This window comes from Campylobacter felis (assembly GCF_030250085.1).
GTDB classification, from domain to species: Bacteria; Campylobacterota; Campylobacteria; order Campylobacterales; family Campylobacteraceae; genus Campylobacter_D; species Campylobacter_D upsaliensis.
Window position 1 is genome coordinate 1 of sequence record NZ_JANURX010000009.1, and the last position, 57671, is coordinate 57671.

At 34.9% G+C, this 57671-nt stretch carries 59 protein-coding genes and 3 pseudogenes (1 of these 62 running past the window's edge); 51 read left to right on the forward strand and 11 right to left on the reverse strand.

The genetic code is table 11. The annotated features are described in order from the left end of the window. Window positions 1-381: 381 nt before the first annotated feature. Window positions 382-1443: a radical SAM family heme chaperone HemW gene (hemW, locus tag NYG92_RS05870; protein WP_289233804.1), complete on the reverse strand. Its 1062-nt coding sequence runs from the start codon at window positions 1441-1443 to the stop codon at window positions 382-384. Between the two features lie 77 nt (window positions 1444-1520). Here hemW and NYG92_RS05875 point away from each other — a divergent pair, with 77 nt between their 5' ends. Genes NYG92_RS05875 through cmoA form a run of 9 tightly spaced genes read left to right on the forward strand, consistent with a single transcriptional unit; the run spans window position 1521 to window position 9622 of the window. Beyond that, window positions 1521-1991: an RNA pyrophosphohydrolase gene (locus NYG92_RS05875; RefSeq protein WP_289233805.1), complete on the forward strand. Its 471-nt coding sequence runs from the start codon at window positions 1521-1523 to the stop codon at window positions 1989-1991. Next, the gene (locus tag NYG92_RS05880; RefSeq protein WP_289233806.1) at window positions 1991-3193 is read left to right on the forward strand and encodes an aspartate kinase; all 1203 of its coding nucleotides are present in this window, start codon (window positions 1991-1993) and stop codon (window positions 3191-3193) included. Before NYG92_RS05875 ends, NYG92_RS05880 begins: the two co-directional genes overlap by 1 nt. Further along, window positions 3190-3726 carry a HobA family DNA replication regulator gene (locus tag NYG92_RS05885; RefSeq protein WP_289233807.1) on the forward strand — a complete coding sequence of 179 codons (537 nt, stop codon included), beginning with the start codon at window positions 3190-3192 and terminating at the stop codon, window positions 3724-3726. Before NYG92_RS05880 ends, NYG92_RS05885 begins: the two co-directional genes overlap by 4 nt. Then, window positions 3726-4337, forward strand: coding sequence for a DNA polymerase III subunit delta' (locus NYG92_RS05890; protein WP_289233808.1), 612 nt, complete (start codon window positions 3726-3728; stop codon window positions 4335-4337). The genes NYG92_RS05885 and NYG92_RS05890 overlap by 1 nt, the downstream gene beginning before the upstream one ends. Beyond that, window positions 4334-5473 carry a dihydropteroate synthase gene (folP, locus tag NYG92_RS05895; protein WP_289233809.1) on the forward strand — a complete coding sequence of 380 codons (1140 nt, stop codon included), beginning with the start codon at window positions 4334-4336 and terminating at the stop codon, window positions 5471-5473. The genes NYG92_RS05890 and folP overlap by 4 nt, the downstream gene beginning before the upstream one ends. Beyond that, entirely contained in the window at window positions 5470-7407 is a 1938-nt protein-coding gene (ligA, locus tag NYG92_RS05900) for an NAD-dependent DNA ligase LigA (RefSeq protein WP_289233810.1), read from the forward strand. Before folP ends, ligA begins: the two co-directional genes overlap by 4 nt. Further along, entirely contained in the window at window positions 7404-8114 is a 711-nt protein-coding gene (gene tlyA, locus NYG92_RS05905) for a 23S rRNA (cytidine-2'-O)-methyltransferase TlyA (protein ID WP_289233811.1), read from the forward strand. Before ligA ends, tlyA begins: the two co-directional genes overlap by 4 nt. Next, window positions 8083-8928 (forward strand): bifunctional riboflavin kinase/FAD synthetase, encoded by an 846-nt coding sequence (locus tag NYG92_RS05910; protein WP_289233844.1) that lies wholly within the window; start codon window positions 8083-8085, stop codon window positions 8926-8928. Before tlyA ends, NYG92_RS05910 begins: the two co-directional genes overlap by 32 nt. Further along, window positions 8918-9622, forward strand: a complete 705-nt coding sequence (gene cmoA / locus NYG92_RS05915) for a carboxy-S-adenosyl-L-methionine synthase CmoA (RefSeq protein ID WP_289233812.1) — start codon at window positions 8918-8920, stop codon at window positions 9620-9622. Before NYG92_RS05910 ends, cmoA begins: the two co-directional genes overlap by 11 nt. Here the strand turns inward: cmoA and NYG92_RS05920 are convergent. Beyond that, on the reverse strand, window positions 9608-10939 hold the full coding sequence (locus NYG92_RS05920; RefSeq protein WP_289233813.1) for an apolipoprotein N-acyltransferase: 1332 nt from the start codon (window positions 10937-10939) through the stop codon (window positions 9608-9610). The genes cmoA and NYG92_RS05920 overlap by 15 nt on opposite strands. On the opposite strand from NYG92_RS05920, the gene yajC reads away from it, so the two are divergent. The 11 genes from yajC to NYG92_RS05975 are packed head-to-tail and all read left to right on the forward strand — an operon-like array spanning window position 10912 to window position 24017. Further along, complete coding sequence (gene yajC, locus NYG92_RS05925) at window positions 10912-11184, forward strand: preprotein translocase subunit YajC (RefSeq protein WP_289233814.1); 273 nt, start codon at window positions 10912-10914, stop codon at window positions 11182-11184. The genes NYG92_RS05920 and yajC overlap by 28 nt on opposite strands. Then, window positions 11177-12760, forward strand: a complete 1584-nt coding sequence (secD, locus tag NYG92_RS05930; protein WP_289233815.1) for a protein translocase subunit SecD — start codon at window positions 11177-11179, stop codon at window positions 12758-12760. Before yajC ends, secD begins: the two co-directional genes overlap by 8 nt. Further along, window positions 12760-13731 (forward strand): protein translocase subunit SecF, encoded by a 972-nt coding sequence (secF, locus tag NYG92_RS05935; protein ID WP_289233816.1) that lies wholly within the window; start codon window positions 12760-12762, stop codon window positions 13729-13731. Before secD ends, secF begins: the two co-directional genes overlap by 1 nt. A 9-nt stretch (window positions 13732-13740) precedes the next feature. Continuing rightward, a complete protein-coding gene (gene leuS, locus NYG92_RS05940; RefSeq protein ID WP_289233817.1) occupies window positions 13741-16167 on the forward strand; it encodes a leucine--tRNA ligase in 2427 nt (808 codons plus the stop codon). After that, a complete protein-coding gene (gene lptE / locus NYG92_RS05945; RefSeq protein ID WP_289233818.1) occupies window positions 16164-16676 on the forward strand; it encodes an LPS assembly lipoprotein LptE in 513 nt (170 codons plus the stop codon). Before leuS ends, lptE begins: the two co-directional genes overlap by 4 nt. Beyond that, on the forward strand, window positions 16657-18039 hold the full coding sequence (locus NYG92_RS05950; RefSeq protein ID WP_289233845.1) for a hypothetical protein: 1383 nt from the start codon (window positions 16657-16659) through the stop codon (window positions 18037-18039). The genes lptE and NYG92_RS05950 overlap by 20 nt, the downstream gene beginning before the upstream one ends. After that, complete coding sequence (locus NYG92_RS05955) at window positions 18026-19183, forward strand: Mur ligase family protein (RefSeq protein ID WP_270982775.1); 1158 nt, start codon at window positions 18026-18028, stop codon at window positions 19181-19183. Before NYG92_RS05950 ends, NYG92_RS05955 begins: the two co-directional genes overlap by 14 nt. Further along, window positions 19176-20075, forward strand: coding sequence for a peptidoglycan metallopeptidase Pgp4 (gene pgp4, locus NYG92_RS05960; protein ID WP_289233819.1), 900 nt, complete (start codon window positions 19176-19178; stop codon window positions 20073-20075). Before NYG92_RS05955 ends, pgp4 begins: the two co-directional genes overlap by 8 nt. Beyond that, window positions 20015-20407: a bactofilin family protein gene (locus NYG92_RS05965; protein ID WP_082200229.1), complete on the forward strand. Its 393-nt coding sequence runs from the start codon at window positions 20015-20017 to the stop codon at window positions 20405-20407. Before pgp4 ends, NYG92_RS05965 begins: the two co-directional genes overlap by 61 nt. Beyond that, window positions 20407-23331: a transcription-repair coupling factor gene (mfd, locus tag NYG92_RS05970; RefSeq protein ID WP_289233820.1), complete on the forward strand. Its 2925-nt coding sequence runs from the start codon at window positions 20407-20409 to the stop codon at window positions 23329-23331. Before NYG92_RS05965 ends, mfd begins: the two co-directional genes overlap by 1 nt. A gap of 2 nt (window positions 23332-23333) precedes the next feature. Further along, complete coding sequence (locus NYG92_RS05975; RefSeq protein WP_289233846.1) at window positions 23334-24017, forward strand: 3-methyladenine DNA glycosylase; 684 nt, start codon at window positions 23334-23336, stop codon at window positions 24015-24017. Here the strand turns inward: NYG92_RS05975 and NYG92_RS05980 are convergent. Further along, complete coding sequence (locus tag NYG92_RS05980) at window positions 24014-24424, reverse strand: PepSY-like domain-containing protein (RefSeq protein WP_257422048.1); 411 nt, start codon at window positions 24422-24424, stop codon at window positions 24014-24016. The genes NYG92_RS05975 and NYG92_RS05980 overlap by 4 nt on opposite strands. A 93-nt stretch (window positions 24425-24517) precedes the next feature. Here NYG92_RS05980 and NYG92_RS05985 point away from each other — a divergent pair, with 93 nt between their 5' ends. From NYG92_RS05985 to NYG92_RS05995, 3 genes are all read left to right on the forward strand, one after another. After that, window positions 24518-25054, forward strand: coding sequence for a rhomboid family intramembrane serine protease (locus NYG92_RS05985; RefSeq protein ID WP_289233821.1), 537 nt, complete (start codon window positions 24518-24520; stop codon window positions 25052-25054). Further along, window positions 25051-25542, forward strand: coding sequence for a phosphohistidine phosphatase SixA (gene sixA, locus NYG92_RS05990; protein WP_270977333.1), 492 nt, complete (start codon window positions 25051-25053; stop codon window positions 25540-25542). The genes NYG92_RS05985 and sixA overlap by 4 nt, the downstream gene beginning before the upstream one ends. Window positions 25543-25614: 72 nt before the next feature. Next, window positions 25615-25854 (forward strand): ComEA family DNA-binding protein, encoded by a 240-nt coding sequence (locus NYG92_RS05995; protein WP_004277072.1) that lies wholly within the window; start codon window positions 25615-25617, stop codon window positions 25852-25854. Between the two features lie 45 nt (window positions 25855-25899). Here NYG92_RS05995 and NYG92_RS06000 read toward each other — a convergent pair whose 3' ends face one another. The 3 genes from NYG92_RS06000 to NYG92_RS06010 are packed head-to-tail and all read right to left on the reverse strand — an operon-like array spanning window position 25900 to window position 30914. Further along, window positions 25900-28908 (reverse strand): efflux RND transporter permease subunit, encoded by a 3009-nt coding sequence (locus NYG92_RS06000; RefSeq protein ID WP_289233822.1) that lies wholly within the window; start codon window positions 28906-28908, stop codon window positions 25900-25902. Next, window positions 28909-29652 (reverse strand): efflux RND transporter periplasmic adaptor subunit, encoded by a 744-nt coding sequence (locus NYG92_RS06005; RefSeq protein WP_270977330.1) that lies wholly within the window; start codon window positions 29650-29652, stop codon window positions 28909-28911. After that, entirely contained in the window at window positions 29649-30914 is a 1266-nt protein-coding gene (locus NYG92_RS06010; RefSeq protein ID WP_270966062.1) for a TolC family protein, read from the reverse strand. The genes NYG92_RS06005 and NYG92_RS06010 overlap by 4 nt, the downstream gene beginning before the upstream one ends. Before the next feature lie 51 nt (window positions 30915-30965). Between NYG92_RS06010 and NYG92_RS06015 the strand changes: the two genes are divergently transcribed. The 18 genes and pseudogenes from NYG92_RS06015 (at window position 30966) to NYG92_RS09170 (ending at window position 45261) form a co-directional block, all read left to right on the forward strand. Beyond that, window positions 30966-31658 carry an SIR2 family NAD-dependent protein deacylase gene (locus NYG92_RS06015; RefSeq protein WP_289233823.1) on the forward strand — a complete coding sequence of 231 codons (693 nt, stop codon included), beginning with the start codon at window positions 30966-30968 and terminating at the stop codon, window positions 31656-31658. Continuing rightward, window positions 31651-32250, forward strand: a complete 600-nt coding sequence (locus tag NYG92_RS06020) for a LysE family transporter (RefSeq protein WP_270977327.1) — start codon at window positions 31651-31653, stop codon at window positions 32248-32250. The genes NYG92_RS06015 and NYG92_RS06020 overlap by 8 nt, the downstream gene beginning before the upstream one ends. A 3-nt stretch (window positions 32251-32253) precedes the next feature. Further along, a complete protein-coding gene (gene dapE, locus NYG92_RS06025; protein WP_289233824.1) occupies window positions 32254-33351 on the forward strand; it encodes a succinyl-diaminopimelate desuccinylase in 1098 nt (365 codons plus the stop codon). A gap of 8 nt (window positions 33352-33359) precedes the next feature. Continuing rightward, on the forward strand, window positions 33360-36527 hold the full coding sequence (locus tag NYG92_RS06030) for a type ISP restriction/modification enzyme (RefSeq protein WP_289233825.1): 3168 nt from the start codon (window positions 33360-33362) through the stop codon (window positions 36525-36527). After that, complete coding sequence (locus tag NYG92_RS06035; protein ID WP_289233826.1) at window positions 36517-37611, forward strand: hypothetical protein; 1095 nt, start codon at window positions 36517-36519, stop codon at window positions 37609-37611. Before NYG92_RS06030 ends, NYG92_RS06035 begins: the two co-directional genes overlap by 11 nt. A 3-nt stretch (window positions 37612-37614) precedes the next feature. Next, complete coding sequence (thiS, locus tag NYG92_RS06040; protein ID WP_214140728.1) at window positions 37615-37806, forward strand: sulfur carrier protein ThiS; 192 nt, start codon at window positions 37615-37617, stop codon at window positions 37804-37806. Next, the gene (thiF, locus tag NYG92_RS06045; protein WP_289233827.1) at window positions 37803-38603 is read left to right on the forward strand and encodes a thiamine biosynthesis protein ThiF; all 801 of its coding nucleotides are present in this window, start codon (window positions 37803-37805) and stop codon (window positions 38601-38603) included. Before thiS ends, thiF begins: the two co-directional genes overlap by 4 nt. Before the next feature lie 42 nt (window positions 38604-38645). Then, entirely contained in the window at window positions 38646-39035 is a 390-nt protein-coding gene (locus NYG92_RS06050) for a hypothetical protein (protein WP_270977321.1), read from the forward strand. A gap of 69 nt (window positions 39036-39104) precedes the next feature. Further along, window positions 39105-39299, forward strand: coding sequence for a putative motility protein (locus NYG92_RS06055; RefSeq protein WP_004277083.1), 195 nt, complete (start codon window positions 39105-39107; stop codon window positions 39297-39299). A 105-nt stretch (window positions 39300-39404) separates the two neighbouring features. Continuing rightward, window positions 39405-40553, forward strand: a complete 1149-nt coding sequence (gene nhaA / locus NYG92_RS06060) for a Na+/H+ antiporter NhaA (RefSeq protein ID WP_289233828.1) — start codon at window positions 39405-39407, stop codon at window positions 40551-40553. Beyond that, the gene (gene nhaA / locus NYG92_RS06065) at window positions 40550-41713 is read left to right on the forward strand and encodes a Na+/H+ antiporter NhaA (protein ID WP_289233829.1); all 1164 of its coding nucleotides are present in this window, start codon (window positions 40550-40552) and stop codon (window positions 41711-41713) included. The genes nhaA (NYG92_RS06060) and nhaA (NYG92_RS06065) overlap by 4 nt, the downstream gene beginning before the upstream one ends. Continuing rightward, window positions 41713-42186, forward strand: a complete 474-nt coding sequence (locus tag NYG92_RS06070) for an NlpC/P60 family protein (RefSeq protein ID WP_289233830.1) — start codon at window positions 41713-41715, stop codon at window positions 42184-42186. Before nhaA (NYG92_RS06065) ends, NYG92_RS06070 begins: the two co-directional genes overlap by 1 nt. Window positions 42187-42199: 13 nt before the next feature. Continuing rightward, window positions 42200-42946 (forward strand): glutamate racemase, encoded by a 747-nt coding sequence (gene murI / locus NYG92_RS06075; protein ID WP_270966072.1) that lies wholly within the window; start codon window positions 42200-42202, stop codon window positions 42944-42946. A 15-nt stretch (window positions 42947-42961) separates the two neighbouring features. Then, on the forward strand, window positions 42962-43720 hold the full coding sequence (map, locus tag NYG92_RS06080) for a type I methionyl aminopeptidase (RefSeq protein ID WP_270966073.1): 759 nt from the start codon (window positions 42962-42964) through the stop codon (window positions 43718-43720). Window positions 43721-43725: 5 nt separating this feature from the next. Then, window positions 43726-43851 carry a hypothetical protein gene (locus tag NYG92_RS06085; RefSeq protein ID WP_270977312.1) on the forward strand — a complete coding sequence of 42 codons (126 nt, stop codon included), beginning with the start codon at window positions 43726-43728 and terminating at the stop codon, window positions 43849-43851. A 342-nt stretch (window positions 43852-44193) separates the two neighbouring features. Next, a pseudogene (locus tag NYG92_RS06090) lies at window positions 44194-44484 on the forward strand (anion permease); the annotation flags it as partial. 169 nt (window positions 44485-44653) lie between these two features. Next, window positions 44654-44986 (forward strand): annotated as a pseudogene (locus NYG92_RS09165) (anion permease); the annotation flags it as partial. Window positions 44987-45016: 30 nt separating this feature from the next. Next, window positions 45017-45261 (forward strand): annotated as a pseudogene (locus NYG92_RS09170) (anion permease). A 21-nt stretch (window positions 45262-45282) separates the two neighbouring features. Here NYG92_RS09170 and mnmA read toward each other — a convergent pair. Together mnmA and NYG92_RS06110 are read right to left on the reverse strand one after the other, a co-directional pair. After that, a complete protein-coding gene (gene mnmA, locus NYG92_RS06105) occupies window positions 45283-46299 on the reverse strand; it encodes a tRNA 2-thiouridine(34) synthase MnmA (protein ID WP_289233831.1) in 1017 nt (338 codons plus the stop codon). Further along, a complete protein-coding gene (locus tag NYG92_RS06110; protein ID WP_270977310.1) occupies window positions 46265-46897 on the reverse strand; it encodes an LOG family protein in 633 nt (210 codons plus the stop codon). Before NYG92_RS06110 ends, mnmA begins: the two co-directional genes overlap by 35 nt. A 178-nt stretch (window positions 46898-47075) precedes the next feature. On the opposite strand from NYG92_RS06110, the gene NYG92_RS06115 reads away from it, so the two are divergent. The 9 genes from NYG92_RS06115 (at window position 47076) to NYG92_RS06155 (ending at window position 54119) form a co-directional block, all read left to right on the forward strand. Then, window positions 47076-48728, forward strand: a complete 1653-nt coding sequence (locus NYG92_RS06115; protein ID WP_289233847.1) for a lactate permease LctP family transporter — start codon at window positions 47076-47078, stop codon at window positions 48726-48728. 6 nt (window positions 48729-48734) lie between these two features. After that, window positions 48735-49475 carry a (Fe-S)-binding protein gene (locus NYG92_RS06120; protein WP_115630104.1) on the forward strand — a complete coding sequence of 247 codons (741 nt, stop codon included), beginning with the start codon at window positions 48735-48737 and terminating at the stop codon, window positions 49473-49475. Then, window positions 49472-50899 (forward strand): LutB/LldF family L-lactate oxidation iron-sulfur protein, encoded by a 1428-nt coding sequence (locus tag NYG92_RS06125; RefSeq protein WP_289233832.1) that lies wholly within the window; start codon window positions 49472-49474, stop codon window positions 50897-50899. The genes NYG92_RS06120 and NYG92_RS06125 overlap by 4 nt, the downstream gene beginning before the upstream one ends. Further along, window positions 50892-51548 carry a LutC/YkgG family protein gene (locus NYG92_RS06130; RefSeq protein WP_139018051.1) on the forward strand — a complete coding sequence of 219 codons (657 nt, stop codon included), beginning with the start codon at window positions 50892-50894 and terminating at the stop codon, window positions 51546-51548. Before NYG92_RS06125 ends, NYG92_RS06130 begins: the two co-directional genes overlap by 8 nt. Before the next feature lie 146 nt (window positions 51549-51694). Continuing rightward, window positions 51695-52351, forward strand: a complete 657-nt coding sequence (locus tag NYG92_RS06135) for a bacteriohemerythrin (RefSeq protein ID WP_082200202.1) — start codon at window positions 51695-51697, stop codon at window positions 52349-52351. Next, complete coding sequence (locus NYG92_RS06140) at window positions 52332-52865, forward strand: hemerythrin domain-containing protein (protein ID WP_289233833.1); 534 nt, start codon at window positions 52332-52334, stop codon at window positions 52863-52865. Before NYG92_RS06135 ends, NYG92_RS06140 begins: the two co-directional genes overlap by 20 nt. Before the next feature lie 42 nt (window positions 52866-52907). Continuing rightward, complete coding sequence (locus NYG92_RS06145; protein ID WP_289233834.1) at window positions 52908-53300, forward strand: hypothetical protein; 393 nt, start codon at window positions 52908-52910, stop codon at window positions 53298-53300. Window positions 53301-53388: 88 nt separating this feature from the next. Then, the gene (locus NYG92_RS06150; protein ID WP_289233835.1) at window positions 53389-53511 is read left to right on the forward strand and encodes a hypothetical protein; all 123 of its coding nucleotides are present in this window, start codon (window positions 53389-53391) and stop codon (window positions 53509-53511) included. Window positions 53512-53528: 17 nt separating this feature from the next. Continuing rightward, window positions 53529-54119: a DUF2972 domain-containing protein gene (locus NYG92_RS06155; protein ID WP_289233848.1), complete on the forward strand. Its 591-nt coding sequence runs from the start codon at window positions 53529-53531 to the stop codon at window positions 54117-54119. Between the two features lie 23 nt (window positions 54120-54142). On the opposite strand, the gene NYG92_RS06160 is transcribed toward NYG92_RS06155, so the two are convergent. From NYG92_RS06160 to mqnF, 3 genes are all read right to left on the reverse strand, one after another. After that, entirely contained in the window at window positions 54143-55213 is a 1071-nt protein-coding gene (locus NYG92_RS06160) for a Cj0069 family protein (RefSeq protein ID WP_289233836.1), read from the reverse strand. A 63-nt stretch (window positions 55214-55276) separates the two neighbouring features. After that, a complete protein-coding gene (gene sppA / locus NYG92_RS06165; protein WP_289233837.1) occupies window positions 55277-56158 on the reverse strand; it encodes a signal peptide peptidase SppA in 882 nt (293 codons plus the stop codon). Continuing rightward, the gene (gene mqnF, locus NYG92_RS06170) at window positions 56146-57366 is read right to left on the reverse strand and encodes an aminofutalosine deaminase family hydrolase (protein ID WP_289233838.1); all 1221 of its coding nucleotides are present in this window, start codon (window positions 57364-57366) and stop codon (window positions 56146-56148) included. The genes sppA and mqnF overlap by 13 nt, the downstream gene beginning before the upstream one ends. A gap of 92 nt (window positions 57367-57458) precedes the next feature. Between mqnF and aroQ the strand changes: the two genes are divergently transcribed. Continuing rightward, window positions 57459-57671, forward strand: the start of a protein-coding gene (gene aroQ / locus NYG92_RS06175) for a type II 3-dehydroquinate dehydratase (protein ID WP_270966802.1). Its footprint extends 258 nt past the window's final position; only the first 213 of its 471 coding nucleotides appear in the window; the start codon lies at window positions 57459-57461; the stop codon falls past the right edge of the window.

A 57671-nucleotide genomic window follows, 5' to 3' on the forward strand; every position in this document is an offset into this window, starting at 1 on the left:
CCCCCCCGCAAGAATAAAATGTTTTTTCATAACTAAATCCTTTCTAAATAAGATGAAAATAATCGTAATTATAAAGAAAAAATAATGAAAAGTAAAGAGAAATTTGAAAAATCGTTTTTTTTTTTTTGTAAAATATGGAAAAATGGGAGTTTTAAAGGGGTAAATGGAGTAAAAGTTCTTATCATTTTAGGCTTAAGCTATCGTTTTTAATGTGCTATTTGGGTTTGTGGGAGACTAAAAATGACAGGAAAACACAAGAAGGCCGGCTTGATGCGAGTATATACGCAATGGAAACAGGAGCTAAATGGCAAACATAGGTAATGGTGGAGCTTGGTTTGATAATCAAGCAAAAGCTAAAGGCTGGAAAGCAAGTTACAAACATTAAGAGCTGATAAAAAGGGCTAATTCATCGCTTAAGAGAAAATTTGTATTAAAATACCTCCCCTTTTCAAATTGAAGTTTTTTCGCTTTTAAAAGTAAATTTGCTCTTGCTTTTTGAGCGGGGCTTAAATCTTTTTCTTTCACACCTACAACGCTTCTAAGCCCTAAAAATAGCCGTTCTAAATTTAAATCATTGAAACTAAGCTTTTCTATTTTTCTAAAGCAAGGCTCTTTGATGTAAGCTTGCAAATTTTGATGCGTGTAAAATCTTTGATTTTCATAAAATCCCACTCCGCTAAGTCCGGCGGCAAGATAGTTTTTACCTTGCCAGTAAGAAAGATTGTGGCGGCAGGGTTTATTTTTAGAAAAATTGCTAATTTCATATTGTTTAAAGCCTAAATTTTCAATGCCTTTTATGAAAAAACGCATTAAATTTGGTGCATTTTTTTTATAGTGAAAAAGCTTAGAAAACGCCGTATTTTCTTCTATACTGAGATGATAAGCGCTAAGATGATTGATAAAAATTTTGATTTTTTCCAAATAAAAAAGTTCAAATTCAAGCATTTTTTTGGTGTCTAGTTTGGTATCATAAATCAAATCTAAATTTACATTATTAAACCCTGCTTTTTGTGCGCTTTCGAGGCTTTTTAGAATAGCTTTTTGAGAGTGGGAGCGTCCTAAAAATTTGAGTTTTGTTTCATTAAAACTTTGCGCACCAAAAGAAAGGCGGTTAATGCCTAGCTCTTTCATAGCTTTAAGCCAGTTAAAATTGCTTGAATTTGGGTTTGCCTCACAGCTGATTTCGGCTTTTTCTTTCAAAAAAGGCGTTAGGATTTGAAAAAGCTTTTCATAATATTTTGCCTCCACAACGCTTGGCGTTCCTCCCCCTATAAAAAGCGTTTTGATAGAATTTTTAGCTAATTTAAAATAAGAAATTTGATAGTTCAAATCCTTTAGCAAAGCGTTAAAATACGCTTCTTCATAATCTTTTTTCTTTAAAGAGGTAAAAGAACAATAATGACATTTACTTTCGCAAAAAGGAATATGAATATAAAAATGCATTAAAACCTTTAAATTTAATTTTCATTTTCTAATTGTAATTTATTTTTTGTTAAAATTTGGTTTTTTAAGGAAAGTGTGTGCAAAAAACTAAAAAATATCGTCCTAATGTCGCTGCAATTGTCCTTTCTAGTGCTTATCCTTTTGAGTGTAGGCTTTTTGTGGGAAAAAGAAGTGATATGGAGGATATTTGGCAATTTCCGCAAGGTGGCATTGATGAGGGTGAGAACGCAAAAGAGGCTTTATTTAGGGAGCTTAAAGAGGAGATAGGCACGAGGGAGCTTGAGCTTATAGCAGAGTATCCTAAGTGGCTAAGTTACGACTTTCCTAGTAAGGTTGTTTCTAAAATGTATCCTTATGATGGGCAAATTCAAAAATATTTTTTAGTGCGTTTAAAGCCCAATGCTAAGATTGATTTAAATACCAAGCACCCTGAATTTGATGATTATCGTTTTGTGAGTAAAAAGGAGCTTTTTGAGCTGGTTAATCATTTTAAAAAAGGGATTTATGTGAAGGTGATTAAATATTTTGAGGAGAAAGGTTATATCTAATGCTAATAGTTCAAAAATATGGCGGAACGAGCGTTGGGGATTTAGAGCGCATTAGGGCTGTGGCTAGACGCGTAATAGAGAGCGTAAAGGCTGGAAATGAGCTTGTGGTGGTTGTTTCTGCGATGAGTGGGGTTACAAATAGCCTCATTGAACAAGCCGAGCATTTTAGCAAAAATCCCAATGGTGCGGATATGGATATGCTTTTAAGTAGTGGAGAAAGGGTAACTTCAGCACTTTTATCCATAGCTTTAAATGAATTAGGCTATAAGGCTGTGTCTTTTTCTGGTAGAAAGGCGGGTATTATCACAAATAGCGTTTTTACTAAGGCTAGAATTAAGCACATTGATACAAGTGCTATAAAGGTAGCTTTGAAAGAGGGTAAAATCGTCATCATCGCAGGCTTTCAAGGCGTAGATGAAGAGGGAAATGTAACGACTTTGGGGCGTGGAGGAAGCGACTTAAGTGCTGTGGCTGTGGCTGGGGCTTTGGATGCGGATTTATGTGAAATTTATACCGATGTTGATGGGGTTTATACAACGGACCCGCGTATCGAACCTAAGGCTAAGAAGCTTGATAAAATTTCGTATGAAGAGATGTTAGAGCTTGCAAGTTTGGGTGCGAAGGTCTTGCAAAATCGCTCTGTTGAGCTTGCTAAAAAATTAAATGTCAATTTAGTTACAAGAAGTAGTTTTAATAATAATGAGGGAACAATGATAACAAAAGAAGATGGAATGGAACAAGCTTTAGTTAGTGGCATAGCACTAGATAAAAATCAAGCAAGAATCACTTTAAGAAATATCGAGGATAAACCGGGCATTGCGGCTGAGATTTTTTCAAGTCTTGCTAGAGCAAACATTAATGTTGATATGATTATCCAAAATGTCGGCACAAATGGTGCGACAAATTTGGGCTTTACCGTGCCTGAAAATGAGCTTGAGTTAGCTAAAAATACGATGAAAGAGATATTGGGCGATAAGGTTTTACTAGAAAGCGATAATGCTGTGGTTAAAGTTTCTGTCGTGGGTGTGGGTATGAAGTCGCACTCTGGCGTGGCTTCTACGGCGTTTAAGGCTTTAGCAAATGAGGGGATTAATATAGGTATGATTTCTACAAGTGAGATTAAAATTTCAATGATAGTGCATGAAAAATATGGAGAATTAGCCGTTCGTGCTTTGCATGAGGTTTATGGGCTTGATAAATGAGTGATTTTTTAAGCTGGAGTTTAGAAAATATACGAAACGGCGGTGCTTCTATGGCGTGGATGGAGAGTCGCCGTTTGGAGTGGTCGCCTTTGGTCGCTTCAAGACTTAAATATTTGTTGGAGGGTAGGGCTTTTATTTTAATTTGCGATGAGGCAAGAAGCTGGTATGAGAATTATTTTCTTCAGCATATCAATGCAAATTCGGCTCGTCCGTTGCTTCCTTTTTTTTCGCTTAAGTCTTTTTTATTTGAGCGTAAAATTCAAAATAACGAAGATATTATCTTACTCAACGATATGTTAGAAATCGCCTTTCCAAATGGCTTTGTTTATTTTTACATCGGCACGGCAAGGGATAAAAGGTCTCTTATCGCAAGGTCTAAAAATGATAGCCTTTTGTGGCTTTTTGATGAGCAATTACAAAATAGCTTTTATTTAGATTCTAACGATAAAGATTTGGATTTTAAGCTTATCAGTCTTTATAAGCTTTTTGACAAGAGCTTAGATGCGATTTTGTTTTCTAAAGTTAGCCTTTAATGTTTATTAGCAAAATTTTAATTAGCGATGATTTTGAGGGCGTGAGGGAGGAATTGATCGCCGAATTTGGCATTAATACTTTAAGATTTATCCCTAAAAATGTGCCAAATGAATTTTTATTAGAAGATGCAAGAGCGGTGGAAAAAGAAAGCTATATTGCAGAAAGTAGTGAAAAAATCATTGTTTTAATGGCACATTCTTTCCGTCACGAAGCACAAAATTTCTTACTTAAACTTCTTGAAGAACCGCCTAAAAATATTAAATTTTTAATCGTCGTCCCCTCCAAAAATTTGCTTTTGCCCACCATTAAATCACGCCTAATTTGCGAAAAAAGAAAAAAACAAAAGGTGGAGATGAAATTAGATTTAGAGCTTGAGAAGCTTGATTTAAAAATGATTTATGAATTTTTGAAAGAAAACGAAAATTTGGACAAAAATACTTTGGGTGAGTTGATTATAAAACTGAGCCGAGAAAGTCTTAAAGTAAAGGATTTTAGTGAGGAGGAGCTTGAGTTTTTTTATGAGACTTATGAGCTTTCAAAATTAAATTCAAAAGCACAAATTTTACTTGCCACGCTTTTATTAAATTTATACGAAAAGAAGCCAAAATGAACTTTATAAAACTTAACGCAAATAGTGATTTTAATTTACTTTGTGATTTAATTAAGCCACATAAAATGGGGCGTAAGATTATGCAGGAAAAGGCACATTTGCATTTTATTTTTATAGAAAATATTTCATCCCCTGCAGCAAATATTTTAAAGCAAGATGCTCTTAGCATTGGAGCTGAGTTAGTGAGTGATGAGGAGGTCATCACAAAACATAAAAGCTCTAACGCTCTTTTAATTGCCTCAAAGAAGCAAATTTTAAGTTTGATAGACAAGGAAAAGAAGCAAGATTTTAAGCTAAAAAGCTTGGCAAGTTTTTTGCAAAAAGAATTTATAAAGCCCAAAAGTGTGAAATTAATGGCGATTTTAAATATTAACGAAGATAGTTTTAATCCTAAGAGTCGCGTTAGGGAAGAGGATTTTGAGGCAAGATTAAACGAGCTTTTGGATTTAGAGCCTGAATTTATCGATATAGGTGCGGTAAGCTCAAGACCTGGGAGTTTTTATTGCGGTAGAGAAGAGGAATTTTCGCGTCTTAAAAATTGCCTTGATTTAATTTATGCGAAAAATTATCACACAAAGAGTATTTTTAGTTTAGATAGCTTTGATGAATACTGCCTTGAATATGCCTTAAATAAGGGCTTTAGAATGATTAATGACATTATGGGACTTAAAAATGAAAATTTGGCAAAATTAGCGAAAAATTACAATGCGTATTATTGTCTTATGCATATGCAAAACGAACCGCACAATATGCAAGAAAATCCAAATTATGATAATGTGATTTTAGAAATTGAGCGATTTTTTGCAACTAAGCTTGAAATTTTAGAGCATTATGGAGTGAAAAAAAGCATTTTGGATATAGGTTTTGGTTTTGGAAAAAGTGCAAAGCATAATATGATTTTACTCAAAAATTTGGAGCATTTTTTACAATTTAACAAACCTTTGCTTGTGGGTGCAAGTCGTAAAGGCACGATTAATTTTTACTTTAAGAGCGAGGTGCAGCAGCGTTTGGCTGGAAGTTTATTTTTGCATTTAAGGGCTTATGAAAATGGTGCTAGCATTATTAGAACGCACGATTTATACGAGCATAAGCAGCTTTTTGCACTTCAAAAGGCTTACGAGGAGGTGGTGCTGTGAGTGAGTATTTAAAAAAAGTTGCGTTGGCAAATTTATGGATGAGGGCTTATTATGAAGAAGATGAGCCTTTAGCTAGTGATGAGGAATATGACCTTTTAATAAGAGAAATAAGAGCCTTTGAGGAGCAAAATCCAAAATTAATTTCAAAAGACTCCCCCACACAAAAAATCGCCCCCACCATACAAAGTAAATTTAAAAAAAGTAGGCATTTAAGCAAAATGTGGTCTATGGAGGATGTGTTTGATGAAGAGGAGCTTAGGGCGTGGGCGAAAAGGGCTAAGTGCGAAGATGGCTTTTTCATCGAGCCTAAATTTGATGGGGCGAGTTTAAATTTGCTTTATGAAAATGGGACTTTAGTCAGTGCTGCGACTAGAGGGGATGGCGAGGTAGGCGAGGATGTCAGCCTTAATGTGAAAGAGATAGAAAGTATCCCTCAAAATATCCCTTATAAAGGCAAAATCGAAATTCGCGGGGAAGTGGTGATTTTAAAGGAAGATTTTGAAAAGCTAAATGAAAAAAGGGCTAAAGAGGGCTTAAATCTTTTCGCAAATCCTAGAAATGCTGCAAGTGGGAGTTTGAGACAGCTTGATACAGGCATTACTAAGGAAAGAAATTTGAAATTTTATCCTTGGGGTGTGGGGGAAAATTCGCTTCATTTTGAAACACATAGTGAGCTAATGCACTTTGTAAGAGAACTTGGCTTTTTAAAAGATGAATTTGTAAGAGTTTGTAAAAACTTAGATGAGGTTTTGACGCATTATAAGGAGCTTTTATCTTTAAGAGATTTAAAGCCTATGATGATGGATGGTATGGTTGTAAGAGTCGATGATATAGCACTTTGCAAGGAGCTTGGCTACACGATAAAATATCCTAAATTTATGGCAGCTTTTAAATTTCCAGCTCTTGAAAAAAGCACGCGTTTAGTGGGAGTGAGCTTACAAGTGGGGCGTAGCGGGGTGGTAACTCCTGTGGCAGTTTTAGAGCCTGTGAATTTAGACGGGGTCATGGTGAAATCAGCCTCCTTGCATAATTTTGACGAGATAGAAAGGCTTAATTTGCGTCTTAATGACTTTGTAAGCGTTATAAGAAGTGGCGATGTGATCCCTAAAATCACTAAGGTTTTTAAAGATAGAAGGGGGGAAAACGCCCTTAAAATAGAACGCCCTAAGCTTTGTCCAGTGTGCGAAAGTGAGCTTTTAGATGAGGGGGCTTTGATTAAGTGTCAAAATTTAGATTGTAAAGCGAGGCTTGTCAATTCCATTATTTATTTTGTCTCTAAAAAATGTCTTAATATAGACGGACTTGGAGAGAGCATCGTAGAGCTTTTATATGAAAAGCAAAAAATCACTTCCATTGAGAGTATCTTTCGCCTTAAATTTCAAGATTTTGAGGGACTTGAGGGCTTTAAAGAAAAGAAAATCACTAAACTTTTAAATGCCATAGAAAGTGCGAAAATCTGTCCTCTTTATCGCTTCATTACCGCACTTGGCATTGAGCATATAGGCGAGGTAGCGGCGAAAAAATTAGCTTTAAGTTTTGATAAAGAGTGGCACAAAAAAAGTTTTGAAGAGTATAAAAATTTGGAGGGTTTTGGCGAACAAATGGCTTTAAGCTTGGTAGAATTTACAAGGGTTAATCAAGCTAGAATCGAAGCTTTTTATAAGCTTTTAAATTTAGAAAATGAAAAGCAAGAAATATCTACACAAAGCCCATTTTATGAAAAAACCTTTGTTATCACAGGCACACTTTCACGCCCTAGAGACGAATTTAAAGCACTTATAGAAAGGCTTGGAGGCAAGGTAAGCTCCTCTGTGTCAAAAAAAACGGATTTTGTGCTTTTTGGCGAGGAGGCAGGCTCAAAGCTTAAAAAGGCTAAAGAGCTTGGCGTAAAATGTGTTGATGAGTTTGAATTCAATGCTTTGGCTAAGATATGAGATATGATATTTTTGTCGCAAAACGCCTTAAAATCAGTAGAAATAAGGCACTTGAATTAATAGAAAATAAAAAAATCACTTTAAATGGAAATTTTTTAAAACCTTCTTTTGAGCTTGATGAGACAAATGGGGAGCTAAATTTAGAGCTTTTGAGCGAAATTTATGTCAGTCGTGCAGCACTAAAGCTTAAGGGCTTTTTGGCACAATTATCTTTAGGACTTGAGGGCTTAAATTGCCTTGATATAGGCTCTAGCACGGGAGGCTTTGTGCAAGTTTTATTAGAAAAGGGAGTTAAAAATATCGTAGCACTTGATGTAGGTAATAATCAGCTTCATCAAAGCTTAAGGCACGATGCGAGAGTTAAAAGCCTTGAGGGTGTGGATTTAAGGGAATTTAAGAGCGAGGAAAAATTTGATTTAATCACTTGTGATGTGAGCTTTATCTCGCTTTTAAATTTACTCTCTTATATCGATAGCTTGGCTAAGAGGGATATTATCTTGCTTTTTAAACCACAATTTGAAGTAGGAAAGGAAGCAAAACGCGACAAAAAAGGTGTTTTAAAAGATGAAAAAAGTGTGAAAAGAGCAAGGATAAATTTTGAAAAAGCTTGTTTTTCTTATGCTTGGCTTTTGGAAAAATGCGAAATTTCAAGCCTTAAGGGAAAGGAGGGTAATGATGAGTTTTTTTACTATTTTAGAAAAAAATGAGGTCAAAACCCTTGCCATAGGCTGTTTTGATGGGATTCATTTGGGGCATTTAGAACTTATTAAAAGATTAGATTTAAATGGAGCTTTGCTTGTCATTAATAAATTTAAAGGCGAAATTTTAAGCGATTTTAAACAAAAGCAAGAATTAAGCAAAAGGGCTATTTTTACACTTGAATTTGAGAAGATACGCCATTTAAAAGCGCAAGATTTTTTACATTTATTAAGGCAAGAATTTAAATTTTTAGAACATATTGTGGTGGGTTATGACTTTGTTTTTGGGCATAATAAAGAAGCTAAAGCTTTTGATATAGAAAGATTAAGTGGGATTAAAACAAGTATTGTGCCAGAATTTAAACTTGATGGTTTGAGTGTGCATGCGAGTTTGATTAAGGATTTTTTAGCGAGAGGTGAGGTGAAAAAAGCTGAGCGTTTTTTAGGACGCAAATATAACATTAAAGCAAGGGTTATTAGGGGTCAAGGACTTGGTAAAAAAGAGCTTTTTGCTACGCTTAATTTAGAAAATTTAGATTATTTTTTACCCAAAAATGGCGTGTATGCAAGTATGATAAAGATAGGGCAAAAATGCTTCAAAAGCGTGAGTTTTTTGGGTGTGAGAAGCACAGATTTAGCCTTTAGTATAGAAACGCATATTATAGAGGAATTTCAAAAAGAAGTGCGAGTAGGCGAGGAAGTGGAGCTTTTTTTTGTAGAATTTTTAAGAGAAAATGAGAAATTTAGCGATTTAAAAGCTTTAAAAGAAAAAATTAAACAAGATATAGAGCAAGCAAAGGAAATTTTAGGCAATGAAAGATGAACTTTTTAAGCAAAATCCTAAAAAGCAATTTGAATTTGATGCAAGTGTGGCGAGCGTTTTTGACGATATGATAGAGCGTTCTGTGCCTTTTTATAAGGAAAATTTGGAGCTTGGTGTAAAAATTTTAAGCAAATTTTTAAAAAAAGAGGCGAGGCTTTGTGATTTGGGCTGTTCGAGTGCGAATTTTTTACTGAAATTTTTTGAGTTAAGAAAAGATGTAGAGCTAAGTGGCGTAGATAATTCTAAGGCTATGATAGAGCTTGCTAGGCATAAGGCTAAGGCTTTTGGGGCGGCGATAAGATTTTACGAGCAAAGTTTGGATTTGTGGGAATTTGAGGAAAATGATGCCTTTGTGGCAAATTACACATTACAATTTATTAGACCGCCTAAAAGAGAGGATTTGTTGCGTCAAATTTATGCGAATTTAAAAGAAAATGGCGTGTTTTTAATGAGTGAGAAAATCCTTTACGAAGAGCCATTTTTAGCTAAAAATATGATAGAAATTTATGCAGAGTATAAGCAAACGCAGGGTTATTCTCTTTTTGAAATCGCGGCAAAAAGGGAGGCTTTGGAAAATGTGCTTGTGCCTTACACAGAAAAAGAAAATATAGCTCTACTTGAAAAGGTGGGCTTTAAAAGGGCGCAAAGTATCTTTAAATGGGCGAATTTTGAGACTTTTTTAGCTTTCAAATAAGCTTTTATTCCAGCCTTTAATTTCCTCAAGCCACCTTAAATCCAGCCTTTTCTTAGGTAAAATCACCGCATTTTCCTTGTCATTTGTCGCGTGATAAACGCTTACGCCGTATTTGTTGGCGTAAAATTGCATTAAAAGTTTTTGAAGTTTATATTCGCTTGAGTGCTTAAACCAAGCATTGTTTGAAAGAGCGATGATGATTTTTGAGTTTTTATAATTTTGCTCTTTGGTCGCTTCGTAACAAATGGCATTTGTGATTAAGACATCGTTAAGCTTATATTGACTTTGCACGGGACCTCTTGAAAATTCTTCTATGTTAGGTAAAAAGTATTTTTTTACGAAATTTTTAAAAAATGGGATTTCTTCGCCAAAAGGCACGAGAAAATGCTTGTTGAAAACATAGCTTTTGCCTTGCCTAAAGACATAAGTGCTGTTGTAAGTTTTTTCATCTTTAGTGTAAAAAGCCCCTGTTATGATGATGATTTTATGAGAGAGTTCTTTTAAAAATTCTTCGTATTTTGTGCCTTGAAGATTAAATGCAAAGGCTGTTTCTGGTAGGATAACTAATTCTTTTTTTTCCAAAATGGCACGAGAAATTTCACTTAAGAGAGTGTTGGAATTTAAAATAAGCTTTTCTTGTAGAAATTTTTGATCTTGAGAAATGTTTGTGTTAATAAGTTTGTAAGAAAAAGGTAAAGTTGTAGCCGTTTTTTCCTCGTAGTGAAAACCTGTAAAAAATAAAATTAACACAATGGCTATTTTATAATACCTTGAAATATAACCCTCATAAATAAAATAAGCAATTAAAAATAAACAAATAATCCCACGCAAAGAGCTATCAAAAAAGCCATAAGTTGTATAAATTCCCCACTCAAGCCAGTCAAAACCAAGCGGATGGATAAAACAAAGGGAAAAAATCGCACAAAGTCTTAAAAAATCAAATTTAAAAAGAAAACAAATTCTAAAAAGCACCCCATAAACAAGCCCCATTATAAGAGCAATCACAGGCACCAAATAATTTAAATTAAAATAAATCGCCGAAAGTCCTACCCACCAAAACCAAAAAAGCCCCATCAAAAAACCTGTCCAAAAATAGCCCTTTGCACTTTTTGTTCGTAAAAGTAAAATAAGCCCCCAAATAGCTAAAAATGGACTTAAAGTTTCTAAAAAGATATTTTCAAAAAAGGAAAAATAGATAGGATTTGAGAGTAAAAAAGCACAAAAAAAAGTTTTTATTATTTTAAAAATGGTAGAATTAGGGTCAAATTTTTTAGAAAAAGGAAAAAAATATGGCAGAAAATTCAATCTTAACTCCATTATTACCTCTAATCGTTCTTTTTGCGATTTTTTATTTTTTGGTAATAAGACCACAGCAAAAACAAGCAAAAGCACATAAGCAAATGCTTGAGTCTCTACAAAAAGGCGATAAAATCATCACTAATGGAGGACTAATTTGCGAGGTGATAAAACCCGAGGAGGATTTTATCAAAGTTAAGCTTAATGAAGAAAACATTACAGCAAAAATTTCACGAGAATTTGTAGCAAAGAAAATTGATGCGTAATGTGAAAATCACCTATCGTTTAATTGTTTTTATCGCGGTTTTTATTTTTGGTATAGCGTTTTCGCTGCCGTCTTTTTTGCAGTCTGAGCGTGGAGCAAAGATCAATTTAGGTCTTGATTTGCAAGGCGGACTTTATATGCTTTTAGGTGTGGATAATAAAGAGGCGGTAAAATCTAAAATGAAATCAGTCGCCTCTTCGCTTCATTATTCTATTAATAAAGAAAACATACTCATAGACCAGCTCATCGTCAAAGATGAAGGCTTGGAATTTAGCCTCTTAGATGAGGGCGATATGACAAAAATGCAAGCCTTACTTGATGAAATCAAGGGTTTAAATGTCCAAAAAGACAATTTGCATTTTGCGGTGTCTTTTACGCAAGAAGAGCTTAAAAATATCGAAAATTTCGCTCTTTTGCAAGCTGTTGAGACGATTAGAAACCGCCTTGATGAATTTGGCTTGGCTGAGCCTACCGTAGCAAAGCAAGGGGAGGATAAAATTCTCGTTGAGTTAGCTGGGATTAAGACTAAAGAAGATGAGCTTAGGGCTAAGGAGAGGATTACAAAAGCTGCACATTTGCAATTAATGGAGGTTGATGAGTCTAAAATGTCTAAAGCTTCCGCGATGAGTGAAGCAGAAGCCGCTAGTTACGGGCTTGTTGTGATGAGCGATTCGCGTAATGAAAATCTTAAATACACCCTTAAAAATATCCCTATTTTAGACGGCTCTATGCTAACAGACGCTAGGGTGGGTTTTAGTGATACTAGCACCTATCCTGTGATAAATTTCACTTTAAATAGCGAGGGTGCTAAGAAATTTGCAGACTATACGGGGGCAAATGTCGGCAAACGCCTTGCCATAGTGCTTGATAATAAGGTCTATTCCGCTCCGTCCATTAATGAACGCATAGGTGGGGGTAGTGGGCAAATAAGTGGTGCTTTTACTCAAGAAGAAGCTCGCGATGTGGCTGTGGCTTTAAGAAGTGGGGCTTTGCTAGCTCCTGTGAAACTTTTGGAGCAAAGAAGTATAGGTCCATCTTTAGGGGCTGATAGTATTAAAATGAGTATGATAGCTCTCATCGGTGCTTCCGTGTTTATCATCGTTTTTATGATGCTTTATTATGGTGTGGCAGGGGTGTTTGCAAACATTGCTATGCTTGTAAATGTTCTTGTTGTCGTGGCTGTAATGGCGATGTTTGGAGCGACTTTAACCCTGCCCGGTATGGCTGGACTTGTGCTAACTGTGGGTATGGCTGTGGATGCTAATGTGATTATTAATGAACGCATTAGAGAGCTTTTACGCGATGGGGTAAAAATCCGTGCTAGTGTAGAGCAAGGTTATAAAAATGCTATGAGTGCGATTATTGATGCGAATATCACTTCTTTAGTAACTTCTATTGCACTTTATGCTTATGGCACAGGTGCGGTGAAGGGCTTTGCTGTAACGCTTGGTATAGGTATTGTTGTGAGTATGATAACGGCGATTTGGGGAACGCACGGAATGTTTGATTATTTTATGCATAAAATTGAAAAAAGCAATAATACAAGATTTTGGTTTGGCTACAAAAGGAAAATTTAATGCAATTTTTTAGTGAAAAAAAGATTTATGATTTTATGAAAATGCGTTTTGCGGCGATTTCTCTTTCTTTTATTTTATTTTTTGGTTCAATTTATTTGCTTTTTGAAAGGGGTTTGCAATTTGGCATTGATTTTAGTGGAGGGACTTTGGTGCAGCTTCGTTATGAAAATGCCGCTCCTATCCCTCAAATTAGAGAAATTTTAAGTCAAAGCAATCAGTTTCAAAATCTAAGCGTTACGGAATTTGGTAGTGCGGAAGAAATTACTATAAGATTTTTAGGAAGTAATGAAAACTTAGGCGATGATATGGGTGCTTATATCTCTTCTTTATTAAAAAATACGGGAAAATTTGAATTAAGACGCGTTGATGTGGTGGGTCCTAAGGTGGGCGATGAGCTTAGAAATAAGGGCTTAATGGCGATTGCCATTTCTCTTATTGCGATACTTATTTATATCGCTTTTCGTTTTGAGTGGCGTTTTGCCATTGCGGCGATTATTAGCGAGATACACGATGTTGTAATTACGCTTGGGGCGATTTGTTTATTTAAAATCGATGTGAATTTAGACACGCTTGCTGCGATTTTAACTGTGCTTGGTTACTCGCTTAATGATACTATTATCATTTTTGACCGCATTAGAGATGGCATTAAAACAAGTAAGAAAAATGAGCTTGCGCCTATTATTAATGAAAGTGTTTCGGCTACGCTTTCACGCACCATTTTAACTTCTGGACTTACCATAGCTACGGTTGTGATTTTATATTTCTTTGGTGGGTCGATGATAGAGGGCTTTTCTTTAGCCTTGCTTGTGGGCTTAGTGGCTGGGACTTTTAGCTCTGTTTTTGTGGCAAGTCCTACTTTGATGTGGTTTAAATTTAGCGTAGAGCATTTTAAAATGAAAGAATTAGAAAAACTTAAAAGAAAGCAGGAAAAAGAAAAAAACCGTGCTATGTATGAAAAAGGGACGATTTAAGGAGAAAAAATGGCTTATGAAGCAAGTGTGATAGAGCAAAAATGGCAAAAAATTTGGCAAGAAAGTGAAGCTTTTGAGCCAAAGGATGATTTTACTCTGCCTAAAAAATATATACTTTCTATGTTTCCTTATCCAAGTGGGCGTATTCATATGGGGCATGTGAGAAATTATGCCATAGGAGATGCTTTAGCTAGGTATTATAGGAAAATGGGCTTTAATGTCTTGCATCCTATAGGCTTTGATAGCTTTGGTATGCCTGCTGAAAATGCTGCGATTAAGCACAAAATTCACCCTAAAACTTGGACTTATGAAAATATAGCCTATATGAAAAAAGAGCTTTTTTCTTTGGGATTTTCTTTTTCTAAAAAGAGAATTTTGGCTACTTCTGATCCTATTTATACGAAATTTGAGCAAGAATTTTTCATTAAGATGTATGAAAAAGGCTTGATTTATACTAAAGAAGCTAGGGTTAATTGGTGTGAAAATGACCAAACCGTTTTAGCAAATGAGCAGGTTGAAGATGGTAAATGCTGGCGTTGTGGGCATGAAGTTGTGCAAAAGGTAATGCCCGGCTATTATGTTAAAATCACTGCTTATGCGGAGGAGCTTTTAAAAGAGCTTGAAAACTTAAAAGGAAAATGGCCTACGCAAGTTTTAACAATGCAAGAAAATTGGATAGGGCGAAGTGAGGGCTTGGAATTTGCTTTTTGGCTCGATGAAGAAAGTTTTAAAAAGGTTGATGAAGCTAGTTTTGAGGTCTTTACCACAAGGGCTGATACTATTTATGGTGTTTCTTATGTGGCTTTAGCGCCAGAGCATAAAATCGTGCAAAATTTACTTCGCAAAAGGCTTTTAGATGAAAAAACGATTAGTCAAATTCAAAAAATGCAAAATCAAAGCCCAAAAGAAAGGCAAAGTGCTGAAAAAGAGGGGTGCTTTTTAGGAATTTATGCTTTGCATCCTTTAACGAAAGAAAAAATTCCTGTATGGGTGGCAAATTTTGTTTTAGCGGATTATGGAAGTGGAGCTGTAATGGCTGTGCCAGCACATGATGAAAGAGATTTTGACTTTGCTAAAAAGTATGATTTAGCTATCAAACAGGTCATTGAGGCAATGACTTTACCTCATGCTCAAAAAGAGGGAAAACTTTTAGAAAGTGCGGAATTTAGTGGCTTAGATTGTAATGAAGCTAGAGATAAAATCATAGAATTTTTTGAAAAAGAAAAGTTAGGGAAAAGAGTTATTAACTATAAAATTCGCGATTGGGGCGTTTCAAGACAGAGATATTGGGGTGCGCCTGTGCCTATGATAAGGTGTGAAAAGTGTGGCATAGTGCCGCAAAAATTAGAAAATTTACCTATTTTATTACCTGATGATGTAGAAATTACAGGTGAGGGTAATCCTTTAGATAAGCATCCTACTTGGAAAGATTGTGTGTGTCCTAAGTGTGGAGGAAAGGCACAAAAAGAAAGTGATACTTTGGATACTTTTTTTGAAAGCTCTTGGTATTATGCGCGTTTTGCGAGTGATGAGAGGACTTGGCAGGAAGTTGGCATTGATAAAGAAAGTGCAAAATATTGGCTAGGTGTTGATGAATACATTGGTGGGATTGAGCACGCTATTTTGCATTTACTTTACGCGAGATTTTTTCAAAAGGCTTTAAGAGATCTTGGCTATTTGGAGGGCGATGAGCCTTTTACTAGGCTTTTGACTCAGGGCATGGTTTTAAAAAACGGAATGAAGATGAGTAAGTCAAGAGGTAATGTCGTTAATCCCGATGATATTATTAAAAAATATGGTGCAGATACGGCTAGACTTTTCATACTTTTTGCCGCACCGCCTGTAAAAGAGCTTGAGTGGAATGATGATGCTTTAGAGGGTGCGTATCGTTTTATAGTGCGTCTTTATGATAGGGCTTTAAAGCTTGAAAGTGGAGCATTAGAAGAAATTTCACAAGTGGCTTTAAATAAGGAAGAAAAATATGCAAGATTAAAAGTTTATGAAGCTTTGAAAAAATCGCAAGAAGTTTATACTAAAAGTTTTGCTTTTAATACCTTAATCGCTGCTTGTATGGAGGCTTTAAATGCTATTGGAGCTTGTAAAAATCAAGCTTTAGAAAGGGAGGCTTTTTTTATTATCTTAAACATTTTAGAGCCTATTATCCCTCATATTTGCTTTGAATTAAGCGAAAAATTATTTCATTTTGAAAATTTCAAAAAGTTAGAATTAAAATCTGAAGTTTTTGTGAAAGATAGCTTGAATTTAGGTGTAAGCGTTAATGGTAAAAAACGCGCTGAAATCGAAGTTAGTGCTTCTTTAAAACAAGATGAGATTATTCAACTAGCTAAAGAAAAGGTCGCAAAATGGCTTGAGGGAAAAAGTGTGATTAAAGAAATTTATGTGCCAAATTCTCTTGTCAATTTGGTGGTCAAATGAAAATTTTAATTGCATTTATCACCCTTTTTATAGCTGCTTGTGGATATGTGCCGACTTCAAAACTTGCGAATAATATATTTGATGAAAAAGTTTATGTTAATGTTGAGCTTAGTCCTTATGATCCTAAAAATAGCATTTTTGTCGCTGATACCCTAAAGGAAATGGTTATCTCTAAACTTGGTAGAAAATTAGCCCTTAAGCACGAGGCTGATGACATTATTAATGTGGAAATGAATAATTTAGAATTTATCCCACTCATTTATGATAAAAATGGTTATGTGATTAAATATAAAGCTAGACTTAATTTAAATTTTTATGTGCTTTTTAAAGATGGCGGTGAAGAAAATTTTAATACAAGCGGAAGTTATAATTTTGATATTTCGCCCAATAGCATCATAAGTGATACTGCAAGGCAAATGGCTATAAGGGAAGCTTCAAAAGAGGCTTTCGATGAATTTATTTCTGTAATCGCAATTAGGGGTGCTAAAAATAATGATAAATATCAATGAATTAGCCAAAGAGACGCTTATAGCTCTCAAAGAAAGGGGTCTTAAGCCAACCCCTGAAAATTATAGCGAAATTTTCGAAGAGCTTTCTCAAAAAAGAGGCTTTAAAAGTGCAAGTAAGGCAAAGATAGAAAAATATCAAGCCTTGCTTTTGCCGCATTTTCAAAGTGAGTTTATGAAAAAGCCCATTCGCACTTTGGAGGAGTTTATTAGCTTTTTGATTTCTGTATTAAATCGTCAAAGTGGTAAGCAATTTAGCGAATTTTTTGAGCTTTTAAGCACTATCTGTAAAGCTTTGCAGGTGAGTAGAGATAGGAAAATTAAGGATTTAGCAAAAATCACTTCCATAAGAATTTCTAAAACAATGGATAGCGAAAGTATTTATTTGCTTGATAAAAAATGGAAAGAATTGGAGCGCATTTATGAAAATGAAAGCGTGGATAAAGAGCTTCGCTCTTTAAATATTAGTCGTTATGATGATTATGAGCTAATCATTAAAAAGCTTGTTGAAAAGCTAAATCAAAGAACCTTCGAGCGTTTTGCCGAACTTATTGCAATGTGTCTTAGTCCTAGTTTGGTTGAGGATTTAAAAATTCAAGGTTTTAGTGCAAATTTAGGCTCAAATCCTAGCATTTTAAACGAGACAAATTTTAAAAATGAACTCGCAGAATTTGTGAATAGACGCATTGTTGTTGATAATATGTATGTACAAAAAAATCTTAATTTTTTCGATGAAAATCTTAAAAAAATTAATGAGCTTTATCTTCTTTTAAGCAAGCAAAATAAGCAAAATTTAGATTTTGTCGATGGACTTCACCCTGATGAAAAAGGCGAGGTAAAACTTAGCTTTGAAGATTTAAAAGCTAAATTTAGTGAGTTAAATGAAAAAATTTCAAGCCTTAATTCACAAATTCAATTCGCACAAAATTTAGAAGAGAGAGAAAGCTGGAGTGTAGTAAAAGAACTTGAAAAGCTTGATGAAAATTTTATAAAATACAAGGTCAATTACTCTTTAGCACTTTTTAGAATTAGCAATTACCGCTTCATAATGGAAAAGTATGGAATGGGGAATTTAAATGAGATTTTTGTCAGGTTTAAGAAAATTTTAAAAGAAAGTTGTGGGGACTTTGATGAATTATGGATGATGGATGAAAAAAGTTATCTCATCATAGCTCCCGGAAGAGATAAAGCGGAAATTGCAAATTTGGTGGAGCAAAATTTAAAAACTATTGAAAATTTTAGATTTATTTATAAGCAAGATGTAATACGCCCTAAAATTAGCGTTTCTTTTATGGATAAAGCAAGTAAGCCTGAAGCGTGTATTTTGGAAGAATTGTCAAAGCAAATGAACGATGAGCTTGAGTGAATTTCTAGCAAAAAAGGGTGAATTTTATAGTAAAATAGACCCCTTTGTCGCTTTTAGAATTTTGGAAAAATATCAAAAATATTTTAAAATGCCACCCATTATTCACATTGTCGGCACTAATGGCAAGGGTAGCACGGGGCGTTTTTTAGCCCAACTTTTAGAGGCTTTGGGCTATAATGTGGGGCATTATAGTAGTCCGCATATTTTCGAATTTAAAGAAAGATTTTATCTTAATGGCGGTTTGGTTGATGAGGATTTACTCGAAAAAACGCATCAAAAATTAAGTCTTATTTTGCAAGAGGATTTGGAAAAATTAAGTTATTTCGAATACGCCACTTTTTTAGCCGCTTTGCTTTTTGAAAAATGCGATTTTATCATTTTTGAAGCGGGACTTGGTGGAGAGTATGATGCAACTTCTGTTTTTAAGAAGCGTTTAAGTATTTTTACGCAAATTGATTATGACCACGAGCAGTTTTTAGGAAATCGTTTGGAGCAAATTGCAAGAACAAAATTGAAAGTTATGGCAAAAAAAGCCTTAATTAGCACAAATCAAAATGAAAGTGTTCTCAAAATGGCTCAAAAAATCGCCCTTTTAAAAGGAGCTAAATTGTGTGTTTTGAGAGATTTAAGTCCTGATTTGCTGGAAAATTTAGAGCTTTATAAAAATAAGTTTAAATTGCCTCTTTTTTTAGAGAATAATCTTAAACTTGCCTTAAGAGCTTGTGAAATTTTACTTTCAAAATCGCAAACAATCAAAGCTTTAAAAAATTTGGGCAAATTAAATTTAAGAGGGCGTTGCGAAAAAATCAGCGAAAAGCTCTATATCGATGTGGGGCATAATGTCTTAGCAGCTAGAGCTTTGTGTGAATATTTTAAAGGCGAAAAATTGGAAATTGTTTATAATAGCTTTTTAGATAAAAAAATTTTTGAAATTTTAAAAATATTAAAGCCTATCAGTGCTAAAATTATGGTTTTTAAATGTGAAAATGAAGCTAGAGCTTTGGCAAATGAGCAAATTTTTGACCTTTGCGAAAAGCTTAATATAAAATGTGAAGAATTTAAAGAGCTTGATAAAGATAAAAAAACTCTTGTTTTTGGCTCTTTTATCTTAGTGGAAAAATTTTTAAAGGAATATGGTGCTTAAAAATAAATTTACCATTACCATTTCGGATATTAATGGTTCAAGACATTTTTATCTTAATCAAATTATTAAAAAAATTGTCTTATATATCATCGCTTTTGTGTTTTTATTTTTAATCTCTAGCGGTTTTTATATTAAATATTTAGATAGTAAAGTCGATGCGTTAGATGCCAAAAGAGAAGAATTGCTTAAGAAAAGCAAGGAACTTGAAACGCTTAATAAGACAATGCAACAAAGCCTCGATGAAAAAGCTGCACAATATGCCGTTATAGAGGATAAAATCGCTTCTTTTGAAGAGGCTTTAGGGCTTGAAAATGAAAATAATCTTACTATTAGTGCAAGACTTGAAAATCTTAATCTTACAAATGACCAGCAACAAGGTATTTTAAATCAAATTCCAAATGGCTGGCCTATTACTAATAAGGGCGTTACTGGTAAATTTGGCTGGAGAGAGCATCCTATTTTAAAACGCAAGGAATTTCATCCAGGCATTGATCTAGCTGCAAGCATTGGCACGCCTATTTATGCTCCCGCTAGTGGGGTGGTTGAGTTTTCAGGATATAGTAATAATGGCTATGGTTATAATGTCATTTTACTTCATAATTTTGGCTTTAAGAGCGTATATGCCCATATGATGCGTAAAGATGTGGTTAAGGCAGGAGATTTTGTAAATAAGGGGGATTTGATAGGTTATACTGGTAATACGGGGCTTTCGACTGGTCCGCATTTACACTATGAAGTGCGTTTTATCAATAAAACTTTAGAACCTTTATATTTTCTTAATCTCAAAAGAAAAAATATGAACGAATTTTTTAATCAAGAAAGGAGAGTTCCATGGCAATCTTTAATAAAGGCAGTGTCAGCCCAGCAAATCCAAGCTCGGAAACAACAGTAATTTCATCTGGTGCTAAGATTGAGGGTAAGTTTTATTTCGCTTCTATGCTTCATGTTGATGGGGAGTTAAATGGCATTATCCATTCAGAAAGCATAGTTGTCATCGGTAAAAATGGAAATTTAAAAGGCGAATTAAAATCTGATAAAATAGTCGTTAATGGCGTTTTTGAGGGTGAGCTTGAGGCAAATAGCCTTGAAATCTTAGCGGGCGGTTATGTGAGTGGAAATATAGTCATTAAAGAAATTTCCATAGAAAGCGGAGGGCGTTTTAATGGTAGCTCTAAGATTAAGGAAGATGAGCCTGTAAGAATGATAGAAAATACCATTGATTAATGCAAGCGTCTTTTTTTGAATATCTCAAAAAAGGCAATTTTTGCGAGTTGTTGCTCTGTGAAAATGAGAAAGAGGCGGATGCTCTTTCTCAGGTGAGTGCATTTTTTGAGATAAAAACTTTCGTTTTGCCAGATTTTAGGGCGGAATTTGGCGATGACTTACGCGCTTTTTCTAAAGAGCTTTTTGAGCTTTGTAAGGTTTTAAACGCCTATCATAAAGAAAACGCTCAAAAAATTCTCATCTCCCCTCTAGCAAGTGTTCTTAAAAAACTTCCATCAAAAAGGCATTTGCAAGGCTTTATATTGGATAAAACCAAGCCTTTTAATGTGGAGCTTTTAAAAGATGAATTTTTGCGTTTGGGTTATGAATTTGTCGATATGGTGCAAGATAAGGGAGAGCTTTCTTTAAGGGGAGAGGTGCTTGATATTTTTTGTATTAATGAAGAAAATCCTGTGCGAATTTTGTTTTTTGGTGAAGAGATTGAAAGCATTAGATATTTTGATTTAGCCACGCAAAAATCTATCCCAAGTGAGCTTGACAAGCTTGAAATTTGCCCATTTTTGAGCCATTTTTCTAAAAGTGCTTATGAGGAATTTGAAGAAAAGCTAGAAAGCTTTGATAGTGAGGCTTTGATTAAGGATATTAATTCTTTAGGCTTTTGGTGTGTGAATGATTTTGAGGATTATTTAAAGCTTGATTTTAAAAGTATTAAAAAATTTGACGCAAGCTTTGAAAATGTTGATTTTATTAATGCAAGAATTTTACCAGAAGCTAGTGTTTATAGGGACTTGCAAAGTATTTATAATCAAGATTTTTTCGCCTTACATCAAAATAAAAAAATTACCATTTTAGCACAAAATGAAGCCCTTTTTAAGCAGCTTGAGCTTGATATGTCAAATATTATTTTTAAACAAAGCACTTTAAGGCTTAATGTTATTAGTAGTGATGAGATTATACTTTCTTTAAATAAAAAAGATAAAAAAAGGCAAAAACGTAAGGCAAATTTGATTTTAGATGAGCTTAAGGTTGGTGATTTTATCGTGCATGAGGATTATGGGGTGGGGAAATTTTTAGGGCTTGAATTGCTAAATATTTCGGGTGCTAAAAAGGAATTTGTCGCACTTTCATATCAAAATAATGATAAATTACTCTTACCTGTGGAAAATCTTTATATGATTGATAAATATTTGGGCGTTGGGGGTGCCATACCCTTGCTTGATAAACTTGGAAAAAGCACCTTTATTAAGCTAAAAGAAAGGCTTAAAACCAAGCTTTTAGCCCTTGCTTCGCAAATCATTGCTATGGCGGCAAAAAGGGCGCTCATTAAGCCCAAAAAAATAATGATTAACCTAGAAGCACAAGCAAATTTCGTCCAAAGGGCGGGGTTTTCTTACACGGAAGATCAAGTTAAGGCTTGTGAGGATATTTTGGAGGATTTTAAAAGCTCTAGGGTTATGGATAGGCTTTTAAGCGGAGATGTGGGTTTTGGTAAAACAGAAGTGGCGATGAATGCCATTTTTTCTGTGTTAAAAAGTGGCTTTAGTGTCTTTTTTTTCGTGCCAACCACGCTTTTATCGCACCAGCATTATCAAAGTCTTAAAAAGCGTTTTGAGGAATTTGACCTTAAAGTTTTTAAGCTTGATCGCTTTACTAGTGCTAAGGAAAAAAAATATTTGCTTGAAGAGCTTAAAAAAAATACGCCTTGCGTAGTTGTCGGCACACACACGCTTTTAAGCGTTGAGTGTGAAAATGTCGCTTTAGTGATTATCGATGAGGAGCATAAATTCGGCGTTAAGCAAAAAGAAAAACTTAAGGAATTTTCGCAAAATTCCCATCTTCTTTCAATGTCTGCTACGCCTATACCAAGAAGCTTAAATCAAGCTTTAAGCTCCATTAAATCTTATAGCATTTTACAAACCCCTCCAGAAGATAGACTTGATGTAAGAAGTTTTGTAAGAGAAAGCGAGGACGCACTTCTTAAAGAGGCTATTTTAAGAGAGCTTAGAAGGGGTGGGCAAATTTTTTATATTCATAATCATATTGCAAGCATTAAGCAGTGTGAAAAACACCTAAAAAGCCTTTTTAAAGACTTAAGAATTCTCATTTTACATTCTAAAATAGACGCTAAAACCACAGAAGAAGAGATGCTTAAATTTGAAAATAAGGCTTATGATTTACTTTTATGCACTTCGATTGTGGAAAGCGGAATAGACCTGCCCAATGTCAATACTATCATCATTGAAAAAAGTGAGCGTTTTGGAATGGCTGATTTACATCAGCTTAGAGGAAGAGTCGGCAGAAGTAATAAGCAGGGTTATTGTTATTTTTTAGTGGAGGATAAGGCAAATTTGAGCGAGGCGGCGTTAAAAAGGCTTGTTTCTTTGGAGAGTAATTCTTTTCTTGGGGCGGGTTCTTTACTGGCTTATCACGACCTTGAGATAAGAGGGGGTGGGAATTTGCTAGGGCTTGACCAAAGCGGACATATAGAGCAAATTGGTTATAGCCTTTATCTTAAAATGCTTGAAGATGAGTTAAATGCCTTAAGTAAAAATGAAAGCGTGAGTGAAAATAAGCTTGAATTAAAGCTTAATATCAACGCCTTTTTAAATCCTGAGCTTATTAACGAAGATAGCTTAAGGCTAGAACTTTATCGCCGCCTTAGCAAGTGCGAGGATAGCTCTAGGCTTTATGAGATTGAAGCGGAGATTGAGGATAGATTTGGCAAACTTGATGTTTATACGAAGCAATTTTTAGCACTCATTCGCATTAAAATTCTAGCCAGTGGGAAATTTAAGGCAATTAGCAATTATATGCAAAATATCCAGCTTATTAAAATAAATGATGAAAAAGAAATCATCAAGGCTAAAAGCAAAGATGAAGATGATATTTTAGAGGCTATTTTGGTATATTTAAGAAAGTCTTAATGATGAATTCGGCGGAAATTTTTAAAAAACTTTTAAGTTTTGATTTAAAATGGCAGGATTTTGACTGGCTTGAGGGCAGGGGCTTGAGTGAATTTGAGCTTTTGATTTCAGTAATTTTGACGCAAAATACAAATTGGAATAATGTTCTAAAAGCCCTAGAAAACTGCAAAAAAGCCCAAATTTCAACTTTAAATCAAGTGGTAAATTTAGATAGCAAAGCCTTAGCAGAACTTATAAAGCCAAGTGGTTTTTACAATACTAAGGCTAAGAGATTAAAGGGCTTGGCGGAGGCTATTTTGCAGGAATTTGATAGTATGAAAAGCTTTAAAGAAAATGTGAGTAGAGAATGGCTTTTAGGCATTAAGGGGCTTGGGTATGAGAGTGTGGATGGGATTTTAAATTATCTTTGCAAACGAGAAATTTTAGTGGTGGATAATTATACTTACCGCTTGGCTTTGCATTTGGGCTACGAGTTAGAAGATTACGAGGATTTAAGAGAATTTTTTCAAAATGGTATCGAGCAAGAGAGACGGAATTTATGTCAAATTTTAGGAAGAAAATATGAGCTTTACGAGCTTTATCAAATTTATCACGCTTTAATCATAGCCTTTGGTAAAATAGCTTTTAGAGGCAAAAAGTTAAGTGAGAAGGGTGAGGACTGGATAAGATCTTTAAAAATGCTTTAATCATCATATTCACGCCTTAAAATCGTGCCGTTAAAGTCTATGATGATTTCGAAATTATTGTAAAATTTGATTTTATAATAATTAATTTTGCGTTCAATTTCTTTAATTGCATTTTCTTTAAATTCATTTTTTAAAATGCTAGCGATGTGAGGCGGTAACACTTCATAACTTATCGCCGTGCCTCTTGCTTCAATTTCTTTCCACTCGCCACTTACATCAAATTCAAGCTCCGTGCCGTCATTTAATGCTATCTCATAAGCATTATCATCTCTTTGTGCTAAGCTAACTTGGGCTTTGAAATTTTTTTGTAAAAAGTCTTTTATGGTATTTGGTAAATTTTGAGGGGAGAGTATGATATCAGCTTTTAAATTTAAAAAAAGTGTTAAAATAAGAATTATAATTTTCATTAATTTTCCTTAGAATTTAAGGAAAATTATAGTGCTTTTGAGTGAATTTTATGTGAAATTTGAGAAAATAATATATTTTAAAGGAGTTATAGGGTGATAACTTGGGCTTTAATCATCTTAAACGGGCTTATTTTTATCTTGCAAACTTGGTTTTTTGATACGGATCTTGTTGATCTGTATTTTTCTCTTAATCTTTTATTTTTTGAGGAAAATTTTTTATGGCAGCTTTTAAGCTCTATGTTTTTACACGGAAATTTCACTCATCTTGTGCTTAATATGATAGTGCTTTTTAGCTTTGGTAGGATTTTAGAAAGCTATATGGGAAGTGTGAAATTTGCTTTGCTTTATTTTGTCGGGGGGCTTATAACCTCGCTTTTGAGTGCTTTTTATCTACTTTTTGCTTTTGAATTTTGGGGGCAAAAAATTTTTTTAGTGGGTGCTAGTGGAGCGATTTGCGTTTTGATGGGCTTTTATGCTTTTTTGGATAAAACTAGCACAAAAGGGCTTGTGGTGGCTATTTTATTGATGAGCTTTTTACCTTTGTTTATGGGGATTAATGTGGCTTGGTATGGGCATATTTTTGGTTTTATGAGTGGTTATATTTTGGCATTTTTAAGGAGAAAAAGATGAAAAAAATTTATATTTTAAGACACGCAAAAGCAGAAAAAGAAATCAAAATAGATGATTTTAGCAGAAAGCTTACAAAAAAGGGAAAAGATGAGTTAAAAATCCTCTTGCAAAGACTGCAAAAATATGAGATTAAGTGGGATAGAATTTATGCTTCTCCTGCTTTTAGGACTAAAAAAACTGCAAAAATAATAGCAAAAAATTATGCTTATGATAAAAAAGAAATTGACCTAATCGCTGCATTTTATGAAGCAGATGAAAGGCAGCTTTTTGCTTTTTTAAAGAATTTAGACGAAAGTATAGACAATGTGCTTTTAGTAGGGCATAATCCTGCCCTTTTAAAGCTTTGTGAGCTTTTAAGCCCTCTTTGTTTGCACTCTTTTCCTACCTCTTCTATGCTTTGCCTTGAGTGTGAGAGCTTTAAGGACTTAAAAGAACATAGTGCAAAGCTTGTATTTTTCGAGCATATCAAGCCACTTAAGGAGAATTAGGCTTAAGGAATAATTAACTCTTAATTAAAATTTTTTAAGTAAGATTAAGAAATTTTATTAAAAGGAGAAAAGATGAAAAAAATATTTTTCTTAATGTTTGCTTTAGCGAGTTTTTTGTTTGCGGCTGTGAATTTAAATACTGCTACGCTTGAAGAATTAAAAAGCTTAAAAGGCATAGGAGAGACCAAGGCGAGAGCGATTTTAGATTATAGAAAAGAACAAAATTTCACAAGTATAGAAGAGCTTAAAAAGGTTAAGGGTATAGGCGAAAAAACTTTTGAAGAATTAAAAGATTCTATCGTTGTGGAGTAGTTTTATTAGGCTGTGATTTTGGTAAGCTTTTACCAAAATCTATATTTATATTTTCTTTCTTTCATAAATTTTTCTTAATTTAGTATCAAGTTTATAACAAAATTCAAACAAGGCTGGCACGACAAGTAGGGTTAAAAGTGTGGAGCTAACAAGCCCGAAAATAATGGTTATTGCCATAGGTGCGTTTGCTTCGTAACCACTGCCCCTTGAAAGTGCGAGTGGTAACATCGCAAAAATCATTGCAAAACTTGTCATTAAAATGGCACGAAGTCTCATTTTGCCAGCTTTTATCAAGGCTTCATCGACATTTAATCCTTGATGAGTTTGTTTATTTGCCACATCAACAAGCAAAATGGCATTTTTCCCCACCATACCAAAAAGCAAAATAATGGCAATAAGCACAAATAAAGAAAAATTATGCCCCGTGATAAACAGCCCCACACAAGCCCCACCAAAGGCTAGAGGCATCGTTATCATAATGATAAGCGGTAAAATAAGACTTTCATAAAGTGCGGCTAAAACAAGATAAATCAGTATCATTCCCAAAAATATCGCAAAAGCAAAACCCTGAATTGTTTCATTTAGTAGATTAATAAAGCCTGAAAAAGCGTAACTTAGACTTTTATCCTGTCCTAAAATTGCGTCCATATGCTCCAAAAGTAGGCTCTTAACCGCACCTAAAGAAATATCATTAGTCCCAGCAGTGATTTTGACACTGCGATTTTTATTATAATGATAAATGTTTTTTAAGTCTTCATTATAGACAAAATCCACCACACTTAAAAGCTCTAAATTTTCGCCTTGATTATTTTTAATACTAATTTTTTCTAGGGCTTTAATGTCCTTTTTAAAAGCCTCATTAAAGCTTAAAATAATGTCATCTTTGAAATTTCCCCTATCCATACTTCCTACCACAAGTTCCCCAAAAGAATAGCTCAAAACCCCCGCTATATATTTAGGATCGACATCCAAAAGTTTGGCTTTTTCTTTATTGATTCTAAGGCTCACTTCGGCTTTTTTAAGGTTGGCATTGTCATTAATATCCACAATTCTCTTTTCTTTTTGCAATACTTCTTTTGCCCTTAAGGTCGCCATTTCAAGGCTTTTTAAATCTTCTCCTAAAATCAAAAACTGCACAGGATCATCAATGCCAGCGCCGTCAATTTTAGGTAGTTCCAAAATTTTGATATTTAAACTTTCATCTTTAAATTTATCGCGGTAAAGGCTCACAAGCTCACTTTGCCTAAGCTTTCTTTCTCCAAGTGGCTTTAATTTGACATAAATTTTAGCCTTAGTGGCGTCCTTTGCGTCCTCATAGCCTACAAGCAAAAAGGCGTAAGCGACATTTTCATCTTTTTGAATTTCACTAAGAAGCTGAAGGCTTTTTTCCTTCATCGCCTCTAGGCTTAAGTCTTTTTTGCTTTGAGCTAAAATTTGAATTTCACTATCATCTTCCATAGGTAAAAAGTCAAGTCCTATTTTTAAAGCCAAAGCAAAGCTAATGATGATAAAAGCGAAGCTTATGAGTATGAATTTGCCTTTATTTTTTAAAATTTTATAGAGTAAATTTTCATAAAAAAGCTCCATTTTTGTGAAAAACACTTCGCTTTTTTGGTAAAAAGCACTTTGTTTAGGGTTTAAAAATCTAGCACTGAGTGAGGGTATTAGCAAAATGGACACAAAAAAGCTAATCACTATCCCAGAAGCTACGCTAATGCCAAGCGTATTAAAAAACAAGCCCGGAATCGTATCCATATAAGAAATAGGCACAAAAACGCATAGCAAAACAACGCTAATGCTAAGCACCGAAAAGCCTATTTCGCTAATGCCAAGATAAGCCGCCTCTAAGGCGGGATATTCTTTTAATTTTTTAGCGATATTTTCTATCACAACTATGGCATCATCGATGAAAATTCCTATACTTAAAGTAAGAGCGATAAAGGTGAGGCGGTTTAAGTCATAGCCTAGCAAGTCTATAATGAAAAAGGTTGAAATAATCGAACTTGGGATAGCGATACAAGCGATTAAAGTCGCGCTTAAATTGCGTAAAAATAAAAAAACGATGATTATGGTCAAAAATACACCTAAAATCATATCAAAAACAACGCTAGAAAGGTGTTTGTGGATATTTAAACTCTTATCATAAACAATGCTAAATTCGATATTTTCAAAGTTATTTTGTAAGATAGGAAGGGCTTTTTTAATATTAGCAATCATTTCTAAGGTATTAAAATTTGCTATCTTTCCTAGCTCTAAAAGCACCCCATTTCCCCCATAAAAAGCCACTTGTTTAGCATCTTCGTAAAGATAAGAAAGCGTCGCTATGTCCTTTAAGAAAACGCCGGGCATTATCCTTAGCTCCTTAAGCTCTTCTAAAGAACTTGCTTCAAAATAACCCTTTAAAATGTAATTTTGCTTGTCGTTTTCAAGCTGTCCTAGTGCTTGTTTAAAATTTTGATTTTGTATGAGAGTGGCTACTTCTAAGGCATTTAAGTGGTATTTTCTTAGCTCATTTGGGTTTAATTCTATGCGAATTTGAGGCTCTTTGTAGCCTATGGTTTCTATTTTACCGACCCCGTCTATTCTTTGCAAAAAGGGCTTGATTTTATCCTTAATGCTTTGCATTAAATAAAGCTCATCTTTACTTTTTAAAAAAAGTGAAATAGAAGTGCCAGAGTCAGAAGACACCTTTTCTATTTCAGGCTTTACGCTAAGAGAAAGGGTGCCGATTTTATCCCTTACATCATTAGCGGCGACTTCTAAATCCTTGCTTAATTTAAACTCGACCATAGTAACGCTAAAATTATCATAAGCTACCGAGTTAATCGTCTTTACCCCATCTATCTCACTAATGGCGTTTTCGATTTCTTTTGTGATTTTAGACTCTACGAAATTTAAATCCCCGCTTATTTTTGTGGTGATTTTCACAAGAGGGATACTCACATTTGGAAATAAATTGACATTCATATTAAAGGCGGAAAGCAAGCCAAAAATCACTAAGGCTAAAAAGAGCATTAAAATGCTTATAGGTCGGTTAATGGCTAGTTTATACATTTAATCCTCTATGATGATTTGACCCTCGCCAAAGAGTCCGGGCTTTAAATCCTTAGCATAAACTTCGGCGTAAATTTTTCTTGTCTTAGGCTCTATGCTAGGGTAGATAAGGGCTATTTTGCCTTCTCTTTGCTTTTGTTCTGTGTCAATTTTATAGAGGAATTTTTGTCCAAGCTTGACCCTATCTTTAAATTTCTCATCAAAGCTTAAAATAAGCTTTACATCAGGATAAGAAAAAATTTCAATCAAAACACGCCCCACGCCCCCCACGCCCTCGCCAACTTGTATGAATTTATTTGCAATTATCCCATCATAAGGGGCGACTAGCCTTTTTTTCTCAAGGACATTTTCATAATAAGCAATGTTTAATTTTGCTTTTTCAAGTCTTAATCTAGCACCATTAAAAGCACTTTGTATATCCTCAAAGCTCTGTTTGTCAATCACCTCACGCACGGCTTTAAATTTTTGCATTTTGCTTTGCGCATTTTGAAATTCTACTAGGGCTAGAGCGTGGTCGTTTTTAGCATTTTGAAGGGCTATTTTTTCGCTTTTGCTATCAAGACTTAGGATTAAATCGCCTTTTTTGACATTTTGCGAAACCTCGACAAAAATTTGCTCTACTACACCCACACTTTCAAGGACTAATCGACTTTGCATTTTAGCCTCGACATTAAAACTCGCATAAAGCTCCTCCGCCCTCACAAAAGAAAGGCTAAATAAAAAAAGAAGCCAAATTTGTTTCATTGTATTTCCTTACTTAAGTCAAATCCTGCGGTAAAATAATAATTTGCCTTAGTGATTTCAAACTCATTTTTAGCAAGCTCTAAATCACTCATTGCTTTAAATTTAAGCTCTAAGGCTTGTAAATATTCTACATAAGAGCAAAGTCCAGCACTATATTTTTTATTGACACTTTCAAAAGCCAAATTCGCTGCGTTTAGACTATATTTTAATGCCTCAATTTGCTCTTTTAAGACGGCTAAATTTTTCTTTAAATAGCTTAATTCTTCTTCATTTTGTCTTTTAAGCAACTCATAATTTGCTCTTTGAATTTGCAAAGCCAAACGCTTATTTTCAAGCTCTTTATTTCTCGTGCCAAAATCAAAAATTTTCCACTCCAAGCCTAGCATAATTTGATTTGCCGTTCCGCTTTCGCTAAACATTGCTGAGGCTAAGTTTTGATAGGGGGCGGGGAGTTTTGGATTGTGATGATTATCATAAAAACTCAAATGATTTTGCACGAAAAATTTAGGAAAAAACTCCGCTCTAGCAGCCTTTACTCTCTCGTTTGCTAAGTCAATTTGTTCTCTAGCCTTTAAAACTTTAGCATTTTGACTTTGCGTTTTTTGTGGCTCTTTTAGCCTTGCTTTTCCTTGTGGAGTGAAAGTTCTTGCCGTAAGGATGAAAAGCTCTTTTTTGATATTTTCTAGCTTTAAAATTCTTTGAGAAAGCTCTAAAGAAGCCAAGTGAAACTTCGCCCTAATGCTTTCTAATTCATCTTTAGCACTAAGTCCAGCATTATAAAAGCTTTCAAGTCTTGTTAAGCTTTGCTTTAAAAAGGTCTTTTTTTGCTCTCCAGCTTTGATTAATTCTTTAAGGCTAAGGTAGTTAAAATAAAGCGTAGCCGCATTTAAAGCAAGGAGGTTTTTTTGCTCTTTTTTATCAAGCTTTGCTAGAATTTCTTGTAATTTTAAGCTTTTGATATGTGCTTCTCTCTTGCCTCCGTCATACAGTAAGAAATTTAAGCTAAGTCTTGAAAAAAGGCTTTCATTAGGCTCTGTAAGTGCGCGGTCTTTGTTATTTGCTATGTAACCAGAACTAAGGCTTAAATTTGGCAGATACGCCCTAAAAGCCGCATCTTTTTGTGCTACACTTTGCAACGTTTGAAGCTCTTTAATAAGATAGCTTTCATTATGCAAACTAAGCTCTATAAGCTCATTTAAATTTGAGGCTTTTAAAAAAAGTGGCGTTAGGATTAAAACTAGGCATTTATTAATTTTTTTCATAATTTATTATAATACGCTTTAAATAAATTTTTCTTTTAATGGAATTTTGCGATGAAAAATGTAATGATATTAAGCGGTGCGGGACTTAGCGCACCAAGTGGCTTAAAGACTTTTAGAGACAATGACGGACTTTGGGAGGAGTATGATGTAATGGAGGTTTGCTCCGCTTCCGCCTTTAGAAAAAATCCTAAAAAAGTTTTAGATTTTTATGACCTTCGCCGCGCAAGTCTTGCTAGAGTTAAGCCAAATTATGCACATTTTGCTCTAGCAAAGCTTAAGGCTAAATTCCCTCATAATATCTTTATGCTAACGCAAAATGTCGATGATTTACTTGAACGCGCAAATTGCGAGGGTGTGATACACCTACACGGCTTTTTACCAGAGCTTCGTTGCTTAAAATGTAAAAAAGTTTTTAACATAGGCTATGAAAGCATACAAAATAAAACTTGCCCTTCTTGTCAAAGCGAAAAAATAAGACATAATATCGTGATGTTTGAAGAGCAAGCGCCCGAGTATCAAGGGCTTTACGAGCTTTTAAAGCAAACGCATTTATTTATAGCCATAGGCACGAGTGGGGCGGTTTTACCTGTGGGGCATTATGCAAAGATGTGTGAAAAAAGCATTTTAAATTTGCTTGAGAGTGATGAGGGCTTGGAGGCTTGTTTTACTAAGGTGTATAAAGAGGATATTTTAAGTGCTGTGGATAAGATAATTTTAGATGTAGAGGAGTTTTTAAGTGTTTAAGAGTTTAATGGACGGCATTTTGCTAGGCATTGGTGTGGCTGTGCCTTTTGGACCTGTGAATTTGCTTACGCTTTCTTATGCACTCGTTTCCTTTAGAAGTGCCTTTTTTGTAGGATTTGGGGCTTTAATGGGAGATGTATTTTATTTAACTTTGTTAAATTTTGGACTTTTACATTTTTTAAATCAAACTTGGTTTTTAAAGATTTTAGCGATTTTTGGTTTTTGCTTTTTTACTTATATTGCCTTTTTGACATTTAGAAAAAAGCCTAAAAATTTGGAAATTCAAAAAAGTAAAATTGATAAATCTTACGCAAAAAGCTTTTTAAAAGGCTTGTTTTTAAATCTTTTAAATCCCTATGTCATAGGCTTTTGGCTTTCTTTTGCCTCTCTTAGTGTGAGTAATCAATATCCCATAGCCTTAACGCTAGGGCTTGTGAGTTTCATTTTTATTTGGATTTTGGCTTTGCCGTTTTTTGTGGGGAAATTCAGCCATTTATTTAAGGCTAAAGTGATATACTATATCAATGTATTTTCAGCTTTGATTATAGAATATTTTGCTCTAAATTTACTTTATAAAACTTTTTGGGGATAGAAAATGAACGCTAAGGAATTTTTAATCGAGCTTTTGAAATTCAAATCCATCACTCCAGATGATGACGGAGCGTTAAATTTCATCGCTTTAGAGCTTGAGGACTTTGAGGCTTTTTTCATCGAAAAAGAGGGGGTTAAAAACCTACTTTTAACTAAGAAATTTAACGATAATGGCGAGCATTTAGCCTTTGGAGGGCATATTGATGTCGTGCCTAGTGGAGAGGGCTGGGAAAATGAGCCTTTTGAGCCTGTGGAAAAAGAGGGTTTCATTTATGCAAGAGGCGCACAAGATATGAAAAGTGGGGTTGCTGCCTTTGTGAGTGCTGTGAAAAATGCCAATTTTAAAGGCTCTCGTCTTTCTTTACTGCTTACAAGCGATGAAGAAGGCGAGGCGAAATACGGCACTTTAGAGCTTTTAAAATTTATGGAGGAGAAAAATATGCTCCCCGATTACGCCATAGTTGCAGAGCCTACTTGTGTGAAAAGCTTTGGCGATAGCATTAAAATAGGCAGACGCGGTTCAATTAATGGCAAACTTTTAATTAGAGGTAAGCAAGGGCACGCCGCTTATCCTGAAAAAGCTATTAATCCCATCCACGAATTTGCACCTATTTTGAAATTTTTAGCAGGATTTGACCTAGACCCCGGAAGTGCTGAATTTGCACCCTCTAAAATCGTCCTAACCGACATAAGATCAGGGCTTGGTGTGAGTAATGTAACGCCAAATGATTTAAGATTAATGCTAAATGTGAGAAATTCAAACGACACGAGTGTAGAAGATGTAAGAAATTATATAGAAAAGCTTTGCCACGGACTTAACTACGAGCTTGTTCTTACGCAAAGCTCCAAGCCTTTTTTAACAGACGCAAATTCTAAAATCGTCCAAAAGCTTAATCAAAGCGTGCAAAAAATAAGCGGCGTTGTGCCTGAGCTTAATACTAAGGGAGGCACCTCGGATGCTAGGTTTTTTGCGGAATTTGGCGTGAAAGTGGCTGAATTTGGCGTGAGAAACGACACGATTCACGCGGTCAATGAAAGGGTAAGTGTGGAGGATTTTGAAAAGCTTTGTTTGGTTTTTAAAGATTTGGTAGAGAATTTTTAGGAAAAAATATGAAAAAACAAAAAGATACTACGCAAGAATTGTTAGAAACATACCAAAAAGACCTCAAAAAAATTTATCAAAAAGGCGAGTATAGTGAGCATTCTTTTCGCACTCCGCTTGAAAATTTGCTAAAAGCCCTCGCTACTGAGCTTAAGAAAGAAGTTGAAGTCATACAAGAATCCTCCACCAAAGATAATCAAGGCGTAGCAAGGGCTGATTTTGATGTCTATAAACGCATTAATTCTCAAGATAAATTAAGCTATAACGCCCTTGTTGGCTTTGTCGAGTGTAAAAATATCAATGTGGATTTAAAAAAAGAGCTTAAAAGTGGGCAATTAAGTCGCTATTCTCAAATTTGCCCTAACATACTTTTAACAAATTATAGACAATTTATCCTGCTTTCTTATGATAGGGTGATTCAAGTTTGTGAGCTTTTTGATAAAGATTTAAATTTAACGCTTTTTAGTGAAAGTCAAAAGCAAGTTTTCTTAAATTTGATCAGTGATTTTTATGGGGAAAATCACGCAAATATTAAGAGTAAGGCGGAGCTTGTCAAGGTTTTATCAACGCAGAGTTTTTATCTTAGCACGGCTTTACATAACGCTTACGAAGAGTGGCAAAAGCAACAAAATATAGAAAATCAAGATTTTTTCAAATCTTTTAAGCTAGTTTATGACGAATTCACACAACTAGCACAAACGAATTTTGACGAGTTTGACTTTTGTGATTTGATAGCGCAAAGCGTGGTTTATGGTCTTTTTGTGTCTTTTGTAGAAAATGACGATTTTAAATTTAGCGAAGATGAAACGCAAAATTTTATCTCTTATTTACCTAAAAATTTTAAAACCTTAAGCGAAATTATCTATTTGACTATGCGAGAGTATTACTTATCAGAGCCTATTAAGCAAGTGCTTAAAAATATACAAAAAGTTATATCCTTGCTTGACAAGCCCACTATGGCGAAATTTTTGAATTTAGAATTAGAGCAAATCGCTATTTATCTTTATGAAGATTTTATTAAGGCTTATGATTGGCTAAAAGGCACGCAAAAGCGTAAAGAAGGGGGCGTTTTTTACACGCCAAAAAGCGTTGTGGATATGATCGTTTCAAGTTTAGATGGGCTTTTAAGGGCTAAATTTGACAAAAAGGGCTTTAGCGAAGATGGCGTTAAGGTGCTTGACTTTGCTTGTGGGACGGGAAGCTTTTTAGCCTCTGTGTGTGAGCAAATTTTAAAACAGCAATATAGTCTTTCTCAAAATGTGAGCTTTAAACAAGCCGCGCAAAATGAAGCCATTGAAAATAAATTTTTAAAGGACATTTACGGCTTTGAGCTTTCCTTCGTGCCTTATATAGTCGCGCGCCTTAAGCTTAGACAGATTTTAAAGAAAAAGGGCTATGCCAATGTCGATGAAGCAGATTTTCAAATTTATCTTAATAACACTTTGGATTTAAGCGAAAATCAAGAGGATTTAAAATTTTTTCTTAATGAGCTTAAAAACGAAAACGAAAAAGCAAAAAATATAAAGCATAATAAAAATTTGCTTGTCATACTAGGAAATCCCCCTTACAATGTTAAAAGTAAAAATAAAGGCAAAGAAATCTTAAAGCTTTTAAAGGCTTATAAAGATGGCTTAAATGAGACAAATATCCAGCCCTTAGATGATGATTATATTAAATTTGTGCGTTTTGCGCAGTGGAAATTGCTAGAGCAGGGTAGTAGCACAGGCTTAATGGGTTTTATCACAAATAATTCTTTTTTAGACGGACGCATACATAGAAAAATGCGCGAAAGCTTATATAAAAGCTTTGATGAAATTTACATCTTAAATTTACACGGCAGCGATAAGGACGCTAAAAATGATGAAAATGTCTTTGACATCAAAATAGGCGTTTGCATAAGCCTTTTTGTGAAATATAAAACGACTAAAAGCGAGGGAGCAAAGCTATATTATTACTCCACAAGCGAGGCTGGGGTTTTTAAAAGAGCGGAAAAATTTGTCCTTTTGGAGCTTATCGCACAAAATGGCTTAAATGCTATTAAATGGAAAGAATTAAGCCCCGAAAAGCCTTATTTTTGGTTTGTGCCTAAAAGCTTTGACCGGGTAGAATATGAAGACTTTTGGGCTTTAGCGTCTAATAGGGCTTTGGGGGATAATAGGGCTATGTTTTCAGGATATAGTAGTGGAGTGAAGTCTAGAAATGACAATTTGCTCATACAGCTTAACTTTTCTAAAATCAAAAAAATGGTTGAAGATATGCAAAAATTAAGCGAGATTGATATTATCAAAAAATACAATCCAGCTAAAAGTTGGAGAGTGGAAGAGCAAAGAATTAATTTTAAAAATGCAAAAGATAAAGATTTTTTAAAGATTGCTTACCGCCCTTTTGATACGCAATTTATTTTTTACCCTTTAGATAAAATTAACAAAATTATACCAAGAGGCGATGATAGAAAGCTATTAATGGAACATTTTTTAAGTGGTAGAAATTTAGGGCTTTGTTTTTCTAAGGATTGTGTAGGATTTTTTGATACTACTTTTATTAGCGACAAAATTACAGATATACATTACAATGGAAGCCAGTGCTACATTGCTCCGCTTTATCTTTATGATATTAATGGGAAAACTCCAAATTTCACGCCAGAATTTTTAGCCTATAAAGAAAAACATAAAATTTTAAAGCATAAAAACGAGGAGCAAATTCTAGCCTTTATCTATGCGAATTTATATAATCCAAAATATAGAAGCAAGTATTTAGAATACCTCAAAATAGGCTTTCCAAAAGTGAGCTTTGAAGTAAGTGTAAAAGAATTTGAGCGTTTTGAAAGGCTAGGAAGCAAACTGATAAAACTGCACCTAATGCAAGAAATCCCGGAGGATAATATAGACTTTGAGGGGGATTTTGCTTTTAATTTTATAGAAAAAAGACAAGAAAGTGAAAGGTTTAAAGAGGACGCGCAGAAAAAGGGGCGCATTATTTTAAATGAAAAGTTAAGCATAATAGGCATAAGCCGCGAAGTGTGGGACTATACCATAGGCGGTTATCAAGTCATAAAGCAGTGGCTAAAGTATAGAAAAGATTATGTTTGCACCAAAGAGGAGCTAGAACACTTACTTAAAATTTGTAAAATTCTTAAAAAAACCATAGAAATTCAAGGAAAGCTTAGTGAAATTTAAAAAAAGATTTATCGCCCTAGAAAATTTCAAAATCAATCAAAATTTTCAAGTCTTCGTAGAAAAGCTAAATAAACGCCAAACTAGCCAAAATCAGCGTAAAAACACTGGAGGACAAGGAAGCTGTGCCTTGCAAGCTTATGAAATTTACTATCAAATGCTGCATAATCAAAACGCTTTTAAAAGTGTGAAATACCACTTCATCGAAAAAGAGGGCTTTTTAGATGAAAATATAAAAGAAAAACGAGCGCACATTGCTTTTCATATGCAAAACTACATTCCCTATAAGACGCTATTTTTTACGATGTATGATTTTCTTTTTTTAAGGGCGAGGTTTTTAAAAACTTCAAATTTAAGAGCGCTTTTAGAAAAAGAGGAATTTTTTAAAGTGCCGATTCTTTGCAATATCACAAGCAAGGCTGGGGCAGGACACATAAACATTTTATACCGTGATGAAAAGGGACTTTTTGTCATCAATACTAACGAAAATAGTAAAAATAAAATCAAGCTTATAGAGCCTCATAATGGCGATGTTTTTGCCTTTGAAGAAATCGCATATAACTGGATAGGCGAATTTGAAGATGTGAAAGATTTTAGGCTTTATATCCCTTATGAAAATATTGAGCTTGAGGAAAAAAAAGAGGAAATTGAAGAAGATTTTAAGGAAGAGGAATTTGAAGAGGATTTTGAGGAAGAAGACTTAAATGAGGAATTTGAAGAGCCTTTAAAGGAAAAATTTACAGACGAAGAAAAAGAGCAGAGAAAAAGGGAGCTTGAGAAAAAATATGGGCTTGATTTAAGCGATTATGACTTTATGCACGAGGATTTTGAAAGGGCTTTAAAGAGCTATAAAATCGCTTGTTTGTCCTTTTTTGCTAATGAGAAAAATGCAAAAATAAAATTTTTAGGCACTTTTATGAACCCTGAAAAAATGAGCGAAAAAGACCTTAAAAAATTAGAAAAATATATAAGCGATGAAAATGAGGGTAAAAATGTGATGTTTGGCGGAATGTCTTTTTTAACCTATGTTGTGGCGTTTATTATTATCATTATGGCTTTTAAGGGCTTAATATTTGCGTTGAGGTGAGAGATGATAATCAATGGTGAAAAGCTTGATTTAAAAGAGTTGAAATTTGTGGATTATGTAGAAAAAATGGGCTTAAGAGCGAATTTAATCGCCCTAGAGCTAAATGGCAAAATCGTGCCTAAAAGCGAATTTGAAAACTTAATCTTAAAAAAAGGCGATAAAGCCGAAATTGTAAGTTTTGTAGGAGGTGGATGATGAGGATTAAATTTAATGGTGCGTGGGTAGAGTGTGCGTTTAAAACAAGCATTGATTTTTTCAAAAGTGTGAGTCAAAATGAAAGCGATGTGTGGATTGTCAATGGTTTTGCCACTAAAGAGGAGCTTGAGTTAAACGAAAATGATGAGCTTTTTTGTATAGCAAAAAATACTATGCCCCCCAAAGATGCGCTAGATGCGATGATGAGAGCACGCCATACTCCAAAGCTTCACGACAAACTCAAACAAGCAAAAGTCGCCGTGTGTGGGCTTGGAGGGCTTGGCTCACATATAGCGATAATGTTAGCTAGAAGTGGGCTAGGAGGACTTAAGCTTATCGATTTTGATGTGGTAGAGCCGAGTAATCTTAATCGTCAGGCTTATAATGTGAGTGATTTGGGGAAATTTAAAACAGAGGCTTTAAAAGAGCAAATTTCGCACATCAACCCTTACACAGCGGTTGAAATTCATACTCTTAAAATCGATGAAAATAATATAAAAGAGCTTTTTAAAGATACGAAAATCGTTTGCGAGGCATTTGATAGGGCGGAGGCTAAGGCGATGTTAGCACAAAATTTTCATAAATATTTTGAAAATCAAATTTTAATCTGCGCTTCTGGACTTGCGGGCTATGGTGAAAGTAATGCCATACAAACAAGAAAGATTGCTAAGAATTTTTATGTTTGCGGGGATTTAGTCAATGGCGCAAAAGTGGGTAATGGACTTATGGCACCGCGTGTTAATATCTGTGCGGCACATCAGGCGAATTTGGTTTTAGAGCTTTTGGCGGAAAGTTAAGGATTTAGCGTTTTAGTCGATTTAGGTTTAAAAGGAGGTAGAATGCAAGTTAGTTTGAAAAATTATACGCCCTATTTGAATTTAAAAGAGGAATTAAGTCGCAAAACGCCACAGGATAAGACGCAAAAAGCAAATGAAGAAAATTTGCAAGAGCTAAAAAGTGCTAAAGATGATGATAAAAAAGCTCTTTCAAAAGAGGAAAAAGCACAAGCTTCAAGTCAAGGAGATGGTGGCGAAGAGCTTGTTGATTTATATGAAAAATTACAAGAATTATTGAGCGAGATAGCAAAACTTAGCGCAAAAATGCAAAATGCAAAGGACGAGCAGACTAAGGATTTATTTTTAAAGCAGATTATGGTTCTAAACGCACAGGCTATGGAAGTGATTAATCTTATACGAGAGCGTGAGGCAGAAAGTCAAACAAGCATTTAAATTTAGTGTTTAGTTTTTTTATTTTTAGTCGATATAGAAGATGTCTAGACTAAGCTAAAGGAGGCGACTATGATTTCAGATATGAGTAATGCTTCTTTAAGGACGGCGATTAACACTTCTTTGTTGAAAAAAACTATGGATACAAATGAAGCTTTGATGGCTAGACTTATTGATGGTTTGAGTAGCGGTTCTATGCAGACTTCACAGGCGGTGGCTACGGATTCTGCACCGATTAAAACAAGCGCTCTAGACATTTACGCTTAATTTAAGGCACGACTTCGTGCCTTTTTCTTCAATATTTAATCAAATCTTAATCAAATCTTAATCAAATTTTGTTATAATCTTAGAATTAGTTTTAAGGAGTTTGCTTTGCAAAGGATTAAAAAAGTAGTTTTAAGTGAGACTTTTCCTGGAATTTTATTGATTTTCTTTACCTTTTTTGCGCTTTTATGTAAAAATTCAGCTTTGAGCGTGATTTATACGGATTTTTTTCACGCAAATTTTACTGTGGGCTTTGATAATTTTCAAATTTCAAAATCCTTAGATCTTTGGATTAATGACGGCTTAATTGCCATTTTCTTTCTTTGCATAGGACTTGAGCTTAAATATGAGGTTTTAAGAGGACAGCTTAAAAATGTTAGGGCGGTTTCTTTGCCTATTTTTGGTGCGCTTGGAGGTATGGTAGTTCCTGCACTTATCTTTGCTTCTATTAATTTTCACGATGTTTTTGCGATGAAAGGCTGGGCTATCCCAACTGCGACAGATATTGCCTTTGCGGTAGGAATTTTAATGCTTTTAGGAAATAAAATTCCAGCTAGTCTTAAGCTTTTCTTACTTTCTTTGGCGATTTTTGATGATTTGGGTGCGATTATTATCATTGCTTTATTTTACACAGATCAGCTTTCTACTTTAGCGATGTTAATTTGCTTGATGTGTATTTTTGCTTTATTTGTTCTTAATTATTTTCACATTACGCATTTATCGCTTTATGTTTTAGTCGGTGTGATACTTTGGATCGCTATGCTTAAAAGTGGTGTGCATGCGACTTTGGCGGGGGTAATTATAGCCTTATTTATCCCTTTAGATACTAAGGGCAAACGACCATATTTACATAATGTTTTAGAGAGTTTAAATCCTTGGGTGGTTTATTTTATTTTGCCTTTATTTGCCTTTGCAAATGCGGGCATTGATTTAAGAGATATGCACCTTGCAACCTTATTTTCTCCTGTGAGTCTTGGTATTATTTTAGGACTTTTTGTGGGTAAGCAAGTGGGTGTGTTTTTATTTTCTTACTTGGCGATTAAATTAAAACTTGCAAAACTTCCTGAAAATGTCCGCTATTCTCAATTTTATGGCATTTGCATACTTACAGGCATAGGCTTTACGATGAGTTTATTTATCGATTCTTTAGCGTATAAAAATAGTGATATTTTCGAGCATACTGATAAGCTTGCGATTTTAGTGGCTAGTTTTTTAAGTGCCATTGTGGGCTATATTTATTTAAAGCTTGTTAAATGACTTTGTTTGAGCGACTTAAGAATTTTGTTTATAATGAGGCTTTTGGTGGCGTTTTACTCATCATTTGCACGGTTTTTGCCCTACTTGTGCAAAATAGCTTCTTAAGTGATCATTATAGAGAATTGCTTAATTTAAATATGGGCTTTGTCGCGGGGGAATTTAGACTTGAAAAGCCTTTTTTACTTTGGGTTAATGATGGGCTTATTTCCATTTTTTTCTTTGCCATAGGCTTAGAGCTTAAAAAAGAATTAATGCAAGGAGCTTTCAAAGAGGTAAGAAGCATTATTTTACCATTTGCAGCGGCTTTAGGTGGGATTATCGTGCCAGCTAGCATTTTTGCCTTAGTTAATGTCGGCGATGCTTATACGCTTAAGGGCTGGGCTATCCCAACAGCTACGGATACGGCTTTTGCTTTAGCTATTTTGATGATGTGCGGAAAACATATCCCAAGTTCGCTTAAAATTTTCTTGCTTTCTTTGGCTATTTTTGACGATGTAGGAGCGATTTTAATTATTGCTATCTTTTATACTTCTAAACTATCTATTGTCGCTTTTATCGTGGCAAGTTGTGCGATTTTAGCTTTATTGACCTTAAATTTGTTAGGTATTACACGCAAATCTTTTTATTTTATCTGTTCCTTAATCCTTTGGGTGAGCGTTTTAAAAAGCGGAGTGCATGCGACTTTGGCGGGACTTATCACTGCATTTTTTATCCCTGTTTTGACAAAAGATGGTAAGCCTTTTTTAAAAGAGATTGATGAAAGTTTGAAATTTTGGCTTGTTTTTGTCATACTGCCTTTATTTGCCTTTGCAAATGCAGGTGTAAATTTGGCTAATATCGACTTAAAATCCATACTTTCCGGTGCTAGTGTAGGGATTTTCTTAGGACTTTTTGTCGGTAAGCAAGTGGGCGTTTTTGCCTTTTCTTACCTTGCGATTAAAAGTGGTTTGGCGCGTTTGCCAGAGGGAGCGAATTTTAAACAACTTTATGGCATTTGCATACTCACAGGCATAGGCTTTACGATGAGTTTATTTATAGACGGCTTGGCTTATGAGGTGAGTGATATTTTCAATTACGCGGATAATCTTTCCATCTTAGTCGCCTCTTTTTGCTCCGGGATTTTGGGCTTTGTTTATTTGAAATTTTTTACGAGGGCTTGATGAAAAAATATATTTTTGGAATTTTTGTAATTTTTTTATTGAGTGGTTGTAGTTTTTTACCGCAAAGCTTAAATTTTTACAAGCCAAGTTATTCGCAAAACGCCACAGAAGAAAGGCTTAGAAGTGCTAGTAGGAAATGGCAAAAAACGCCTTATGTTTTAGGTGGGACGAGTAGGAGAGGAGCTGACTGCTCGGGCTTTACTCAAACTTTAATGCGTGAATTTGGTATTTTGCTACCTCGCACGACCAAGACTCAAATGGCTTCAGGGATAAAGGTTTCAAAAGCTAAGCTTAAGGTGGGAGATTTAGTTTTTTTCAAAACGGGCAGAGGACCTAATGGCTTACATGTGGGAGTTTATCTTAGTAGAAATGAATTTGTTCATCTTTCAACTAAAGGCGGAAGTAAGATTGTAAGTTTAAATAATACCTACTGGAAGTCGCGTTATATAGGTGCTAGGCGTTATATGAAATGATTAAAGAAAATCAATGAGAGTTGGAGTTTTTGATAGTGGAGTGGGAGGACTTAGCGTTTTAAAGTCCTTGTATGAGGCAAATTTGTTTGAAGAAATTATTTATTATGGTGATACGGCTAGAGTGCCTTATGGGGTTAAGGATAAAGAGACGATAATTAAGTTTTGTCTTGAGGCTTTAGAATTTTTTAAATCCTTTAAAATCGATATGCTTATCATCGCTTGTAATACTGCTAGCGCTTATGCTTTGGAGGCTTTAAGAGCTAGGGCTGATTTTCCCATTTATGGTGTGATAGAAGCTGGAGTGAGGGCGACTTGTAAGAATTTAGAGGATAAGGACAAGGAAATTTTAGTCATAGCCACAAAGGCGACTATTAATTCAAGGCAGTATCAAACTAGTTTAGAAAAAGAAGGCTTTACACGCGTAAAAGCTCTTGCGACAGGACTTTTTGTGCCTATGGTTGAAGAGGGCATTTTTGAGGGAGAATTTTTAAAAAGTGCTTTTTTGCATTATTTTAAAGATGTAAAAAGCCCTGACGCACTCATTCTTGCTTGCACTCATTTTCCTCTACTTAGTAAGGCTTTAAGCGAATTTTTTGGCTCTAAAACAAGACTCATACACTCAGGCGAAGCCATAGTGGAATTTTTAAGAGAAAATTCTCGTTTGAAACTTTTGGATAAAAGGGCAAATTTGCGTTTTTACGCTTCAAGTGATATTAAGACTTTGGAAAAAACTGCAAAAATTTGGCTCAATTTAAGTTAATTTAAGGAATATGCAATGATAGAATTAAGAAAAGCAACAGAAATTCAAAAATTAAGAGAAGCAAATAAAATTGTCGCTAAAACTTTGGATTTTTTAGAAAGAGAGGTTAAGGCTGGGATGAGTTTAAGGCAGATTAGCGAAATGGCTGAAGAATTCATTTTAAGTTCTGGCGCAAAGCCTTCTTTTAAGAACCTTTATGATTTTCCAAGTGCCATTTGCACTTCTTTAAATGAGGTTTGCATCCACGGCATAGCTGATGATAAAGTGCTAAAAGATGGCGATATTTTGGGGATTGATGTGGGGACATTGCTAGATGGTTATTACGGCGATGCGGCTAGAACCTTAGCCATAGGTAAAATTTCTAAAAAAGATGAAGAATTAATCGCTTGTGCGAAAGACGCATTATATTTTGCTATTGATTCTATACGAGAGGGTATGCGTTTTAAGGAACTTTCGGCACTTTTGGGAGAATTTATTGCAAGTCGCGGTTTTGTTCCTTTGCAAGGATACTGCGGACACGGTATAGGCACAAAACCGCACTGTGAGCCTGAAATTCTAAATTATTTAGAAAAGGGTTCAAATGCTAAGAGCGGACCTAAAATTAAAAATGGTATGGTTTTTTGCATTGAGCCTATGATTTGTCAAAAAGACGGCACACCAAAGCATTATAATGGCAGATGGGATGCGGGCAGTGTAGATGGGCTAAATACTGCCCATTATGAGCATTGCGTAGCTATTGTGAGGGGTAGGGCTGAAATTCTTTCACAAATCTAAAAATAATGAGTAAAAACAAAATTTTTAGCCTTTTGTTTTGTTTGGCTGTGTTGGGTGTTTTTTACTTAATGCCTGTTCCTGTGGGTTTGGAGGCGAATTCGTGGGATTACCACGCCGCAAAGTCAAATTAGAGCCGCTCACATTAAAAGTTGGCAAGGTATAGTGATGAGTGATAATGCAAATTCGCAAAAAAATAGCTATGGATAAAGCGACCCAGGAAGCTATTTAAACGCTTTGCTTAATGCTAGTAAAATAGCTTGATGAGCTTTTAAGCATTAAGGATAAAAACATACAAATTGATCTTTTGGCTAAATTTTACGCGAAGCAAACTTCACAAGTGTAAAAAATAAGCTTATTGATGAGAGTAAAATTTTTGCTTTAAATACTTTTGCATTGCAAAATATGTCTCAAAAGGACATTGATGAGAGGGTTTAATAAGGCGATTTCTAGTTTAAAGTCTAAAACAGGTATTAATAAGCGGCTTTTCAAATTCGTTAATTTGGCTCATTGTTGTTTCTATTATCATTGCTAGAGGCGTGATAAAAACGGGACTTGGGGAAAGACTTGCTTATTATTTTATTAGCATTTTTAGGAAAAGGACGCTTGGGATTGCCTATTCTATCGTGGCGAGTGAGACGATTTTAGCGCCCATTACGCCTTTAAACACTGCAAGAGCGGGAGCGATTATCAACCCTATCGTTCAAGCGATTAGCTGCTCGTTTAAATCAAGTCCTGAGGATAATACACAAAGTAAAATAGGCACTTAGCTTTCTTTAGTAAATTATCAAGCAAATCCTATAAGCTCGGCGATGTTTATTGCTGCCACAGCGTCAAATCCTTTAGTGGTCGATTTAGTCGCACAAGCGATAAATATGGAGATTAGCTCAGTGGGCTTTGGGTATGTTTTTACCAGGAATTTGCGCTATGCTTATTATGCCTCTTGTGATTTATTTTTTATCTCCTCCAAAGATTAAGCAAACGCCTAACGCTTCTAAATTTGCTAAAGAAAGACTAGCAGAGCTTGGAGCGATGAAGAGGGCTGAAAAGATTATGCTTGGAGTTTTCTTGCTTTTGCTTGCCCTTTGGGCTGAGGCTTTGGGACTTTTCTTTGGTTTTGGTTAGTGGAGTATTAAGTTTTGATGATGTTTTAAAGGAAAAACCGCTTGGAATACTTTGGCATGGTTTTCTGCCCTTGTGATGATGGCAACTATGCTGGGAAAACTTGGCGTTACGCAATTTTTAGCTGAGGCACTTGGAGGTTTGGCTTCTTCTATGGGACTTGGGGAAATTTCTGTGATGATTTTCGTGTTTTATAGTGCTGGTTTGGCTTTGGGTGCGCCTCCTTTGCTTTATGCCTTTATTATGATAACTTCAAGTAATATTATGATTATTATGCTACTGAAACAGCTCCTGTTATCTTTGGGACAAATTATGTTACTCTTAAGAGATGGTGGGGGGTAGGTTTTGTTATCTTTGTGGTTGATATGCTAGTAATGATAAGCGTTGGCTTGGTGTGGTGGAAGTTTTTAGGCTTTTATTAAAATTTACCCGAAAGGGTAAATTTAACTTATAAAGCCACTTGCTATGACTTTGTCTTCTTCGTAAAAAACTGCCATTTGACCGCTTGCTAGTCCATAAACTGGCTCTTTGAGGGATATTTGGGCGTTTAAATTCTCATCAACCAAAACTTCACAAGGCACACTTTTGGAGCGGTAGCGAATTTTTACTTCGCAATTAAATGCCTTTTTATCAATGAAAAGATTGATATTTTCAAGCTTAAATTCTTTAGTTTTTAACTCTTCTTTTGTGCCGACTACGATTTGATTTTCCTTAGGATTGATTTTTAAAACAAAATGTGGCTCGTGAGCACCCCTTACCTCAAAACCTCTTCTTTTACCTATGGTATAGTGCATATAGCCATTATGCTCTCCTACGACCTTACCACTACTATCTAGCACTTCTCCTTTAATTTTCGTATCCATAAATTGCTCCAAAACATCAACATAGGTGTTTTCGACAAAACAAATTTCACTGCTTTCTTTTTGTGTAGCGAAGGATTTTAAAACTTCTATGGTGGAGGCGAATTGTTTTACATCTTCTTTTTTCATTTCACCTAGAGGAAAAATGAGGTATTGTAAGGCTTCTTTATCGGCATTTGCTAAGAAATAGCTCTGGTCCTTACTTTCATCAACGGCGACTTTGATGCAGCCATTTTCAAGCCTAGCATAATGCCCTGTTGCTAACTTTTCGCAGCCCAAATTTTTAGCAAATTCCAAGAGTTTGCCAAGTTTAATGAAGCGATTGCATAAAGCACAAGGATTTGGCGTTTTGCCCTCTTTGTAAGTGTTGATAAAGGGCATATACACCTTGGCTTTAAAATCTTCTTGCAAGTCTAAAATATGATAGGGTATCTGCAGAAATTTAGCGACCTTTTTAACCTTAGCTATATTTTCTTCGTGATATCCGGGTTTTCCGTGAAGCTTCATATAGCAACCTATGACTTCGTGTCCTGCCTGCTTTAGCTTATATGCTGTAACCGTGCTATCAACTCCTCCACTCATTGCGACTAAAATTTTCATTGTTTTCCTTTAAAATTTGAATTATTTCTTCGATTTCGTCGCTAATTATATACTTGCTTAAATCATTTTTATCAATGACTTTAAGTTTAAGTAGAGAATTTTTGACAAAATCATCTAAGCTTTGCCAAAAATCTTTTCCGTAGAGTATAATGGGTATGTGCTTTTTAAAGTTAAGCTGCTTAAGCGTTAAGACATCTAGCAACTCATCTAAAGTCCCAAAGCCGCCCGGAAAAATCACAAAAGCAAAGCTCTTTTCAATAAGAGCCATTTTGCGAATGGCTAAGCTCTCAAAAGTGATGCTATATTCCACAAAATCGTTAAGCTTTTGCTCGTGAGGAAGCAGGATGTTAAAGCCTACCGAACTTATAAATTTAGCATCTTGTTCGAAAGCACCCTCATTGGCTGCTTTCATAATGCCACCGCCCCCACCGCTGATGACACAAAATCCCTCTTCAACACATCTTTTAGCTAGAGCTTTTGCTTTGATGCAATAAGGATTATGATCCTTTAAGCGTGCTGAGCCAAAAAAGGTAACAGGGCTTTTAAAATTCGGTATTGTAGCAAATTTTTCTAAATCTTTTCTTATTTCTATGCTCATTTTATACCTTTTAAGTTAAATTTAAAAATGTTAATTTTAGCGAAAAAATATAAAATTTTTTCAAGAGTTTGTTGTAATTTTGTGTTACGAATTTACGCAAAAAATTTTGTAATGCCTTTTACAAAAAAGAAAGTATTGTTTTGTTGTGTGTAAATTCTATATAATCTTTATTAAAACTATTAAAGGAGCTTTGATGTATCAACAATTAATTGACCCATTAGGAAGTATTTGGCTTAGTGCTTTGTTGGCATTTTTGCCTATTTTTTGTTTTTTGATTTGTTTGCTTGTTTTTAAGCTTAAGGGTTATCAGGCGGGTTTTATTACCGTGATTGTAGCGAGTGTAGTGGCATTTTATGCTTATGGTATGCCTTTTTCTCTTATCGGGGCTTCTTTTGTGCAAGGTTTTGCACAAGGAATGTGGCCTATTGCTTGGATTATTATAGCGGCGATTTTCCTTTATAAGCTTTCTGTAAAGTCAGGCTCTTTTGAAGTGATTAAAGAAAGCGTGATAAGCATTACGCCAGATCATAGAATTCAGGTAATTTTGATAGGTTTTTGTTTTGGTTCATTTTTGGAGGGTGCGATAGGCTTTGGGGGACCTGTGGCGATTACAGCGGCTCTTTTGGTAGGATTAGGACTTAAGCCTCTGCACGCTGCTGGACTTTGTTTGATAGCAAATACCGCTCCTGTTGCTTTTGGTGCGGTTGGGATTCCTATTATCGCTATGTCAAATTTGGTCGGTGTTGAGCAGTATGAAATTTCTGCTATGGTTGGGCGTATGCTTGTGCCTTTAAGTCTTAGTGTACCTTTTTTCATCGTGTTTTTAATGGACGGCGTTAAGGGCGTGAAAGAGACTTTTCCAGCGGTTTTAGTAGCGACTGTAAGTTTTACAATTACGCAGTTTATTAGCTCAAATTACTTAGGAGCGGAGCTTCCTGACATTGTTTCGGCTGTTGTCTCTCTTGCTTGCACCACGATATTTTTGAAATTTTGGTCTCCTAAAAATATTTTTAGACTTGATGATTTGACGGATTTTTCTCATCATACTCAATTAGAATTTGGTAAGGTTTTTAAGGCTTGGTTGCCTTTTATTTTGCTCATTATTTGTATTATTATTTGGACTCAGCCTTGGTTTAAGGCGTTTTTTGATAAGGGTGCGGTGTTTGATTATACTAAGGTCGCCTTGTCTTTTAATAATATCGAAGGCTCTATCGTAGATAGTGCTGGTAAGGCGTTAAGTTTAAATATGGATATTAATCTAATCGCCCTTCAAGCTGGAACGGCTATTTTGGTCGCGGCACTTTTGACAATCTTCTTTTTACGCATTAAATCAAATATTGTTGAAGAAGCCTTAGGCGACACCTTAAAAGAAATGGCTATGCCTTGTATTACCATAGGCTTAGTTGTGGCTTTTGCTTTTATCGCTAAAAATTCAGGTATGAGCACGACTTTAGGAACAGCTTTTGCGACCACAGGCGATGCCTTTTCGTTTTTTAGCCCTGTTATAGGCTGGATAGGGGTTTTCCTTACAGGATCTGATACGAGTGCAAATTTACTTTTTGGACCACTTCAACAAGCCGCTGCTACAAGTTTGGCTGTGCCTGAGGCTCTATTTTTAGCGGCAAATTCCGTTGGTGGCGTGGTTGGTAAGATGATAAGCCCACAAAGTATAGCCATAGCTTGTGCGGCTGTGGGACTTGTAGGTAAGGAGTCTGATTTATTTAAATTTACGCTTAAATATTCTGTCGGCTTTATTATTTTGATAGGAATTTGGACTTGCATTATTGCCTTTTTAATGCCGGGAATTATCCCTGAAGTCGTGGCTAAGTAAGGCTTGATGATGAAAAAGGTATATTTTTATGCGACTTGTCTTGGCACTGCTGCTATGCAAGAGACGATTTTAAATGCCATAAAACTTCTACGCCGTGAGGGCGTGGAGGTGATTTTTAAAAAAAATCAAACCTGTTGTTCGCAGCCAAGTTTTAATTCAGGCTATTTTAAGGAAAGCAAACGCATAGCACTTTATAATGTGGATTTATTTGAAAAAGATTATCCCATTGTCGTGCCAAGTGGCTCTTGTGCGGGTATGATGAGCCACGATTATTTAGAGCTTTTTAAAGAGGATAGTGAATTTGAAAGGGTGAAGGAATTTTCATCAAGAGTAACCGAGCTTTCTCAATATTTAGATGAAGTTTTAAAGGTGGAATATGAAGATAAGGGGGATCCTGTAAGAGTTACTTGGCACTCAAACTGCCACGCCTTACGCATACAAAAAAGCATAGAAGCAAGTAAAAATCTCATCAAAAAGCTTAAAAATGTCGAGCTTGTGAATTTGGAGTATGAGGAAGAGTGTTGCGGTTTTGGTGGAACTTTTGCTGTGAAAGAGCCTGAAATTTCAAATGCTATGGCAAGAGCTAAGATTAAAGATATACAAAATACGGGCGTAAAATATCTTATAAGCGGTGATGGAGGCTGTCTTTTAAATATAGATGGCACTATGCGTAAAATGGGACTTGATGTAAGAGGACTTCATTTGTATGATTTTTTATTAAAGAGACTTGAGGGGGTAAGATTATGAAGACACACGAAGAAATAGTAAATATCAAGTTAAATGACACGCAAATGCGTGAAAATTTAAGCAATGCTATGCATACTCTGCAAAAAAATCGTCTTAAAGTAATCGATGATAAATTTAAAGATTGGCAGGGTTTAAGAGCGAAAGCAAAACAAGCGAAAAATAATGCGTTGATGAGCCTTGAGGAAAGACTTTTAGAATTTGAAAAAAATGCTACAAAAAATGGCATTAAGGTGCATTGGGCAAGTAGCGATGAGGACGCTTGTGAGATAATTTATGAAATTATGAAGGAAAATAATATTAGCAAAATCTTAAAGGGCAAATCAATGGCTAGTGAGGAAATAGGGCTTAATCACTACCTTGAAAAAAAGGGCTTAAAGGCTATTGAGACGGATTTGGGTGAAGTGATTATCCAGCTTGATGGCGAAGTGCCTGTGCATATAGTCGTGCCAGCGATTCATAAAAATCGTTATGAGATAGGCAAAACCTTTCAAGAAAAGCTTGGTGCGGAGCTTGAAAGTGAGCCTGAAAAACTTAATGCCATCGCTAGGAAGTATTTAAGAGATGAATTTGAGGGCTTAAAGCTAGGACTTAGTGGAGTCAATTTTGCTATGTCGCGTGAGGGGGCGTTTTGGCTGATAGAAAATGAGGGTAATGGTAGAATGTGTACCACAGCTCCAGACATTCACATCGCACTTTGTGGGATTGAAAAAGTAATGGAAAGCTTTGAAGATGCGGCGACTATGGTGCATTTATTGACCCCTTCAGCTACAGGGCAGTTTATCCCAACCTATAATAACATCATCACAGCTCCGCGTAAAAATGGTGACTTAGATGGACCTAAAGAAGTGCATATTGTGTTATTTGACCATCATAGAAGCGATATGCTAGCACATAAGGATTATTACGAAGCTTTGCGTTGTATCCGCTGTGGTGCTTGTATGAATTTTTGCCCGGTGTATGATAAGATAGGGGGACACAGCTATCAAACCACTTATCCGGGTCCTATAGGAGAGGTAATAAGTCCAAATTTATTTGGTATGGATAAAACGGGTGATATTCTTAGCTTTTGTTCTCTTTGTGGGCGTTGCTCAGAAGTGTGTCCTGTGAAAATTCCACTGGCAGATTTGATAAGAAAATTGCGTTGTGATAAGGTAGGACAGGGAGAAAACCCTCCACTTGGTGCAAGTAATGCTCCATATAGCAAAATGGAATCTTTTGCTTTTTCTACTTTTGCAAATTTGGCAACAAATGGCAACAAATGGCGTTTTTCACTTTCTAAAGGACATTATTTTAATTGGGCGGTGCAAAATTTCAAGGGGGTTTTGCCTGTGATTAAAAAATGGAGTGCCTTTAAAGAATTACCACAAATTAAGAAAGATTTGTATCAAGAAGTGCAAAATATCGAAGGGGTGATTTATGAGTAGGATTGAAGAAATTTCAGCAAAAAGCAAAGAGGCTATTTTATCAAAGCTTAGAGGTGCCTATGTAGATAAGGAATTTGTAAGAAGTCCTAGTATAGACCCTGTGGAGCATATCATTTCAAATGGAGCGATGCTTGATGAGATGAAGCAAAAAATGAGTGATAATAAATATATCGTTGAAGAAAGTACTAGGGAAAAACTTGAAGATAAGATTAATGAAATCACTCAAAATTATGGTTATGAGAGTTTGCTTTATGGGGAAAGTTTGGGGCTTGATTTAACTAAGATTAAAGCAAATAAGAAAATTTGCTTTAATCAAGAGATAGAAAATTTACGCAGCGAGGTTTTTCATAGTGATTTTTCTATCATTCACGCGAGTTATGGTGTGAGTTCTCACGGAGTGGCTTTGGTGCTTTCAAGTAAAGAGCAGCCTAGGATGCTCTCTTTAGCCCCTAAACTTTGCATTGTTTTGCTTAAAAAGGAGAGGATTGTACCAAGTCTTAGCGAGGCGTTAAATCTTGTAAAGCAGGAAAATGAAGTCCTGCCTAGTAATATTTTATTTATCGCAGGACCCTCACGCACGGCAGATATCGAGCTAATCACTGTTTTTGGAGTGCATGGACCTCAAAAAGCACACATTATTTTATATTAAATTTAGCAGTTTTTCTGCTAAATTTAATACAATATTTATCTTTTATTAAAAATTTATTTCATTTTTACTAATGTTTTTATATTTTTTTAATTTCAATAAAGTTAAAATTTCTTTAGAGATTTAAAACATAATTTTGGGAATTTAAGTTGGACAAATTAATCCCCACTTGGGACAATAAGTATAGCATTAATGACGATAGAATCGATGCACAGCATAAAAAGCTTTTTGCTCTTGCTTCTAAAGTGGAGAATGCGGTTTATGGATTTGTAAAGCGTGATGAGCTGAAGGAAATTTTAATGGAGCTTTTTAATTATATGAAAGAGCATTTTGCCAATGAGGAAGAGTATATGCACGAAATTTCTTATCCGTATCTTAGTGACCATAGAATGATGCATAAGGTGATTATCGATGATATGTCTTATCTTATCCAGCACATTAAAACGACTAACGATCTTAAGGAAAAGCTTTATACTATAATGTCTGATTGGCTTTTAACGCACATTTTGCGTTATGATATGATGATAGGGCATTGGCTTAACGAGCAGAAAAATCAAGAGAGCGAAGAAGAAGCTGAAATGGTGGAAGAAGAAAGTAGCGAGGTAAAAGAGCCTAAAATCATAAAAGAAACGAGATTTATCTATTCTTGTCCTTGTCATTTGACGCATATTTTAAACTATCAAGAGCACTTAGGAATTTTAATGCATAATAAAATATTAAAATGTAAAAATTGTAAAAAAGACTTAATTTATGTTACAAGCGAAATCGTAGAAAAAAGGATAGACAATGTTTCCAAAATGGGATGATAGCTATAGCGTTCATATCTATAAAAATGATATTAAGAATTTGCTTGCGGAATTTTTTAATTATATGAAAGACCATTTTCACGATGAAGAAAAATATATGGAGCTTATCGGCTATCCTGAGCTTGAGGCACATCGTAAAATTCATAAAGAAATTATACAAATGATGATAAATCTTATTCAAGGCATTAAAACAACAAATGATCTTAAGGAAAAGCTTTATATGGTCGCTAAAAAATGGCTTTTAGAGCATATTTTATATGAAGATATGAAAGTGGAGCATTTTAGGCGTTCTTCTTTAAGTCACGATGATGGTGCGGATGTGAGTTTTGAGGAGGATAAAGATGAGAGAGATGATGAGGGGGCGATTTATCTTTATGTGTGTGATTGTGTGGGACAGATTCACGATGTGCCTTTTGGAATTCATCAAAAAATACAATTAAAAGGCGCTAAATTTAGATGCAAAAAGTGTCAAAAACCTATACAATTTCATAAAAAACACTCTGCTGGTTTTTGATTTAAAAAGAGTGGTTAAAATGACACCTTTAAGGAGGCAAATTTGAGAAGACTTTTTAATCAATTAAAAACATTTGGCTTCAAAGAGCTTTATAGGCGAAGAAAAAAGAGATTGACAAATTCTATAACTAAGCGTTTTGGATATCATTTATTCAAATTCTACCCCAAACTTCCGCAAAATTATAAATTTGTGCTTTTAAATTACTCTGTAAGTGGGCATTTTGCTTTTTTAAAATTTTTAGAATTATGCGGTTTAAAACATATTAATTTATCGCAAGATAATTATATGTATTATGGCGAGGCAAGAAAAATGCTTAAAAATTCAAAGAGGCAAAATTTTCTTAGCATAAGCTTATATCGTAATCTTAAAAAAAGACTTAAATTTACAAAAATTTTATCTTGTAATTTTACTTCGCGATCCCATTTCAAGACTTAAAACAAGTATTAATCACGGCTATGGAGCGAGAAAGATCAAATTTGAATTTGGGCTTGATGATAATATCGGTCAATCTTTAGGTGAAATAATGTATAAAAGTGGTAATAAGCCCAAAAATCACGATTTAGAGGGCATATTTGATAAAGAATCGATAAGCTTCAACTACCAAAGCGACCTTACTCCTTTCCTAACAAATGAGGGGGGGGGGTAACCCGACAAATCATCTACATCGATACGCAGGATTTACAAGCAGATAAAGCTTTTAATACAATGCAAAAGCTTTCTAAACTCTTTCACTTTAATCCACCCAAAGAAGAAGATAAAGCTAAATTTGAACGCAAAGCTTGGAACGATTATACTCCTTTTCTACCCTTTACTTTATTTATAGATCATAAAGACTTTTCTTATCTTAAAGATAAAATTAAAATCATCATCACAGAAGAGCCTCTAAATCAACTAAAAGATATTAAAAATCTCTTCTTAAATGAAAATGATCTATGCTATAAACACCTTAGCATTAATGTAGAGCAAAAATATTATGAGCTTATCAAAGAAGATAAAGAAATAAAAGAAAGATTAAAAAACTATTTTAAAGAATTTGTCAAAGTGCTAGATGAAAAAGTAAGATTTAGAAAAGATAATGCTCTAAGCGAACAAGATATTTTAAATTATTTTAAAGCAAATTCTAGCCTAGCTTTAAAATTTAAAACTCTTTTAGATAAAGAACTGACCCACATTAAACAAACACGCCCTGACATCATCGCTTCGTGGAAATATTATCAAGAATTTGAGAAAATTTGTGAGGGGTTAAAAAATTAAGGAGGCTTCACACCTCCTTTTAATTAAGCTTTTTTCTCGCTAACGATATCGACAATGTTATCGCCGACCATTAGAGCGATTTTCTCCATAAATTCCACTGGAGAAGTAAAGCCAACGCAAGAGCAGTTAATTTCACCTAAAATATAGCGGTCAGCACCTTTTTCATCTGTATCGAGGATAAAATCCGCTGTCCAAATGAGAGGTAAGTCATAATTGCCAAGTTTATTTTTTATAGATGGAAGTTGTCCTAAGAACCAATCGATTAAATTTTTCCAGTCTTTTGGCTCATCGTAGCGGTATTTTGCCCCACTAAAAAGTGTCGCGGAAAAGGCATCTCCACCTTCAGCAGGCTTTTTATGCACGACATAAACAGGAGTTTTATAAAGCATTAAAATTCTTATCTCACCTTCTTTAATGCGTGGTAAGAAAGTCATATCTACAAGCATACCATTATCGCCTATGATATATTGCTCACAAAAGTCCATAAATTCGCCAAGCTTACGCGTTTCGCTGTGATTATCCTTTGCTTCTGTACAAATGATAGTCGTATCAAGTGGTAAGGAATCACAAGTATTGTAAGCCACGCCGTCTTCAAGTCTCACACGCCAAATTCCCTCGCCTGTCGAGCCACGATTTTGCTTTAGCACTCTTTCGCCTTTAGCCAAGCTTTTTGGGAAGGTTTCTTTAAAGGTCTTAATATCATAATAAGCATAAGTATCATCAGGAACTAAGGGTGTATCGGCTAGTTTAGTCAATGCATCTTTAGCTCCATAACCTATCATAGCATCAGGGTGAGGCATACCTACAAGCCCATCCGCACAAAGCTTACGAAGCACTTCAAAATAAAGTTTTTCTTCTTTTAAATTTCCCGGATTCACGCGAGAAACATACCCATCTACTGTGTTTTTGACCTGCTCATAAATTTTATTACGCTCATTTTCATCGCGTAAAATGTCATCGGTAAAAAATATAACTTCAGCATTCCAGCCCTTAGCTTTTAGAGCATTTACCATAGGCATAGTATCTTTTCTATACCCATCAGGACCCTTATCACTTCCGCCTCTAGCTTCGAAAAAAACGATATTTTTTTTCATTATTCTCTCCTTTAAAAAATATTTACTATTATGGCATAAAAAATTTGCTTAATATTAAATCCCTTAAAAAATTTGCATTTTGCTATTTTGCAAAAGATTTTTAGAAAGAGTGCTGAAAAATTGCACACTTTGTTGATTAAGTTTTTCTAAAAATTGATCGATTTTATCCGCTTCCTTCCATACAGGATTTGCGACCTTACTTAGAATTTCAAGTTCTTTTTTGGCTTGTTCGTAATTGCTAAGGGAGTCTATTAGACCTAAATTTTTGGCTTCATTTGCTAAAAACACCCTAGCATCTGCCCATTTTTCCTTCTCATCGACCTTTAGTCCTCTTTTTTTTGCTACAAATTCTACAAAAAGCATATAGCTATTATTAATGAGTCTTTGTAAATATGCCCTTTCTTCCTCACTCCACTCTCTTGTAAAAGTTCCAGCTTCTTTAAAAGTCCCTGCTTTTATGGTTTGTTCTTTAATGCCTATTTTTTGAGCCAATTCGCTAATATTCATACCTTGTGCAATGACGCCTATAGATCCTATAAACGCAGCAGGGTTTGCATAAATTTTATCCGCTGCGACTCCAGCTAAATAACTCCCACTAGCCATAGTTCCAGCGGCATAAGAAATGACAGACTTTTGGGCTTTTAAATCCTTAATGGCAAGTGCTAGTTCCATACTTGGAGCAAAAGCCCCGCCGGGACTATCGATGAAGAAAAGCACACCTTTAATATTTGGATCATTTTTAGCGTTAATAATTTTTTCTAAAACTGCTCCCGTGTCCAAAATCTCGCCTTTTAAATCAATGCGTTCTAAATTTGCCACAGAAACGCTAGAGCTAGGGCTAAAAAGCCAAACGAGTAAAAGTAAAAATAAAAAAGTTTTAAAATAGGTATTGATGTAAGAGATAATCTTAGCTATGCCACGAAAAAATAATGTTAAAATTTGCATTGTTGTCCTTTGATAAATAATTTTTGCACTTCTTTAGCATTGAGGATAAATTGCAAAGGAAGCTGAGAGTTATCACATTTTTCGATTTCAAAGACGCTAAAATCAGCTATTTTCCCTACTGCTAAAGTGCCCAGATTAAGATTTAAAGCCTTAGCTGGATAAAATGTCGCCATAAGTAAGAGTTTTTTAGCAAGTTCATTAAGTTCAAAATCTTTATGTATCAGTAAATTTGCACGCATTTCATCAAGCATAGAAAGGCTGATGTTTGAGCTTAAGCCGTCCGTGCCTAAGTGGATATTTAAGCCACTTTTAAGAACATTTTTAAGCCCTAGACTTTTTTGACTTAAGAGACGATTTGAAAAAGCACAATGTGTAATGGAGTGTAAATTTGGGTTTAAAAGCTCAAATTCTTTTAAATAAACACAATGTGTAAAAAGCGTTCTTAAATCTTTAAAAAGAGTGATAAATTCATCGATTGTATAAAGTGGCTTGGGATTTGGTGTGAAATTTCCTAGCCATTGTTTAAATTTGCCAGAAGCTCTTCTAAGCCATAAATTTTCAGCCTTGCTTTCTAAAAAATGTGTGCTTAAAAGCATTTGATGTTTTTGAGCCAAAGAGATAGCAAATTTTGCAAGTTCTAAATTTGTAGAATAGGGTGAGTGGATAGAAATAGCCGGGATAAAACGCTCATTTTTAAATTCTAAAGATTTTTGAAAACGCTTTAAAAATTCTTGTTTTTTTTCCGCATTTTGCGATTCATTTGTGCCTAAAAGCTCATTGAAAAAAATCACACGCATAGAGTGTTTAGCACAAGGCTTTAAATCGCTCCCAAAGCTTGAAATTTCGCCTATGGTTGCTGTGCCTGTTTTTTGCATTTGAGTTAAAGTGTTGGCTATAAGCTCCTCTTTTGCCTCTTCGCTCAAAATTTGCCTAGAATTAATCACGCTTTTAAGCCAGATGAAAAAGTCTCCAAAGTGTAGAGTATAGGCATTTGCACTAAATTCTAAATGCGTGTGTGGGTTGATGAAAGCGGGGAGTATGAGGGAATTTGGCTTGGTTTTAATCAGTTTGGCATTAGGATATTTTCGTTTTAAAATTTCTATTTTGTCGATTTCCAAAATCACTTCATCAAAAGCAAAGGCAAAATTTTCCAAAATTGTAAAATTCGCATCACATAAAAAGATTTTTGAAGCTGAAATAATATACACTTTTTTCCTTTCAAAAGACACATTGTAGCAAAAATTTATTTTAAAATGTTATAATATAAAACTATATTAAAAGAATTTTTAAGGGTTAAACAATGAAAATAATGGTCATACAAGGTCCCAATATCAATATGTTAGGCTTTAGAGAGGTCGGCATTTATGGTGCGATGAAAATGGAGGAAATCCACGAGCAAATGCAAAATGCAGCAAGTCAAAATGGCGTGGAACTTGACTTTTTTCAAAGCAATTTCGAGGGCGAAATTGTCGATAAAATTCAAGAATGTTTAGGCACTGTTGATGGGATTATC

Coding starts and splice junctions, on each gene's coding strand:
- NYG92_RS06110 (WP_270977310.1), bottom strand. CDS start 46,897: ATGAGCATAGAAATAAGAAAAGATTTAGAAAAATTTGCTACAATACCG.
- NYG92_RS05880 (WP_289233806.1), top strand. CDS start 1,991: ATGCTAATAGTTCAAAAATATGGCGGAACGAGCGTTGGGGATTTAGAG.
- secD (WP_289233815.1), top strand. CDS start 11,177: ATGCGTAATGTGAAAATCACCTATCGTTTAATTGTTTTTATCGCGGTT.
- sppA (WP_289233837.1), bottom strand. CDS start 56,158: ATGCAAATTTTAACATTATTTTTTCGTGGCATAGCTAAGATTATCTCT.
- NYG92_RS06050 (WP_270977321.1), top strand. CDS start 38,646: ATGCAAGTTAGTTTGAAAAATTATACGCCCTATTTGAATTTAAAAGAG.
- secF (WP_289233816.1), top strand. CDS start 12,760: ATGCAATTTTTTAGTGAAAAAAAGATTTATGATTTTATGAAAATGCGT.
- NYG92_RS05885 (WP_289233807.1), top strand. CDS start 3,190: ATGAGTGATTTTTTAAGCTGGAGTTTAGAAAATATACGAAACGGCGGT.
- lptE (WP_289233818.1), top strand. CDS start 16,164: ATGAAAATTTTAATTGCATTTATCACCCTTTTTATAGCTGCTTGTGGA.
- NYG92_RS05980 (WP_257422048.1), bottom strand. CDS start 24,424: ATGAAAATTATAATTCTTATTTTAACACTTTTTTTAAATTTAAAAGCT.
- NYG92_RS05975 (WP_289233846.1), top strand. CDS start 23,334: ATGAATTCGGCGGAAATTTTTAAAAAACTTTTAAGTTTTGATTTAAAA.
- NYG92_RS06055 (WP_004277083.1), top strand. CDS start 39,105: ATGATTTCAGATATGAGTAATGCTTCTTTAAGGACGGCGATTAACACT.
- NYG92_RS06160 (WP_289233836.1), bottom strand. CDS start 55,213: ATGAAAAAAAATATCGTTTTTTTCGAAGCTAGAGGCGGAAGTGATAAG.
- yajC (WP_289233814.1), top strand. CDS start 10,912: ATGGCAGAAAATTCAATCTTAACTCCATTATTACCTCTAATCGTTCTT.
- NYG92_RS05920 (WP_289233813.1), bottom strand. CDS start 10,939: ATGGAGTTAAGATTGAATTTTCTGCCATATTTTTTTCCTTTTTCTAAA.
- NYG92_RS06120 (WP_115630104.1), top strand. CDS start 48,735: ATGATGAAAAAGGTATATTTTTATGCGACTTGTCTTGGCACTGCTGCT.
- NYG92_RS06130 (WP_139018051.1), top strand. CDS start 50,892: ATGAGTAGGATTGAAGAAATTTCAGCAAAAAGCAAAGAGGCTATTTTA.
- nhaA (WP_289233829.1), top strand. CDS start 40,550: ATGACTTTGTTTGAGCGACTTAAGAATTTTGTTTATAATGAGGCTTTT.
- thiF (WP_289233827.1), top strand. CDS start 37,803: ATGATGAGGATTAAATTTAATGGTGCGTGGGTAGAGTGTGCGTTTAAA.
- NYG92_RS06140 (WP_289233833.1), top strand. CDS start 52,332: ATGTTTCCAAAATGGGATGATAGCTATAGCGTTCATATCTATAAAAAT.
- NYG92_RS06005 (WP_270977330.1), bottom strand. CDS start 29,652: ATGAAACAAATTTGGCTTCTTTTTTTATTTAGCCTTTCTTTTGTGAGG.
- cmoA (WP_289233812.1), top strand. CDS start 8,918: ATGAAAGATGAACTTTTTAAGCAAAATCCTAAAAAGCAATTTGAATTT.
- NYG92_RS06125 (WP_289233832.1), top strand. CDS start 49,472: ATGAAGACACACGAAGAAATAGTAAATATCAAGTTAAATGACACGCAA.
- NYG92_RS06150 (WP_289233835.1), top strand. CDS start 53,389: ATGTATAAAAGTGGTAATAAGCCCAAAAATCACGATTTAGAGGGCATA.
- NYG92_RS05965 (WP_082200229.1), top strand. CDS start 20,015: ATGGCAATCTTTAATAAAGGCAGTGTCAGCCCAGCAAATCCAAGCTCG.
- NYG92_RS06015 (WP_289233823.1), top strand. CDS start 30,966: ATGAAAAATGTAATGATATTAAGCGGTGCGGGACTTAGCGCACCAAGT.
- NYG92_RS05890 (WP_289233808.1), top strand. CDS start 3,726: ATGTTTATTAGCAAAATTTTAATTAGCGATGATTTTGAGGGCGTGAGG.
- map (WP_270966073.1), top strand. CDS start 42,962: ATGATAGAATTAAGAAAAGCAACAGAAATTCAAAAATTAAGAGAAGCA.
- NYG92_RS06000 (WP_289233822.1), bottom strand. CDS start 28,908: ATGTATAAACTAGCCATTAACCGACCTATAAGCATTTTAATGCTCTTT.
- sixA (WP_270977333.1), top strand. CDS start 25,051: ATGAAAAAAATTTATATTTTAAGACACGCAAAAGCAGAAAAAGAAATC.
- folP (WP_289233809.1), top strand. CDS start 4,334: ATGAACTTTATAAAACTTAACGCAAATAGTGATTTTAATTTACTTTGT.
- NYG92_RS06085 (WP_270977312.1), top strand. CDS start 43,726: ATGAGTAAAAACAAAATTTTTAGCCTTTTGTTTTGTTTGGCTGTGTTG.
- mnmA (WP_289233831.1), bottom strand. CDS start 46,299: ATGAAAATTTTAGTCGCAATGAGTGGAGGAGTTGATAGCACGGTTACA.
- NYG92_RS06030 (WP_289233825.1), top strand. CDS start 33,360: ATGAAAAAACAAAAAGATACTACGCAAGAATTGTTAGAAACATACCAA.
- NYG92_RS05910 (WP_289233844.1), top strand. CDS start 8,083: ATGAGTTTTTTTACTATTTTAGAAAAAAATGAGGTCAAAACCCTTGCC.
- dapE (WP_289233824.1), top strand. CDS start 32,254: ATGAACGCTAAGGAATTTTTAATCGAGCTTTTGAAATTCAAATCCATC.
- thiS (WP_214140728.1), top strand. CDS start 37,615: ATGATAATCAATGGTGAAAAGCTTGATTTAAAAGAGTTGAAATTTGTG.
- leuS (WP_289233817.1), top strand. CDS start 13,741: ATGGCTTATGAAGCAAGTGTGATAGAGCAAAAATGGCAAAAAATTTGG.
- NYG92_RS05955 (WP_270982775.1), top strand. CDS start 18,026: ATGAGCTTGAGTGAATTTCTAGCAAAAAAGGGTGAATTTTATAGTAAA.
- hemW (WP_289233804.1), bottom strand. CDS start 1,443: ATGCATTTTTATATTCATATTCCTTTTTGCGAAAGTAAATGTCATTAT.
- mfd (WP_289233820.1), top strand. CDS start 20,407: ATGCAAGCGTCTTTTTTTGAATATCTCAAAAAAGGCAATTTTTGCGAG.
- NYG92_RS06010 (WP_270966062.1), bottom strand. CDS start 30,914: ATGAAAAAAATTAATAAATGCCTAGTTTTAATCCTAACGCCACTTTTT.
- NYG92_RS05995 (WP_004277072.1), top strand. CDS start 25,615: ATGAAAAAAATATTTTTCTTAATGTTTGCTTTAGCGAGTTTTTTGTTT.
- tlyA (WP_289233811.1), top strand. CDS start 7,404: ATGAGATATGATATTTTTGTCGCAAAACGCCTTAAAATCAGTAGAAAT.
- murI (WP_270966072.1), top strand. CDS start 42,200: ATGAGAGTTGGAGTTTTTGATAGTGGAGTGGGAGGACTTAGCGTTTTA.
- NYG92_RS06070 (WP_289233830.1), top strand. CDS start 41,713: ATGAAAAAATATATTTTTGGAATTTTTGTAATTTTTTTATTGAGTGGT.